Origin of the sequence: Gracilimonas mengyeensis (assembly GCF_900182705.1) — a bacterium.
Lineage (GTDB): Bacteria > Bacteroidota > Rhodothermia > Balneolales > Balneolaceae > Gracilimonas > Gracilimonas mengyeensis.
In genome coordinates this window covers 57,672-115,342 of the sequence record NZ_FXTP01000012.1, presented here as the reverse complement: position 1 = coordinate 115,342, position 57,671 = coordinate 57,672, and the positions used below count along the sequence as shown (strand labels likewise).

Annotated in this window: 48 protein-coding genes and 1 tRNA gene (2 of these 49 cut by a window edge); 33 read left to right on the top strand and 16 right to left on the bottom strand. The window is 43.0% G+C overall.

Translation table 11 applies throughout. From position 1 onward, the window contains the following. The 8 genes from FN815_RS13835 to FN815_RS13805 all read left to right on the top strand — a co-directional run. Window positions 1-78, top strand: partial view of a helix-turn-helix domain-containing protein gene (locus FN815_RS13835; RefSeq protein WP_142455242.1) — the 3' end only. 213 nt of this gene lie to the left of the window's left edge; only the last 78 of its 291 coding nucleotides appear in the window; its start codon lies off the left edge, out of view; it ends in the stop codon at window positions 76-78. Between the two features lie 26 nt (window positions 79-104). Then, window positions 105-1,616 (top strand): phage/plasmid primase, P4 family, encoded by a 1,512-nt coding sequence (locus FN815_RS13830; RefSeq protein ID WP_142455241.1) that lies wholly within the window; start codon window positions 105-107, stop codon window positions 1,614-1,616. Then, window positions 1,603-2,598, top strand: coding sequence for a DUF6371 domain-containing protein (locus FN815_RS13825; RefSeq protein ID WP_142455240.1), 996 nt, complete (start codon window positions 1,603-1,605; stop codon window positions 2,596-2,598). The genes FN815_RS13830 and FN815_RS13825 overlap by 14 nt, the downstream gene beginning before the upstream one ends. Then, window positions 2,595-2,786 (top strand): hypothetical protein, encoded by a 192-nt coding sequence (locus FN815_RS13820; RefSeq protein ID WP_142455239.1) that lies wholly within the window; start codon window positions 2,595-2,597, stop codon window positions 2,784-2,786. Before FN815_RS13825 ends, FN815_RS13820 begins: the two co-directional genes overlap by 4 nt. A gap of 190 nt (window positions 2,787-2,976) precedes the next feature. After that, window positions 2,977-3,228, top strand: a complete 252-nt coding sequence (locus FN815_RS13815) for a hypothetical protein (protein ID WP_142455238.1) — start codon at window positions 2,977-2,979, stop codon at window positions 3,226-3,228. After that, entirely contained in the window at window positions 3,225-3,389 is a 165-nt protein-coding gene (locus FN815_RS18945; RefSeq protein WP_185957308.1) for a hypothetical protein, read from the top strand. Before FN815_RS13815 ends, FN815_RS18945 begins: the two co-directional genes overlap by 4 nt. Then, window positions 3,376-3,738: a hypothetical protein gene (locus tag FN815_RS13810; protein ID WP_142455237.1), complete on the top strand. Its 363-nt coding sequence runs from the start codon at window positions 3,376-3,378 to the stop codon at window positions 3,736-3,738. Before FN815_RS18945 ends, FN815_RS13810 begins: the two co-directional genes overlap by 14 nt. Beyond that, entirely contained in the window at window positions 3,725-3,934 is a 210-nt protein-coding gene (locus tag FN815_RS13805) for a hypothetical protein (protein WP_142455236.1), read from the top strand. The genes FN815_RS13810 and FN815_RS13805 overlap by 14 nt, the downstream gene beginning before the upstream one ends. A gap of 449 nt (window positions 3,935-4,383) precedes the next feature. Here the strand turns inward: FN815_RS13805 and FN815_RS13800 are convergent. Further along, window positions 4,384-4,467 (bottom strand) — tRNA-Leu (locus FN815_RS13800). A 247-nt stretch (window positions 4,468-4,714) separates the two neighbouring features. Beyond that, window positions 4,715-5,791, bottom strand: coding sequence for a CNNM domain-containing protein (locus FN815_RS13795; RefSeq protein WP_142455235.1), 1,077 nt, complete (start codon window positions 5,789-5,791; stop codon window positions 4,715-4,717). Window positions 5,792-6,641: 850 nt separating this feature from the next. On the opposite strand from FN815_RS13795, the gene FN815_RS13790 reads away from it, so the two are divergent. The 10 genes from FN815_RS13790 to FN815_RS13745 all read left to right on the top strand — a co-directional run bounded on the left by FN815_RS13790 (window position 6,642) and on the right by FN815_RS13745 (window position 26,569). Continuing rightward, window positions 6,642-8,624 (top strand): ABC-F family ATP-binding cassette domain-containing protein, encoded by a 1,983-nt coding sequence (locus FN815_RS13790; RefSeq protein ID WP_142455234.1) that lies wholly within the window; start codon window positions 6,642-6,644, stop codon window positions 8,622-8,624. A gap of 341 nt (window positions 8,625-8,965) precedes the next feature. Continuing rightward, a complete protein-coding gene (locus tag FN815_RS13785; protein ID WP_142455233.1) occupies window positions 8,966-9,661 on the top strand; it encodes a TIGR04283 family arsenosugar biosynthesis glycosyltransferase in 696 nt (231 codons plus the stop codon). A gap of 88 nt (window positions 9,662-9,749) precedes the next feature. Then, complete coding sequence (locus FN815_RS13780) at window positions 9,750-11,876, top strand: hypothetical protein (protein ID WP_142455232.1); 2,127 nt, start codon at window positions 9,750-9,752, stop codon at window positions 11,874-11,876. A 41-nt stretch (window positions 11,877-11,917) separates the two neighbouring features. Then, complete coding sequence (locus FN815_RS13775) at window positions 11,918-14,608, top strand: T9SS type A sorting domain-containing protein (protein WP_142455231.1); 2,691 nt, start codon at window positions 11,918-11,920, stop codon at window positions 14,606-14,608. 79 nt (window positions 14,609-14,687) lie between these two features. Beyond that, the gene (locus tag FN815_RS13770) at window positions 14,688-16,187 is read left to right on the top strand and encodes a phage tail protein (protein WP_142455230.1); all 1,500 of its coding nucleotides are present in this window, start codon (window positions 14,688-14,690) and stop codon (window positions 16,185-16,187) included. Window positions 16,188-16,203: 16 nt separating this feature from the next. After that, window positions 16,204-19,164 (top strand): TonB-dependent receptor, encoded by a 2,961-nt coding sequence (locus FN815_RS13765; protein ID WP_246075290.1) that lies wholly within the window; start codon window positions 16,204-16,206, stop codon window positions 19,162-19,164. Window positions 19,165-19,174: 10 nt separating this feature from the next. Then, complete coding sequence (locus FN815_RS13760) at window positions 19,175-20,191, top strand: PorV/PorQ family protein (RefSeq protein ID WP_142455229.1); 1,017 nt, start codon at window positions 19,175-19,177, stop codon at window positions 20,189-20,191. Window positions 20,192-20,199: 8 nt separating this feature from the next. After that, window positions 20,200-21,495, top strand: coding sequence for an NHL repeat-containing protein (locus FN815_RS13755; RefSeq protein WP_142455228.1), 1,296 nt, complete (start codon window positions 20,200-20,202; stop codon window positions 21,493-21,495). A gap of 246 nt (window positions 21,496-21,741) precedes the next feature. Then, window positions 21,742-24,465 carry a TonB-dependent receptor gene (locus FN815_RS13750; protein ID WP_142455227.1) on the top strand — a complete coding sequence of 908 codons (2,724 nt, stop codon included), beginning with the start codon at window positions 21,742-21,744 and terminating at the stop codon, window positions 24,463-24,465. A 586-nt stretch (window positions 24,466-25,051) separates the two neighbouring features. After that, window positions 25,052-26,569 carry a peptide MFS transporter gene (locus FN815_RS13745; protein ID WP_142455226.1) on the top strand — a complete coding sequence of 506 codons (1,518 nt, stop codon included), beginning with the start codon at window positions 25,052-25,054 and terminating at the stop codon, window positions 26,567-26,569. Between the two features lie 363 nt (window positions 26,570-26,932). Here the strand turns inward: FN815_RS13745 and FN815_RS13740 are convergent, their stop codons facing one another. From FN815_RS13740 to FN815_RS13725, 4 genes are all read right to left on the bottom strand, one after another. Continuing rightward, on the bottom strand, window positions 26,933-27,670 hold the full coding sequence (locus FN815_RS13740) for a hypothetical protein (protein WP_142455225.1): 738 nt from the start codon (window positions 27,668-27,670) through the stop codon (window positions 26,933-26,935). Window positions 27,671-27,708: 38 nt separating this feature from the next. After that, window positions 27,709-28,473 carry an MIP/aquaporin family protein gene (locus FN815_RS13735; protein ID WP_142455224.1) on the bottom strand — a complete coding sequence of 255 codons (765 nt, stop codon included), beginning with the start codon at window positions 28,471-28,473 and terminating at the stop codon, window positions 27,709-27,711. Window positions 28,474-28,603: 130 nt separating this feature from the next. Next, a complete protein-coding gene (gene glpK, locus FN815_RS13730; protein WP_142455223.1) occupies window positions 28,604-30,103 on the bottom strand; it encodes a glycerol kinase GlpK in 1,500 nt (499 codons plus the stop codon). 13 nt (window positions 30,104-30,116) lie between these two features. Then, a complete protein-coding gene (locus FN815_RS13725) occupies window positions 30,117-31,721 on the bottom strand; it encodes a glycerol-3-phosphate dehydrogenase/oxidase (RefSeq protein WP_142455222.1) in 1,605 nt (534 codons plus the stop codon). 262 nt (window positions 31,722-31,983) lie between these two features. On the opposite strand from FN815_RS13725, the gene FN815_RS13720 reads away from it, so the two are divergent. Continuing rightward, window positions 31,984-32,748 carry a DeoR/GlpR family DNA-binding transcription regulator gene (locus FN815_RS13720; protein ID WP_142455221.1) on the top strand — a complete coding sequence of 255 codons (765 nt, stop codon included), beginning with the start codon at window positions 31,984-31,986 and terminating at the stop codon, window positions 32,746-32,748. A gap of 70 nt (window positions 32,749-32,818) precedes the next feature. On the opposite strand, the gene FN815_RS13715 is transcribed toward FN815_RS13720, so the two are convergent. Next, window positions 32,819-33,571, bottom strand: coding sequence for a transporter (locus tag FN815_RS13715; RefSeq protein ID WP_142455220.1), 753 nt, complete (start codon window positions 33,569-33,571; stop codon window positions 32,819-32,821). A 162-nt stretch (window positions 33,572-33,733) separates the two neighbouring features. On the opposite strand from FN815_RS13715, the gene mnmE reads away from it, so the two are divergent. From mnmE to FN815_RS13675, 8 genes are all read left to right on the top strand, one after another. After that, window positions 33,734-35,107 (top strand): tRNA uridine-5-carboxymethylaminomethyl(34) synthesis GTPase MnmE, encoded by a 1,374-nt coding sequence (gene mnmE, locus FN815_RS13710; protein WP_142455219.1) that lies wholly within the window; start codon window positions 33,734-33,736, stop codon window positions 35,105-35,107. A 150-nt stretch (window positions 35,108-35,257) separates the two neighbouring features. Further along, window positions 35,258-36,388, top strand: a complete 1,131-nt coding sequence (locus FN815_RS13705; RefSeq protein ID WP_142455218.1) for a site-specific integrase — start codon at window positions 35,258-35,260, stop codon at window positions 36,386-36,388. After that, entirely contained in the window at window positions 36,385-37,752 is a 1,368-nt protein-coding gene (locus FN815_RS13700; RefSeq protein WP_142455217.1) for a hypothetical protein, read from the top strand. Before FN815_RS13705 ends, FN815_RS13700 begins: the two co-directional genes overlap by 4 nt. Window positions 37,753-37,869: 117 nt before the next feature. After that, window positions 37,870-38,157: a helix-turn-helix domain-containing protein gene (locus tag FN815_RS13695; RefSeq protein ID WP_142455216.1), complete on the top strand. Its 288-nt coding sequence runs from the start codon at window positions 37,870-37,872 to the stop codon at window positions 38,155-38,157. After that, the gene (locus tag FN815_RS13690) at window positions 38,154-38,690 is read left to right on the top strand and encodes a hypothetical protein (RefSeq protein WP_142455215.1); all 537 of its coding nucleotides are present in this window, start codon (window positions 38,154-38,156) and stop codon (window positions 38,688-38,690) included. Before FN815_RS13695 ends, FN815_RS13690 begins: the two co-directional genes overlap by 4 nt. A 21-nt stretch (window positions 38,691-38,711) precedes the next feature. Further along, window positions 38,712-39,641 carry a phage/plasmid replication domain-containing protein gene (locus tag FN815_RS13685; protein WP_142455214.1) on the top strand — a complete coding sequence of 310 codons (930 nt, stop codon included), beginning with the start codon at window positions 38,712-38,714 and terminating at the stop codon, window positions 39,639-39,641. A 56-nt stretch (window positions 39,642-39,697) separates the two neighbouring features. After that, a complete protein-coding gene (locus FN815_RS13680; protein WP_142455213.1) occupies window positions 39,698-40,291 on the top strand; it encodes a hypothetical protein in 594 nt (197 codons plus the stop codon). A gap of 58 nt (window positions 40,292-40,349) precedes the next feature. Then, a complete protein-coding gene (locus tag FN815_RS13675) occupies window positions 40,350-40,805 on the top strand; it encodes a hypothetical protein (RefSeq protein WP_142455212.1) in 456 nt (151 codons plus the stop codon). Window positions 40,806-41,010: 205 nt separating this feature from the next. Here FN815_RS13675 and FN815_RS13670 read toward each other — a convergent pair whose 3' ends face one another. The 4 genes from FN815_RS13670 to FN815_RS13655 form a co-directional block, all read right to left on the bottom strand. Next, complete coding sequence (locus tag FN815_RS13670) at window positions 41,011-41,655, bottom strand: nitroreductase family protein (RefSeq protein ID WP_142455211.1); 645 nt, start codon at window positions 41,653-41,655, stop codon at window positions 41,011-41,013. Window positions 41,656-42,021: 366 nt separating this feature from the next. Then, complete coding sequence (locus tag FN815_RS13665; RefSeq protein ID WP_142455210.1) at window positions 42,022-43,266, bottom strand: ABC transporter permease; 1,245 nt, start codon at window positions 43,264-43,266, stop codon at window positions 42,022-42,024. A gap of 36 nt (window positions 43,267-43,302) precedes the next feature. Further along, window positions 43,303-44,532, bottom strand: coding sequence for an ABC transporter permease (locus tag FN815_RS13660; protein ID WP_142455209.1), 1,230 nt, complete (start codon window positions 44,530-44,532; stop codon window positions 43,303-43,305). A 27-nt stretch (window positions 44,533-44,559) separates the two neighbouring features. Then, the gene (locus FN815_RS13655) at window positions 44,560-45,678 is read right to left on the bottom strand and encodes an efflux RND transporter periplasmic adaptor subunit (protein WP_142455208.1); all 1,119 of its coding nucleotides are present in this window, start codon (window positions 45,676-45,678) and stop codon (window positions 44,560-44,562) included. Between the two features lie 186 nt (window positions 45,679-45,864). Between FN815_RS13655 and FN815_RS13650 the strand changes: the two genes are divergently transcribed. From FN815_RS13650 to cysM, 3 genes are all read left to right on the top strand, one after another. Further along, entirely contained in the window at window positions 45,865-46,632 is a 768-nt protein-coding gene (locus FN815_RS13650; RefSeq protein ID WP_142455207.1) for a hypothetical protein, read from the top strand. Window positions 46,633-46,714: 82 nt separating this feature from the next. Beyond that, a complete protein-coding gene (locus FN815_RS13645; RefSeq protein ID WP_142455206.1) occupies window positions 46,715-47,548 on the top strand; it encodes a serine O-acetyltransferase in 834 nt (277 codons plus the stop codon). 79 nt (window positions 47,549-47,627) lie between these two features. After that, window positions 47,628-48,509: a cysteine synthase CysM gene (cysM, locus tag FN815_RS13640; protein ID WP_142455205.1), complete on the top strand. Its 882-nt coding sequence runs from the start codon at window positions 47,628-47,630 to the stop codon at window positions 48,507-48,509. A gap of 321 nt (window positions 48,510-48,830) precedes the next feature. Here the strand turns inward: cysM and FN815_RS13635 are convergent, their stop codons facing one another. Continuing rightward, window positions 48,831-50,297 (bottom strand): tetratricopeptide repeat protein, encoded by a 1,467-nt coding sequence (locus FN815_RS13635; protein ID WP_185957307.1) that lies wholly within the window; start codon window positions 50,295-50,297, stop codon window positions 48,831-48,833. A 340-nt stretch (window positions 50,298-50,637) separates the two neighbouring features. Next, window positions 50,638-51,609: an Ig-like domain-containing protein gene (locus FN815_RS13630; protein WP_142455203.1), complete on the bottom strand. Its 972-nt coding sequence runs from the start codon at window positions 51,607-51,609 to the stop codon at window positions 50,638-50,640. 115 nt (window positions 51,610-51,724) lie between these two features. On the opposite strand from FN815_RS13630, the gene FN815_RS13625 reads away from it, so the two are divergent. From FN815_RS13625 to FN815_RS13615, 3 genes are all read left to right on the top strand, one after another. Further along, window positions 51,725-52,306, top strand: a complete 582-nt coding sequence (locus tag FN815_RS13625) for a Crp/Fnr family transcriptional regulator (protein ID WP_142455202.1) — start codon at window positions 51,725-51,727, stop codon at window positions 52,304-52,306. 24 nt (window positions 52,307-52,330) lie between these two features. Further along, window positions 52,331-52,663, top strand: a complete 333-nt coding sequence (locus FN815_RS13620) for a TraR/DksA family transcriptional regulator (RefSeq protein WP_142455201.1) — start codon at window positions 52,331-52,333, stop codon at window positions 52,661-52,663. 212 nt (window positions 52,664-52,875) lie between these two features. Further along, window positions 52,876-54,222, top strand: coding sequence for a M24 family metallopeptidase (locus FN815_RS13615; RefSeq protein WP_142455200.1), 1,347 nt, complete (start codon window positions 52,876-52,878; stop codon window positions 54,220-54,222). Between the two features lie 367 nt (window positions 54,223-54,589). On the opposite strand, the gene hisS is transcribed toward FN815_RS13615, so the two are convergent. The 3 genes from hisS to FN815_RS13600 all read right to left on the bottom strand — a co-directional run. Beyond that, window positions 54,590-55,852 (bottom strand): histidine--tRNA ligase, encoded by a 1,263-nt coding sequence (hisS, locus tag FN815_RS13610; RefSeq protein WP_142455199.1) that lies wholly within the window; start codon window positions 55,850-55,852, stop codon window positions 54,590-54,592. 70 nt (window positions 55,853-55,922) lie between these two features. Further along, entirely contained in the window at window positions 55,923-57,395 is a 1,473-nt protein-coding gene (locus tag FN815_RS13605) for a lipopolysaccharide biosynthesis protein (RefSeq protein WP_142455198.1), read from the bottom strand. A 16-nt stretch (window positions 57,396-57,411) separates the two neighbouring features. Continuing rightward, window positions 57,412-57,671: the final stretch of a sulfotransferase family protein gene (locus FN815_RS13600; protein WP_185957306.1), read on the bottom strand. It continues 748 nt past the right edge of the window; 260 of the gene's 1,008 nt are visible here — the last part of the coding sequence; its start codon lies beyond the right edge, outside the window; the stop codon is at window positions 57,412-57,414.

The following is a 57,671-nucleotide window of genomic DNA, read 5'->3' as shown; positions in this document are numbered from 1 at the left end:
CATGGCAGAAAGATCCTTTATCCACGAAAAGGGATACTGGAATTTTTGCAGGCGCACCACATTCAGCCTGAAAAATAAAACCGATAACAAAAACTACATTAATAATGATATCACCAGACGAAATAATTAATGAAGCTGAAAAGCTGGCCAGCTCTAAGCCAGTTCTAAGAGATGCAACCTTTGTGCTAAAACACCTACTGGCTCAAATTGAGGAAGTGGATTTTTATGCTGAAGCCTTTCCTGGAATTGAGAAGCTTAGAGCCAAACAAAAGGAAATTGATGATCCTGATCAGCTTTCCGATATACAAAAGAAGATTGATTCATATAAGCTCTTCCAGAAGCATTATTTAATCATTTCCATTGAAAAACTTCTCGAAGTTGCCAGAGCGAACCAGTGGGATTTATGCCAGCGCCTGGCTTATTATTACGTTTTTAATGGAGAATTTTGGCATGTCCTGGCTGAAAAAGAACTGGCTTCCTTTCTGGGGAAAGTGGCTGAAAAGCAGGGGGTTCCTAAATTCGACTCACGCCACTATGAGTTTAAGGACAAACTATTCAAGCAATTTGAAGCAAGCGCACACCTTCCAGAGCCAGAGATTGATGAAGATACCGTATTGATCAACCTGAGAAACGGAACCTTTGAGATAACGCCTGAAGGGCAAAAATTGAGAGCCTTCAATACAGATGACTTCCTCACTTATCAATTGCCCTTTGAATACACTCCAGAGGCTTCAGCACCAATTTTTAAGAGGTATCTAAATGAAGTGTTGCCAGACCTGGAGAGCCAGCAAGTTCTCTCTGAGTTCATGGGGTACATATTTTTGCGAAACTTGAAGCTCGAAAAGGTTTTATTTTTATACGGATCTGGAAGAAATGGCAAAAGCGTGATGTTTGATATCATTAAGGCCATGCTGGGAGAAAATAATATGAGTTATTACGGCCTTCAAAGCCTCACCGATGATTCAGGTTATTATCGGGCAAAGTTGGTGAATAAGTTGATTAATTGGGCTTCAGATGTTGGGGATCGACTCCAGAGCAATACCTTTAAACAGCTTGCTTCAGGTGAACCTATTGAAGCCAGGCTTCCTTATAAAGAGCCTTTTCAGCTTACTAACGTCTGTAAATTCGCTTTCAATACCAATACACTGCCAGCCGATGTTGAGCATACAGATGCCTTTTTTGAGCGGTTCCTGATCATTCCCTTTGAAGAGTATATCGAGCCAGAGAGAAGAGATCCAAAACTGGCTGAGAAGATCATTTCCAATGAATTGCCTGGAGTATTCAATTGGGTACTGGAAGGACTCGAAAGACTTATTGAACAGCAGGGATTTTCACATTGTGAGGCCTCAGATAAGGCTCTCAGAGAGTTCCGAAAAGAAGCTGATTCAGTGGCTTCCTTTGTGGATGAAATGAACTATCAGCCTGATCCAGAACATTGGGTAAAGGCTAAACCGATATACCTTAATTATCGGGAATGGGCAATCAGTGAAGGCCTCAGGCCAGTATCGAGAAAGAACTTTCAGAAGAGATTGGAAGCTCTCGGATATTTCAGTTCCACCAAAAACGTGGGAAAAGTTATTCACCTGAAAAAACATCATGTGAATGGCACTCACTGAGTATAAATATCAATTAGATCCAGGATCAAAGAAGTTTCTTTGTCCTTCATGTGAGCGTAAAAGATTTGTGAGATACGTTGCCCAGGATAATGGAAACTATCTACCTGAAGATGTTGGAAGATGCGACAGAGAGCAAAGTTGTGGCTATCACAAACCACCACGCCAAGCCGATGGTATTGAGCTTGCTAACATACTTTATAAGAGTTCTGAGCCTCGAAAAGAGCCTAAAGCCAGTACATTGCCAAAAGGATATTTAAAGCGTTCTCTGGGCAATTATGAAAGGAATACACTGATCACCTGGATGGCCACATTAAAGGGCTGGAGCTGGGAACGTGCCACTGAAACCGCACAGCTTTACAAAGTAGGAACTTCCAAAGATGGTTGGGCAATTTTTTGGCAGATAGACCAGCAAGGAAAGATACGATCAGGCAAAATGATGGCGTATGATACCGATGGCCACAGGATCAAAGAGGGATACAGCCAGGACTGGATACACTCGAAATTGCAGAGGACAGGACACCTGGAAGCCTTTGAGCTTGTTCAATGTTTTTACGGCCTTCACATAGTTGATGACAGCAAGCCAGTGGCTATTGTAGAAAGTGAAAAAACCGCACTCATTGCCAGCCAATACCTTAAACAGTTTCATTGGATTGCCTCTGGCCAGCTTCATGGAATTAATGAATATAAGATGAAGCCACTTGCTGGAAGATCAATCACATTATTCCCTGATATCGGGGTTTATGATCAATGGAAGGCAAAGGCTGAAGAGCTCAAAGATATTGCTGAGATCAAAGTTTCCACGCTATTGGAAGAGAATGCACCTGAGAAGCATTCAGGATTTGATATCGCTGATTATTTAATCAATTACGATCTGAGAGATTTTTCACCACATGGCTGGAATCCATTCACTGGAGAGATATTTGATGAAAGAGGCTACCCAAAAGAATGGGATAACATAAACACCAAACAATGCACCACATGAAAACAGAAGATAAGCTGGCAGATATTGCCAAATTTATACAAATGAGAAAAGAAGCAATTGAACGTGAAACCGACTTCAATAAAGGACTGAGGCACGCTTACCAGGATATACTCTTCTTAGTGGAAGATATGATGGCAGATCCTGAGTTCCCTTTAGATGAAATTTTAACTGATAAGGTAACTGACTAATGAAATACACTGATAAAAGAGAAGCTGGATTTTATATCTGAGCATGGAAGAGAAGAGTTCCAGAAGCTCTTTAAAAAGTGAAAATAAGGTTAGATGATCCCTTCATCCCTTAACCACTGAGGGGAGGGGGGGTATCTTCACTAAAAGCCTATTTACTTTAATGTTAACCTATTTTTTAAGCCTGAAATAAATGTCAAAATCTTACAAACAAAAGCGATCCAGGAAGAGGCTCACAGTTGATGATCTTATGCTGAAGATGACCGATGCAGTGAAAACAATGGAAAAAATCATCTTAAGTGATAGCTATACAGAGAATCAAAAGATCCAGGCAGTGAATGCACTCTCTGGCTTAGTTGGAAAGTATAAAGGATTGATTGAAACACATGAGATCATTGAACGGATTGAGGCTCTGGAAAATAACAGAATGAGGAAAGTAGGATGATAAAATCAGTAGATAAACGATTGAACAAGCTGGAAGCCTTAACACCTGAGAAAGAATATCCTTCCTATGGTGAATTATTGAAGAGAGAAAGCACTCCAGGCACTGAAGAGAATGAAGAATTTATGAACCTATACAATGAAAATAAATATGAAGATCAATAACAGGCTCGCAAAGTTGGAAGCTGAAGCGCCTTCAGATTATTTTTTTAATTGTCTTACAAATAAGGAACTGGAGCGACTTGTTTATTTGATCAGTAAAGAAAACTCAAAAGAAGAGTTTAAAGACTTGATTGAGCTGGATAATAAAGCCAAAAGAGATGCACGGGTTGAGTTTTTAAAGCAATACGATATTGCAGAACCGTTAAATGTGAGATCGGTATTTAATGCTTTTAAAGAATATCAGCACAAAAAAGGAAGGGTTGATCAATTAGGCCATTCAATAACAGGATCTTTCCCGGCCTTCAATAAATTTTTAATCAATAAAGGATACCATATCAATGAATCTGAATAAGAGATTAAAAGAGATTGAGCGCCAAGAGTTGCCACAGCCAAAACTAAAAGTATTCACTCAGGCAGTTGATGGAACTATCACAGGTGAAGGCCTGGAGTTCAAAAATAAAGCTGAATATGAAAAGTATGCTGAAAAGCAGGGATTCAATGAAAGCAGATCCGTTCTATTTGTAGAAATTGTGAACGCACCGATATAAAATCCTGAATTAGTTATTTCGTCTGGCCTCTCAGTTAGTAGCTGAGGGGTTTTTTTATGAATGCTATACCATTAGCGTGGAAGAGATAAGGCCTGACAATCGAAATATGAAAGCCGTTTCTGAGGCCTGAAGGCTATTTTTGAGAAAAGAGGAATATCAGCCAAAAAAGTGAGCCAGCACCTTCACCACAAAGGAAACTGGCTCAATGATAACAAAAACTACCTATCAGTAGCACCACGCTAAAAGATAGGTAATATTGACAGGTGATATAAACCACCATATCAATTTCATATCAAAAAGTGGTAAAAGTGGTGAAAGTGGCACTTCAAAAAAAAAGATATTTTTTCACCTTCACCCTTCAAAAAGCTAAAAAGTACCTGATTTGTGGTAACACAGTTGGTAACAGGTTTTTTCAGCCTTTGTTTTTACTACACTTACAATAAATTTAGTGCTCACGAGAGGAATCGAACCTCCACGGCCGTTAGGCCATACGCCCCTCAAGCGCACGCGTCTACCAGTTCCGCCACGTGAGCATTGGTAGTAGTAAATCGAAGGGCGACAAAGATAGCGTTTTTAAGGCTCAAATTTCAATCCCTTTATGAAAAAAGTCTGGATTTTGCTTTTAAAGGTTCCTGTGGCTTTAAACTCTGGGTGGTTTTGGAGAATTGAATAGCGCAAGGCTCAGCCTTGCCGGGCTTTTACTTTTGAAGTTTAACTTCAAAAGATCTCTAGGGGATGCCTGAACATTAGGTTTGGTTGCTATCCGCGAATAACAATTAATTAATCCCCTTCATGCTTCTCTTTTAACTTTTCGGGAATTACGATACCCAACCGTTTCGCCCGTTCGCGCCATTTTTGGCGGGCCAGTTTTTGCATGTCTTCGATGGCATCAATTTCATCAACAATCTCCATGCCCAGCAGGGTTTCTACCACGTCTTCCATGGTTACCACTCCGGAAAAGCCGCCGTATTCATCAACCACTACGGCAATGTGTTCCTGTTCTTCCAGCAGTCGCTCGAAGAGGGTTTTTAGGGAAATAGTTTCTGGTAAAATCAGAACCTCCCGCTTAATCTCTTTGAGCTTTTTGTCGCCGTTATCTTCCGAAAGATTATAATATAAATCGTTCTTGAGGATGTAGCCGGTTACATCTTCTTCATTCTCGCCGAACACCGGCATGCGCGAAACCCGAAGTTCTTCCTTCTGTTGCAGCGTTTCTATGATGGTTAAATCTTCCTGGAACTTCACCACTACAATGCGGGGCGTCATAATGTCCTTCACGCGCAGCGAGCGAAACCGGATCAGGTTTTTGAAAATATTGGACTCACCTTCTTCAAAAATACCTTCCTCAAAGCCAAGCTCGGCCATAGCGCTAAATTCCTCGCGACTAACGGTTGGTTCTTTATCATCACTGGAAAGCCATTTAGTGATGCCTTTAGACAGCAACACAAAGGGATATGTCAGGTAAATGAGCGACCGTGTAGTCATTGCCGCAAAGCCAGAAAACTTCTTCCAGTAGGTAGCTCCCAGAGTTTTGGGGATAATTTCAGAAAGCACCAGGATGGCAAGGGTAAGCAGGGCTGAAGTCAGGCCGACGTACGCATTGCCGAATACAGCTTGTGCCTGAGCACCAACTCCGGCGGCTCCAACGGTGTGTGCAATAGTGTTTAATGTAAGAATGGCGGACAGAGGGCGGTCAATATCTTCCTTTAATTCCCGCAGGATAGCTCCACTTTTAGCGCCACTTTTTTCCAGCACCGCAATGTAAGAGGAATTCATGGAAAGCAGCACGGCTTCCAGGACGGAACAAAGGAATGAAACCCCAATTGCCAGTATCAAATAAAATATAAGTAATCCCATAGCACGTAAAGATAGCAGAAAATTTGGTACTTCTTGAGATAAACTGTTTTGGCGGGGATAAGTTTCATGTTAGTAGGATTTGTAGGTCAAAAAGCACTGGCTACTTTTTGACGTCATCTATTTTCTACTTAACAAGGAGAAGAACTCATACACTAGATTTTAACAGCTTCAAATTTCGAAGTTTACCAGTACCCCGGAAACCTCCTCTCCTTGCGAAGGAGAGGATTGAGGTGAGGTCGAAAGACAAGGCTTGAAACGATGGATTATTGTGCTGAGCTAATAAACACTTAGTGAAATCGTAAACAGAAACTAATAACAACTAAACCATATGCACCAAATATGTTCATTGGTTTGGAGTGATTTGACAAGCTGTGCGTGCAATAATGCCTTGGCTACTTTTTGACCTCATCTGTCTTCTCCTAAATAAGGAGAAGGACTCTCCAAATTGATTTGAGCTTTGCATAACCTAGAAATTGATAGTGGTAAAGAATACCTCCTCTTCTTGCGAAGGAGAGGATTGAGGTGTGGTCAATGTATCAGAGCTGTAATTTTGCTCCATGCAAATCATCGTTCAAAGATATCCCTGACCTGTTATACCAATCTTAAATATCTGCCGTGGAAATCATTTTGCAGTTGAAGGCACAGCCTTCATGCACTTTTTCTTTCCAGGTACAACCTGAAAAGAACTGATATGGTATCGAAGTATAGGTCTGGAAGTAACGCACCATCCAAATCTTAAACCTTAAATTTTTAATCTTGAATCTTTAATCCAACAAACCATTTCATTCTGAAGCAGATTAATCCATATTTTCAGCCCTCAATTTTCCTCTAATAATCATTCCCATATACTTTGCTTGCTTTAGATAACATCACATTACACCTGGGCGACCGCGAATTGCTGGACGGCGTCAGTACCTATATCAACCCGGGAGAACGGATTGGTTTGGTAGGTCCAAACGGAGCCGGTAAATCAACCCTGCTTAAAATTATGGTGGGTGTGCAGGAGTGTGATGAGGGCACCGTTTCCTTATCCAGTGAGGAAACCCTTGGCTACTTACCGCAGGATGGGGTTGATCCGGATTTTAGCCTGACGGTGATTGAGGAAGTAGAGTCGGCTTTTGCAGAGCTGTTTGAGTTGGAAATGAAAGTGAAGGCCATACAGGATGAACTGGCTGGAATTGAAGATCATACCAGCAAAAAATACGAGCAGCTGATGGACCGCTATGGAAAGCTTCAGACCGAGCTGGAGTCGTCGGGATTGTACGGTCTGCGCTCGGAAGTGGAAAAAGTGTTGGATGGGCTGGGCTTTAGTAAAGAAGATTTTCACCGAAATACTTCGGAATTCAGTGGAGGCTGGCTGATGCGTATCGCCCTGGCCAAGTTGTTGTTGAAACGTCCCACTTACCTGTTATTGGATGAGCCCACAAACCACTTGGATATAGAATCGTTGCAGTGGATGGAAAATTTCTTGAATAGCTACGAGGGAGCTGTGGTGGTGGTATCGCACGATAAAGCATTTTTGGATACTATCACAAACCGTACTCTGGCTCTCAGAAGCGGGGATATTTCAGATTATGCGGGCAATTACTCTTTCTATGAAAAGAAATGGGAAGAAGAGAAGGAACTGTTGCTGAACGCCAAGAAAAACCAAGAAAAGCAGATCAAGGAAACGCAGGAGTTTATTGATCGATTCCGGTACAAGGCATCAAAAGCGAGTCAGGTACAGAGCCGTGTTAAGCAGCTGGAGAAGATGGAGAAGATTGAGCTTGAAGAAGAACAGAGCGAAGTTTCCTTCAGGTTCCCCGAGCCACAACGCAGTGGTCAGGTCGTGATGCGACTGGAAGACCTGGATAAAAGCTACGACGACCACCAGGTGTTTTCCGGTTTGGATTATGAAATTGAACGGGGTGATAAGGTGGCTGTTGTAGGTCCTAATGGAGCCGGTAAATCCACCCTGATTCGGATACTGGCAGGGAACGAACCCTTTCAGGATGGTAAGAGGGACGTGGGGCATAACGTGACGGTAAATTATTTTGCCCAGCATCAGGCCGATGAACTCAATCCAAAAAGAGATGCCCTGGAAACAATGATGGACGCTGGTTCTGGCCAAAAGGAAAGTAGGCTTCGGACGATCCTTGGTTGCTTTTTATTTCAGGGAGATGATGTATTTAAGAAAGTGAAGGTGCTCTCTGGTGGGGAGAAGAGCCGTTTGGCGCTGGCCAAGATGCTGCTTTCACCGGCTAATTTTCTCATTTTTGATGAGCCCACGAACCACCTGGATATGAGCAGTAAGAATATTCTGCAGCAGGCTATCCAGCAATATGAAGGCACCTGCGTGATTGTATCGCACGACCGGGCATTTCTCGATCCTATTGTAAATAAAGTGCTGGAAGTTCAGCCTGGATACATCAAAACGTACCTGGGGAATGTGTCCTATTATCTGACCCGGAAAAAAGAAGAGGAAGAAGCCAAAGTCGCGAAAGAAGCAGCGAAGCAGGAAAAGGAATCGGAGAAAAATCAACAGCTGTCGCGAAAAGAGCAGCGCCGTATTGAAGCGGAGCGCAGAAATGCCAAGAACCGGCGCACAAAACCCATTCGTCAGAAAATTGAAGCCGTCGAAGCGGAGATTGAAGAAAAAGAAACCCGCAAGATGGAAATCGAAGACCTGATGGCTCAGCCGGATTTTTATGATGACAGCGAGCAGGTGAAGGGAATCTCCATAGAATACGAACAGTTGAAAACGGACCTTACCGATCGCTACTCCAAATGGGAAGAATACCAGCAGCGCCTGGAAGCGGTAGAGCAAGAAGTCATAGAAGAACTGGATTCTTGAGGGATTGAAGATTCAAGATTTAAAATTAAAGAAGTAAGATTACGGAATGATGTATATATGACCTAAAATGACTTATCAGATTTCTTATCGTTTCCAACCATATACTCCGACCTCACCTCAACCCTCTCCTTCACAAGGGGAGGAAGTATCATTCCCTTTCACTGATATGATCTTTAAAACTGTAAATACTTTCATTCAGGAGTCCTTCTCCTTGACAAGGAGAAGACAGATGAGGTCGAATATCTGCTATAATAAATATCGTAGAATCTGACTCATTTGCCACTTGCCACTTGCCACTTGCCCTAAAACCTAAAACCTAACACCTAAAACCTAATCACTCAGTGTTAAGCATCATCATTCCTGCATACAACGAAGCGGATTCCATCGGAAAACTGGTGCGGTGTTTACAGCAAAACAGGGGCGATTATAAAACCGAAATTCTGGTGATTGACGGGGGCAGCACGGATGAAACCCGCCAGGTGGCTGAAAAAGCCGGGGCTTTCGTCTATACATCCCCCCAAAAAGGCCGGGCCCCGCAAATGAATTATGGAGCCAAAATGGCCAGCGGAGAGGTGCTCTATTTTTTGCATGCGGATACGTATCCTCCAGAGAATTTTGGGGCGGTTATTAAGCGAATGCTGAACGAGGGGGCTGCGGCAGGCTGTTTTCGGTTAAAGTTTGACTGGGATCATCCTGCCCTGAAATTTTATAGCTGGTTTACGCGCTTTGACCTGGATGTTTTCCGGTTTGGGGACCAAAGTCTATTTGCGGAAAAAGAGCTGTTTGAGAGAGCAGGGGGATTTCGGGAGGATTTACTGGTGATGGAAGATCAGGAAATAGTGACAAGGCTCAAGAAATATGCTCAATTTTCGATTGCCGAAGAAGCAGTGGTTACCTCCACGCGCAAGTATCGTCAATTTGGGGTTTTCCAATTACAGTGCATTTTCAGTATTATTGTATTCCTTTATTATCTAAGGATCAGCCAGGAAGTGATCAAGCACTTCTACGAAAATTTTTTGAGTGGAGCCCCATATTAAGTTAGTGTTAAAAGCTGTATTCGCTATACGCTTGGCCAGCTTTATTGCTATCTTTTGAGGCCCAAAAAACCCTGTTAGCGATTTTAGTATGAAAATTACCCGATACGGTTTAACCGTAATATCCATTCTGTTTTTTGTATCGATTTCAAGTACGGATGTTTTAGCTCAATTCCCTTATGAGAGATTAGAAACAGAAGGGGGAGATTTGAGACTCTCAATTTCAAATTATGGTATAATCGGTAAAGCCGATGTCCGGAATAATCCTCAAAGTGGAGCCAGTATGAGGTATCCGGCAAACACAGGTACCGAACATTTGTTTGAAGCGGGAATTTGGGTTGGGGCTTACTTAAATGGTCAAATGAATTTGTCTTCTGCAGCTATAACAGATGGAGGGGGGTATCAAACCGGGGCTTCTGGTTTTGAGTTTACTGCTTCTGCTCCATTATTAGAACGAGGTAATGAAACCGGAACCGGGATTAGTGACCACGATATTATTGCAGAGTACACCGATAGGAATATCATAGTGCCTGGAACTACCATCCCTATTCAAAATCATACACAACCTATTGGTGCTGATGTACGGATGGAAAGTTATAACTGGGGTTTCCCTTTTACTGAGAACTTTTCTGTCATCAAATATACTATTACTAATAACAGTCATTTATATGACAATGTACAAGGTGGTACCTGGGACAGCGTATATGTAGGCATGTATGCTGATTTAATTGTACGTGATGTTAACAACACACAAGACCAGGGGACGGCCTTTTTCAATAAAGGGGGGATTGGTTATCTCGATTCACTCTACACTACTTATGCATTTGATGCGGGATCCAATGACAATCCAAGTTTGAATTCCTATGGAGCTATTTCATTATTAGGTTCCATTTATCGAGATGAGTTTTTTCATCCACTGAATGAAGAACTTGAAGAGCGAGGATATACCCCGCCATTGGTAGGTCCAAGCTATTGGAAGTTTAGTCAGGGCACGGGAATTTTCAGAGGTCCAGAAAACGACTTGGATCGCTACGAAAGAATGGCTTCACAATTTGATTTTGATGCTAACCAAGGTGGAAGCACGGCCCGTGAGGCGTTACGAACTGATGGGCAGGACGCAAATGGCAATTATATTTCCATGATTTCTATTGGCCCATATCCTGAAGTGGCACCCGGTGAGTCGTTTGATGTTTATTTTGTGTTTACAGCAGCCTTAAAACCAGATCAGTTTCAGGGGCTTGCCGGTAAAGAAGTAGATACCCCTGAGTCGAGAACGAACTTGGTGTCTTCCATTAATTCTGCATTAAGAGTGATACAAGGGAACGACCGCAACAATAACAACCAACTTGATCCTGGGGAAGATACCAATGAAACAGGTACGTTGGACCGTTTCATATTTCCAACTCCTCCCGATAATCCAACGGTACGACTTGAGCTTAACGCTGGCGAAGTAACGCTATATTGGGATCGTAAAGCTGAAAATTCAATTGACCCGGTAACCAGTGAGCAAGACTTTGAGGGATATAAGATATACCGGAGCGACCTGGGAGATGATTTAAATCCCAATCCAAGAGTAATTCGAGAATTTGATACTCCAGGTAATGATATTGGGTTTAATACCGGTTTTGATGAAGTGCGGCTGGAAGAGCCTGTTACCTTTGAGGGTGATTCTACAGAATACTGGTATAAATATGAGGTTACTGGACTTTTAAGTGGATGGCAATACCAGTTTTCAGTTACCTCTTTTGATTATGGCAGTGAGGTATTTGAATTGGAACCACTTGAGACAAGCCCTAATGTAAATGCTGTGCGTGTGTTTCCAGGAACATCACCCAATCAGGATTTTGACAGTAATGACAAGGAGCATAAAGTTGGAGTGTACCCCAACCCTTATCGTGTAAATGCAGCTTGGGACGGGGCAGGAGAGTTAAACAGAAAGATGATGTTTTACAATCTTCCCTCTAAGGCAGAGATTCGTATTTATACCCTTGCGGGAGATATTGTGGCTGAATTAGAACACAACAGCGACACCTATCGCGGAGATATTGACTGGTTTGAAAATAGAAGTGGTGAGCGTAGAGTCTTTTCCGGTGGAGAGCATGCATGGGATATTTTGTCTGAGAGTAATCAAACCCTACGTTCAGGTTTGTATTTATATACGGTAAAAGATATGAATGGTGGTTCCGTGCAAACCGGCAAGTTTGTCATCATTAAATAAATATTGCGCACTAACATAAACTCCAACAAAGCAGTAACTAAATGAAGAAAAATCTACTATTAAGTATTAGTACCGTCTTATTACTGGCGGGATTAGCAATGCCTGTATTAGCACAGGAACATATATCTATTAAAGAACTCAATACCTATCCTGAGCCATTAGAATCGGCAACGGATGTTACTAATCACCCTTTGGCCGACTCGGTAGTAACTATTACTGCAGTCATCCAAAGCTATCCTCGTAGTTCCGGAAACAGAAGTTACAATTCTTCTGATAATTCCATCGGCTCTATCCAAGTTTTTGTGATAGATACAGCAGCGGCAAGTCAAGGCCGTGCAGGGATGTCTATGATGATTAATGAATCCTTTAGCGATGAGATGGAAGAACTGGAAACCCTAAATCGTGGTGATATAGTAAACCTGACCGGTTCTCTTTCTTTCTTTTTCAATGGGGCTCAATTTGGAATTGCTCCAGATGGTATCAGTTATGTAGGGAACGTAAACTTGGATTACCCGGAATACGCCGGCTTGCTGGAACCATGGGAGGTTGACCTGACAGAAATCAACATTGCCAATGATGACGGCACTTTCCAGATGAACTTGGATAATTATGAAACCTACGCTCATTCATATATTAAAGTAAGTAATGGTGTTATCTCTAATGTGTCGTTGGGAAGCCGAGTAGATTATTCTGTAAATGCTGATGGTACCCGCATATACGGTTATGATACTTCTCTGCGATATCGAAACGACAGACCGACATATCGTACCGTTGAAGGAACCCATGATTACAACTGGCGAAGAGCTGAAGATGGTGATTTTGAGCCACCGGTTGGGGCACTGGCTAATGTAAGTGGTTTTCTTACCCTTAGTGGCGATGATCCGGACGGGGTTCTTGCACCAAGTGCAGAAGAACTTTGGAGCATTAATCCGTTTGAAGATGGAGTTTTGTGGCGCCAAAACTCAGCAGGAGAAGATATCAGGTTAGTAGATGGTGAAAATGGTTTTGAGTGGCCCAATGATTTTGAGATCACCGGTCTTCCTCCGGTAGCTACCAGTTTTACTGCCACGCCAGATACTTCCATTGTAGGAAGTGGAGTTGAAGTTTCATTTTCGCTTACGGCTGAAGGTCCTGTAGGGGATGTTGGAATTGACTCCGTAAAAGTATTTTACCAAGCCGGAACACAAGATAGCAGTTATGTTTTAGACACAAGTAATAATGAAGAATTTACTGGATCGCTTCCTGCCTTCCCAGAATTTACAGCTGTGTCGTACTATTTTGAGATTTATTCAGATGATGGATTAACCGGGCGGTATCCTACTTCTGGTAATGAAGGATTTTTTGTTCTGGATGATGCAGTTAACAGCATTGAATTAGTACAAAGAACAACAGATGGTGGTATTGGAGCTAGTTCTCTGGCAGATAAAGGTGTTGTGCCAACCGATATAACCGCTACTGTTGCCGCTGGTGCTGCTGATGATGGTTTTATAGCCATACAAGACCGTGCGGCCAAATGGTCTGGTATTTTTGTGGAGATTGATGATAATACCGGAATTCTTGAAAGGGGCGACCGAATTCAAATAAATGAATTAACTGTTTTTGAAAACTATGGACTTACCGTAGCTACATTAAACGATTTTTCTGTACTTGACCAAGCGAATACCCAAGTAGATACTCTTGCAGTTTCGGTATTAACACAAGATGTAACAAGTATTCCGGGAATAGAAGAATATGAAGGTGTGTTTTTAAGCTTCTCTGATGTTAAAGTAACTACGAACCAAGCAGATGGCGGTAGCGACTATGGTGAATGGGAAATTGGTTCCCGCCAAGGTGGCGATGCCTCGGTAGATACACTTGAGGCCGGTGAAGGTTTGAGAATAAACGATGACTTTGACTTCGGCTCACCAGACATTAGTTCTACTTTAAACGAGTACGTGAAAGTAGGTGCCCAGATTGATGAGGTGAAAGGTTTCTTACAGTATTCATTTGGTGATCCCAAATTAGTATTGCGCAGCCTGGAAGATATCACAGGAGATAACTGGACATATCCGCGTACTGATTTTAGTCTGGAATCGCCCAGCGATAATGCTGAAGTAACGGTAACTTCAGACGTTGAAGCAACTTGGCAAGCCTCACAAGATTTTGATGGCAATAATGTTACCTATGAATGGGTGCTCTATTCAGCTGCTGATACAACCGAAATTATTGCGGTAACTTCTGATGACGAAGGTGCAGCGGCTCAAGCTACTCTTCCATATGAAACCGTGGACGGTCTGCTGGAAAACCTTGGTCTTAATGAGGGAGAAAGTGAAGACTTCTTGTGGAACGTACGTATCAGTGATGGCGCTGATACTCTTGCTGTTTCTCAAGGTTATGAGATTGAAACCAACTCATTTACTCCACTTTATTACACTCTTACGTTAGAAAAAGGCGGCCCTGTATCTAACGAAATGGAAGGTGGCATACCTCAGACCTATGATCTGAAGCAAAATTATCCTAATCCCTTTAACCCAACTACAAAAATTACCTTCGATTTACCCGAAGCCACACAAGTTGAGTTACATGTTTATGACATGCTGGGTAGACGAGTTGCTACCATTATGAACGATAGAATGACTGCCGGCACACATTCACTTAATTTTGATGCCACTCGATTGGCAAGTGGCATGTACGTGTATCAAATAAAAGCAGGTTCATTTGCCAGCACTCGAAAAATGATGTTGATTAAATAAAAAAGTATTTAAAAAACTGGAATGGGGATGGAATACTCCTCATTCCTATTCTATTTATTTTGTGAATTAAAAAGATCAAATGTACAGCTCCAAGTATATAATATTTTTTATTTTAGCTGGTGTTATTTTTGCCGGTTGCGATTCTGGAATCACTGGTGAGAAAAATGAAAATCAGCCCCCAAAAACCTATTTGACAGTTCAGGAGATAAACCGCCCTGATGATAACAGGCTGTCGAGTCAAATAACCATTAGCTGGTGGGGGGATGATCCGGATGGTTATATCCAAGGGTTCGAATATGCCATTGGTGATACTACAGAAGATAATTGGGGGTATACAGAACGTACCGACAGTACTTTTATACTTCCTATTACGCCGGGGCAGGCTTTTGATGATGTGCTATTTAAAGTACGTGCTGTAGATAACCAAGGGCTTAAGGATCCTAAGGGAGCACGAGTGGTTTTCCCAATTAAAAATACTCCGCCTACTGTACAGATTGTATCTACTGAATCTGTGCCGGATACTACTTATAGTATAGCCAGTTTTGGCTGGGTAGTAAGTGATCCCGATGGCTTTATAAATATAGACCGCACCGAAATTGCCTTTAACGACACTAATGGTACATGGACGGAGATTCCTCTGGAGGAAAATGATGAGGTCTTTATTTCATTAGAGATAGGTGAGCAGAGTAGTCAAGTTTATCAGGGAAGAAGTTACCGCCAAACAGGAATTAGCATTGAAGGCATTAATCAAAATGCTGAAAACATGTTTTATGTACGAACCGTGGATGAAGCGGGCGCAGTTAGTTCAGTTGATACCTTAAGGTGGTTCGTGAAAAAACAACAATCCAATATATTGATAATATATGATTTCGCTGGTGCTATCAACAAGGAAACTATTAGATATCATAAGCAAAAGCTTGCTGAAATAGGGCTTACTAATTTTGATACCTGGGATATTAGCGGTGGAGAATTTGGAACAGATGGTAAAGTACGCCTTTCAGAAAACTTGCCAAATGTTATCGATCCGGTACTGCAAAATACTATGGTGCAATGGGACCATATTTATTGGATCTCAAATAGTCTAAATCGAAATTTGACTTATGCCCAGGAAATGCTTCAACAATTCTTTAATGCGGAGGGGACGCTATTCATCAATGCTCCATCAAGCCGTATTTCTGAAACAGATCCATTGCTCAACTTTTTACCCATCGATTCATTTACCAGTTATACCGGTGATGATGGGCGTGGTGATGGTCCATATATAATCCGAAACAGTGAAATAACGCCAGTGGCAGCTGGTAGCTTTCCAACTTTACAGATTACGCAAAGCGAGATCAATATTTATGGGTTTCAAGTAATTTCAGCCGCTGATGCGCTTTATCAAGCAGATATTAAAATGCGGACTATTAGTGGGTTTGAGGACTATGACGCACCTAATACTATAGCTTTGAAAAATCCGGAGGAAAACATGATTTATTTTGGGATACCATTATCGAACGTAGATGGATATGATAACGTAACCGAACTTTTAAATCAGTTTATCAACCAAGAATTGTGTTTTAATGGTGCGTGCCAATAAATAACTGAACAGATTGATGCAAAATATGATACAGTACATACTTAAAGCACTATTAACAGCTATTTTTGTTGTTGGGTTGGTGCCGTATACCACGGCACAAGATCGCGGTGTCATTGAAGGACAAGTAATAGAAGCAGAAACCGGTGAGCCACTGATAGGGGTTAATGTAATTGTTCGAGGATCTGCACTTGGAGCCTCTACCAACTTGGATGGAAAGTATAAAATAACCAATATCAGGCCTGGCGAATATTCTATTGAAATAAGATATGTAGGTTTTGAAGGTAAACTGTTTACAGGTATACAGGTAAACTCTGGAGAAACTACTGAACTAAATGCAGAATTGAACCCTCAGGTATACTCTTCTGATGAGGAACTTACCATTGTAGGTGAAGCACCAATATTTGACGTAGAGAAATCTTCTTCAGCTACTACAGTAAGCAGGGAGCAAATTGAAGCCGCTCCTGTACGAAAGATTGATGATGTAGTAGGTATGCAAGCCGGTGTAATTCAGGATCCTACAGGTATATATATTAAGGGCGGGCGTGCTTACGAGACGGGCTATGTAGTAGATGGTGTTTCCGCTCAAGACCCTTTAGCTGGCACCGGCTTTGGCCTTGATTTAGGAGCCAATGCTTATTCTAACGTAGAAGTTACAACCGGAGGAGTAGGTGCAGAACATGGAGATGTCACCTCAGGTGTGGTTTCAGTTCAAACCAGAGATGGTTCTGATGAATTGGAAGGTTCATTTACCCACAAAAGAGATAATTTTGGACAAGACAATGATCGCCAAAGTAATTTTTACCAGGATATTTATGAATTAAATTTAGGTGGCCCTGAGCCAATTACATCGGCAATATTACCGGCTTTGGAAATAAATATTCCTGGGGATATGTATTTCTATTTCAGTGGGCAGGCATCACTAAGCAACGAATTTACTAAAACCTCGGCCGACCAAGTTCAGTCATCTATAGTAGGAGATAATTTCTTTTCGCCCCGCCAAGATAATCGATGGAATGGAATGATGAAGTTGACTTACAAAATTAAGTCGGGAATGCGGCTTGAAGCGGCTTATCAACGTTCGCTTACCGTCAATCAAAATACACGAATGCTGCAGATCACAGGAAATGATGTGCAAATTCGTCCTGGTTATCAATTCCCATTTCAACAAGATCTGGATAATGCCAACACCTATACACATGACAGTAACCTAAGCTACCTGAAATGGACACAAACTCTTTCCGATCGTTCTTTTTATGATGTACAAATAAGTCGCTTATTTACTCGATTACGGGCAGATGCTAATGGAAGGGACTGGCGTCCCTCCATTGTTGATGGTGAATTTGATCCACAGAGTATACAAACCTATCCGGCCAGCGAATTTCAAGGAACCCAGCCTTACGGATATGCTTATATACTACCGGGCTCGGGTTTCATCAATAATGGAGGTATAGCCACACTATGGCATGATCATTTTGCGGAAGAAGTGGTAGCCAGAGGATCATTTAATCAGTTTTTCGGAGACCGAAACAACCAGTTGACTGTTGGGTTTGAAATGAAATTTAATGACTATCAATGGATAGATATAACGCGCCCTTGGGTAGGTGCTCCCATAGAGATTGCCCCCGGTGAATTTTCAGAAACACTAAGAGTAGGTGAAAGGTTTGATGCATGGCGGGTAAAACCCAAAAGAGGTGCTTTATACATAACCGATAAAATACGATACCAGGGATTAATTGCAGACGTAGGCTTACGTTTTGAATATTGGGCACCGGGCAAGTATGTAGATGACTTGGTGAATAATCCACAGGCTCCTATTCCTGATTTTGTGAGGGATGAGTACAAAGAGGATACCCAAAAATTGTTTGGTATGCGTTTTAAAACACGCATTTTGCCCAAAATCAGGGTAAGCTTCCCTGTTCGCGAAAATCAGGTGTTGTTTTTTAATTACGGGCATTCAACAAGGGTACCCCATCCAACCTATGTATATTCCAGTTTAGACCCCTTTTATCAGAATCAATCTGCTCTGCCTGATTTAGGAAACCCAAACCTCAACCCAGAGGTAGATATTTCTTATGAAATTGGGCTGCGTAACCAAATAACAGCCAATGATGCACTGAATGTAACGGCTTTTTGGCGAGACAAATATGATTTTGTGACCACCCAAACTATTGTCGTTGATGATCCTACCGGTCGTCCTGTGAACAGGGCATTTCGCATCAATGGAGATTATGCACGTTCTCGGGGAGTGGAACTTACCTATATTAAACGTTATCAAGATTGGGCCCAAGGACAAATTGGGATAACCTACTCAAGAGCAGAAGGATTGAGTTCAACCAACAACGACAATTTGCAAGATATTACCGGGGAACAGCTAATTGGCAGCAATGTTGAAACACCGCTGGCTTGGGATCGCCCTTGGGATATTAAAGGTAATATTACACTAACTTATGATCGTCCGGAACCTCTGTTTGGTTTGGCTCCTTTAAATCAAATGCGACTGTTTCTTTCAGCTGTAGCAAGAAGTGGAATCCGGTATACCCCACAAGAGTTTCAGGGATTTTCGCGGAATCCGGTTTCTGGGGAACAAAATTGGCGCCCAATTTATGAGCGAGTACAAGATCCAGCACTTGAATTTAGCGAAACTGGACCTTGGTGGTTCTATATGGATTTAAATTTCCGAAAATGGTTTACTGTGGCAGATACTGAAATATCGGCATTTCTTGAGATCTCTAACCTCCTAAACAATGAGAATGCAGCCATTGTAAATCCTGTAACCGGTAAAGCCTACAAAGATCAATATCCATCAGACACGGAATCGTTGATCGCATTAAGAGATGACCGCTCATACGACATGCCCAACAGTTCCAGAGACCCAAGATATTTGGGCCCTGGAGGAGGAGGTATTCCCTCGTATTTAAACCCTGCAAACTTTTTACAGCAGCGCCAAATAATGTTTGGCTTGTCAGTGAATTTCTAAATCATTATTGATGACAAATTCTATATACAAATTTTTAGTTATAGCCGTAGGGTTGCAAATGCTATTTGTATTTGCGCCTCAAAAAGCACAATCACAAGGGTTGATTCCAAGTTTTGGAGATGCCCGTTCGGGTACTTCAGGGTTTCAGTTTGTTAAAATTGCAGTAGACCCAAGAAGTACAGGAATGGGAATGTCTAATGTGGCAGATATAAAGGATGCTTCCAGCTTGTATTGGAATCCTGCATTGGCTTCACAAGCTCAAAATTCAGAATTTATGATTAGCCATACCCAATACTTTGCAGATATTTCTATGGAATATCTTGGGTACATACAACGGTATAAATCATTCACTTTTGGCGGGTCAATACAATATCTAAACTCCGGTGAAATGGAAGAAACAACGGAATTTGCTCAAAGAGGAACCGGCCGTATGTTTCGAACTATTCATATATCGGCAGGGGTTACCGCTTCCCATAAAATTACCGATTTATTTAGCTATGGATTAACGGTTAAGTACCTTTCAGAAAGACTGGAAGAAGTTGAAATAAATACGGCAGCTATCGATTTCGGTTTTTTCTATATGGTAGGAGAGACAGGATTACGATTTTCGGTAGGTTTAAACAATTTTGGATTGGATGCTACCCCAAGCGGCGAAACCACAAGGCCAGCATTAGAGGGTGAAACTACCGAAACCGAATTTGAAGATACCCCTTTGCCAACACGGTTTATCATTGCCACAGCGTATGATGTGTACAAAAACGAATCATTGAAAGCAGTTTTAACTGCACAAATAACCAACCCAAGCGATAATGCTGAACAATTTAGTGTCGGCGGAGAGCTAACTTTTTTGGATCAGTTTTTTGTGAGAACAGGATACCAATTTGCCTACAAAGAAGTTCAATTACCCAGTTTGGGTGCAGGTGTAAAAGTACCTATTGGGAATAAAGATCTGCATGCGGATTACTCATTTAGCACATACGATCGTTTAGGAACCCTTCATAGAATAGGTTTAAGATTTAGTTTATAAAAGTATATATGATGAAAGCAGTTAAAGGTATTTTATTACTTGGTATAGTCGCTATATTTTTTAGCGGGTGTGATACTATATTCGGTTCAAAACAAAATGATACAACAGACGAAATATTTGAGGTAGGTCGCATAGATCCCACCTTAGAGCAAACAGATGGCTATGTTGCTTTAACGCCATTTTGGGAAGGCTTTGATAACCCAACAGATGTACATGTAGGATTTGATGAGTTTGTTTATGTGACTGATGCTGAAGGAGTTCATTTGTTAGACCGTGCCGACCTTTCACCTCGTAAGACCATAGAATTTGACGGAGCTGTTTCTGTAACGCAAGATCGGCTTTTGAACGTGTATGTAGTAGCTCGCTACGATACCGTAATTCAAGACCTGGACCCAAATGTAACCTGGAACTTACCGGCAGTGTATAAGTTGAGGAATTTAAATGGCACAGATGGCCCAAATCCAGTATTTCTTGACACTCTAATTCATCCTTTTGATGATGCCAGTAGGGCTTCGGAAACGGCTCGCAGAGCTCGCTTGGTTAAAGATGATGTCGAAAGTGATGAGCATGTAGAGTTTACCGGAGTTACGGTTTTAGAAGACAACAGTATTTATGTGACGCGTCGTGGCCCTTTAAACAGTACCACAGAAATAGCCGCTCCGGATAATATTGTGTTAGAATTTGCTCCTATTATTGAAAATGGACAGTCTACAGCAAAAATGCGAAATGTACGGCAAATACGAACTTTAAGCCCTGTGACCCCGTCATTATTAAGCTCTGTAGGACCCTCTGATATTGCAAGTTTTGTATCTCCTCCGCAGCGCGATGTTTTTCCCGATAATCGAAGTTTCTTGATTACCCAAGCCGACCAGTCAGCTGATATTACGTTTAGAGTGTTGCAAGTAAATGCCGTAGAGACACCGGATGGATTGGTATATCGATCTCAACCTGATTTTTTGGAACGGGATACATCACGCTCTTCAGGTTTTTTATATGAAGAAAATAAATTTATTAAGCCTGTTGGACTGGCTGTTGCTGGTGATCAAACCGGTTACATTTTTGTTGTTGATCAAGAGCAAAATAAATTATACCAATTTCAACCTAATGGTTATGAAGGGGTAACCCCCCCACCCGGAGCAGTAGACAGGAGCAAAAATCTAATTGTCTCTTTTGGAGAGCAAGGCAACGGCCCCCGCCAATTCAACAATCCCAGCGGCGTAGCCTATTTTGATGAAATCGTATATGTAGCTGACACGGGCAACAACCGTATCGCTCGTTACAGGCTCACTACCGACTTTGAGTAAATGGTTGAAGAACTGATTTTTTAGAATTATCTATTCTATTTGAAGCCCGTTTCATTAAACTGAATCGGGCTTTTTTTTATTTTAGTCGGGCAAAAAAGCACAAATGGGGGATTGCCTGCGCGGTTCATTTTCTTTAGTTATTGAAGTGCTGTAATAATGGATAATTAATGTTCCCTTAACGTTATAGTCCTTAGTTTTCTACTCTTCTTAAATCACCAATCACACTCACAAAACACCAAAATATCCATGATAAGATATCTACTAAGTTTAATGTTAATGCTTGGAATGAGTGCAGGCGTTTATGCCCAGTCTACCATTTCAGGTACAGTAAAAGATGCAGATACGGATGAACCGCTTGCCGCAGCAACGGTTGTTGTAAAAGGAACCCAAAGGGGAGTAAGTACCGGTTTTGACGGCTCCTTTAGGATTCGTGTAGAACAAGGAGATTCTCTGCAAGTATCCTTTGTTGGTTATGAACCGCTAACCGTGCCAGCCACTGATGGTATAATTGTTGAGCTGGTACCACAATCCAACGTGCTGGGAGAGGTAGTTGTATCTTCCGGTATTGTTGACATTGCCAAAGTTCGCGAAACACCGGTTGCGTCTACCTTGATTTCTCCCGCAGAGATTTCACTGAAAGTTGGTAACCAGGAATTTCCTGAAATTATGAATACCACCCCCGGTGTGTATGCTACCAAGCAAGGTGGGGGATATGGCGATTCCCGAATTACAATTCGTGGTTTTGATCAGCGCAATACGTCTTTCCTGATTAACGGTCAGCCGGTTAACGATATGGAAAACGGCTGGGTATACTGGTCTAACTGGCAAGGTTTGACTGATGTGGCTTCCGGAATCCAGATCCAGCGCGGACTGGGAGCTTCCCGACTGGCAGTTCCTTCGGTTGGTGGTACGGTTTCGATTTTTACCAAAACCGCTCAGGTTGATCCAGGTGCATCTGTAGCACAAACACTGGGTAACGACGGATACACTAAAACCGCTGTTAGCTGGAATTCTGGTAAAAATGAAAAAGGCTGGGCTACTTCGCTCTTATTAAGCTACTGGGCTGGTAATGGCTATGTGTACAATACAGCCGGTGAAGGATGGACCTATTTTGCAGCGGTTGGCTATGAGCCCGAAGGATCTAATCACCAGTTTAACTTGTCGATAATGGGAGCCGCCCAATGGCACCATCAGCGGGATGTAGAAGTTTCCATCCGTGACTACCAGAATTTTGGCGAAAGCGGTATCGATACCCGCTGGAATACCAACGGTGGTTCACTGAACGGCGAAGAGTTTAACATGCGCCGAAACTTCTATAACAAGCCACTGGCTACTTTTAACTGGGACTGGGATATCAACGAGATCTTCACGCTGAATACTTCCCTGTATGCTTCAGCCGGACGTGGTGGAGGTACCGGCCCCAGAGGTCAAAACTTCTTTGACAGCCAGCTGGATATCCTTCCTTACCAGAGAGACCTGACCGAGCATTATTTAGAAAATGGTAATGGAGTTCGTGGTCCCGGCGGACGCATTGATTTTGACCGCATTGTTGAACTGAACCGCGAATACACTTCTGGTTATACCGGAGAGCTTAGCGATTTTGAAGGCCGCTTGATTGGTTCTAACGGCTACAGTGAGAATGGTGTGAACAATGTGGTATTGATTCGTCGTGCATCTATGAACTCCCACAACTGGTTTGGTGCGATTTCTAACTTGGAAGCAGAATTCGGTGACTTCCGTGCTTCTATTGGCGTGGATTTACGTGATTACACTGGGTATCACTATCGTGTAGTAACTGACCTGATGGGACTAGACGGGTACTTCTCCACCGGAAATGAGAATTCAGCCGGACAAATTATTGAAAGCACCATTGATCCGACACCATTTAATGATACCGGAATCGCCGGACCCAAAATCGATTATTATAATATCGGTTACGTAGGCTGGCAAGGTCTGAATGGTATGCTGGAATACAGCCATGATGACAAGCTTACCGCTGTAATTCAGGGTGGACTTTCAAACAAGAGCTACCAGCGTGAAGACTTCTTCGATCAACCTACCTTCCCGCTTTCTGAGGAAGTGGATGTGTTGGGGGGGTATGTAAAAGGTGGTGCCAACTACAACCTGACTGACAAGCAAAACGTGTTTTTCAACACCGGATTCATTTCACGTCAGCCAAATTTTGATGCGGTATTTCCTGGCTTTGCAAATGCAAAGAATCCGAATCTGCAAAACGAAGAGATTTTCTCTTTTGAACTGGGTTATGGATATATCGGTAACGACTTCCGTTTGAACGTAAATGCATACTCTACCACCTGGAGTAACCGTTTCGAGTCAGTGTCATTTGATATTGGTGACGGAACCGAAGGTACCGCACAGTTTGACGATATTGATTCACGACACAATGGTATTGAGATCGAAACCGAGTATCGCACTCCGGTTGAAGGCTTGAAAGTAACAGGTATGCTTTCAGTAGGTGACTGGCGCTATACCAAGGATTTTACTTCAACTATATTTGATGAAGATCAAAACGAAATTGGGCAGGGAACTTTATATCTAAAAGATGCTAAAGTAGGAGATGCAGGACAGTTTGTACTGAACCTGGGTGCCGATTATCAAATCATCCGTCAGGTAAGCGTAGATGCGAACTACCGTTACGTAGATAATCTTTATGCAGACTATTCTATTACGGATTCCGATTTCACCAATCCTGATAATGACGGTGCTCTAAAGCTGCCTTCTTATGGACTGCTTGACCTGGGTACCACCGTTCGTTTCGATCTGTTTGGCCGGGATGCTTCCTTCCGCGTAAACGTAAACAACGCGCTGAATACTACGTACATCGCGGAATCCAATTCCAACATCCATGCCACCAGTAGCTCACAAACCTGGAACGGTATTGACACCCGCAACTATGTATGGTTTGGTTTCGGAACAACCTGGAATGCTACCCTGAAGTATAACTTCTAAAGCATAGTAGCATATGTTAATGTACTAACAGCGTATTTACTGTTAGCCTTTTCAAAAGCAGCCCGTGTTAAGCGGGCTGCTTTTTTTATTTAAAGAATATGGCATGGCATAAAGTGGCTTCTATAAAAAAGTCATCCCAGCGCAACTGTTCAGACAAAGTTGTCGGTGAGGCAGGGATATGAAAGAAGTCAAGGATCAGGCAATTTAAATCGGAATGATATTTAACGTGAGTTCGACATAAGAATGACACAAAAAAACAGCCCGTCATCGCGAGGAGCCCATTTATGTTTATAAGATATTATGCGTACCGACGAAGCGATCTCCCTATCAACGCTCAGAGGTATTATCCGGGAGATTGCCACGGTATTTGCTCCCATACGGTCCCTGAATACCTCGCAATGACCGGTTTTATATCAAACTCATGTTATTTAGATTCCCAACTTCACAGGAATCACTGGCTGTTATCTAATTGTACCTATTTCCTTGTTAACTAATTTCCTAAACCCAATCCACTCTTGCAACCGAGTACTGCAATACCTATCATCACACAGTTAAAAAACAGACACTTCAATTAACCTGATTTTTTATGGCAAACGATCCACAACACAGCCATGACACTTCCTTCTTTGGACATCCCCGTGGCTTGGCAACTCTTTTCTTCACCGAGATGTGGGAACGCTTTAGTTACTACGGCATGCGGGCCATCCTTGTACTTTTTATGGTAGACGCCATCAACACCGGCGGCTTGGGACTGGATGATACCACGGCAACTGCCATCTATGGTTTATATACCATGTTTGTGTACCTGTTGGCGCTGCCCGGCGGCTGGCTGGCAGACAAATTTATGGGACTTCGAAATGCCATTTGGTACGGCGGTATCATCATTGCAGCCGGACACTTTGCCATGGCGATCCCGACCGATCAAACATTTTATTTAGGCTTGGTACTTATTGTAGTCGGTACCGGCTTCCTGAAGCCAAACATTAGTAGTATTGTAGGCGGCTTGTATGCCGATGATGAACCGGCCCGCCGTGATGCCGGCTTCTCTATTTTTTATATGGGGATTAATATCGGTGCTTTTATTGCCCCTATCGTTACCGGATGGCTGGGTGAGGGCATCAACTGGCACTATGGATTCGGTCTTGCCGGTGTAGGTATGGTGCTTGGACTGGTGCAGTACAAGCTTACCGAAAAATACCTCGGCGATGTAGGTGTAGAGCCCGAAAAACTGGACGATCCTGCCAAGCAAGCTAAACGGGAATCCCGCATTAAAACCGGGTTATGGATTATTGGAAGCGCCCTCACGGTTTTTATTGGCTTGGTGATGGCCGGTGTGATAACGATCAACCCAGTGGCTATCGCTGATGCTTCTGGAATTACCATCTTTGCGTTGGTTATCGCCTATTTTGTGTATGTGTTTGTGGCTGAAGAGCTCACCACCGATCAAAAGAAAAAAATCGGGGTAATTGCAGCTCTCTTTATTTTTTCGGCCATTTTCTGGTCGGGCTTTGAGCAAGCCGGTTCTTCCCTGAACTTGTTTGCGGAGCGTTACACCGATCGTCTAATGTTTGGCTGGGAGATGCCTGCCAGTTGGCTGCAATCGGTGAATGCCTTTTTCATTATTACCCTTGCACCGGTTTTTGGATGGCTTTGGGTATGGCTCGCCAAACGGAATCTGGAGCCCGCAACTCCTGTTAAATTCGCTTTTGGCTTGATCTTTTTAGGAGTAGGCTTTTTAGTGATGATGTTTGCTTCCTACATCGTAGTGGAAGGCAGCCAGGTGTTGCCTACATGGTTGGTAATGACCTACCTGTTCCACACTATTGGTGAGCTGTGTTTAAGCCCCGTAGGACTAAGTGCCGTAACAAAACTGGCTCCAAAGAAGCTGGTAGGACAGATGATGGGAATCTGGTTTATGTCCATAGCTTTTGGAAACCTTATTGCCGGACGTGTAGCTGGTCAATTTGATCAGGAATCTATTCAAGCCGACCCAAGCCTGTTGCCTGATTTATTCTGGTTGATTGTTCTGACCACAGTGGGCGGCGGTATTGTGCTACTATTGTTTAGCAAGCCCATTCGCAAACTGATGGGTAAAGTTCACTAGGAAATGTTGAACTAGCATTTTGTTTATTAAAGAGGCCAGGCAGATTTGTCTGGCCTTTTTTTGTTGGTTTCAGTTTAGTGTTTAAAAACTTTTCATGTCATTTATTCCAATAAAATCTAAACCACACGGTCATTCAGAGGCTACCGCCGAAGAACCTGAGCCAGAACATGCTTACCGGCATGCCACTGGTTATGGAGTTTTATTCAGTCGGTAATGTTTTTCAGGAAGTAAGAGATATAGTGCTCTGCAAAATGCAAGATCCTTCGGGAGTACCCTCAGGATGACTTGTAAAAAAAGTCATCCCTGCTTTCGCAAAGATGACTTCTGTAGTTCGTTAAACTGTATTGTTCGAATGGTTAGTTCTTAGAACAAACCCACACTCAGCTGCATGGCTCCGTATTTTTGCTCTGGATTCCACATGGCCGTGGCACTTACTGGTACGGCTGAGCCAAACAACTCAACGGGCCGAATAGCAGAAATTCCAACGTTCACGATGTTGGGAGAACTGCCATAAAAGTGTTCTTCATTCAGGAAAGAAAATCCTCCTCCCACAAAAGCATTTAAGCTAAATGCTTCTTCCTGAACTACACCTACATTTACTTCGGCATAGTTGGAGAAGGCGTTCTTTACTTCGCCGTCATCAACATAGGTATCACGCCCCAAAATGATGGTGCTCCATTTCAAGCCAAGACGATCGGTAGCCTGGTATGCAAGAGTAGCATCCACAAAATGAGAGGTGGTTTCCTTGTCATAATCGAAGATGTTGGCATTGGGGAAATCCGAGAAGTTGTTGATATCCCAGATGGAAAGGTTCAAGTCGTCCGTAAGATTAAAAGCTACATAGTAGTCGAATTCCGTGAAGCTGGCGTCAAAGCTGCTTCCGTACCAAAGACCGGCGGTAAAGAAGCCGCTTTCAGTGGTATAACTCGTATTCAATGTAGCTACGGCATTTTCGGATACTTTGTATCCCTTCCAGAGGTGCATGTTTTTAAGGCCGGCATCAATACTTACGCCATCAGCAAAACTTTGAGCTTGAGCGGAAGCAGAAAAGCTAAGAAACAGGGCCGTTAACGCAATAAAAGTTTTGGTTAGGTAACGCATGATAATCTCTTTTAATGGTTAGGAATGTTTTGGCAGCTTTATAGCAAGATGAATGTAAGACCGGCCAGCACTGCGCCAAGTAAAGGGCCAAAAATTGGCACCCATGAATACGCCCAGTCACTGCTGCCTTTATTGGAGAGTGGAAGCACGGCATGAGCAATTCTCGGGCCCAGGTCACGGGCAGGGTTGATGGCATAGCCGGTAGGTCCGCCAAGCGCCAGACCAATACCAAATACCAGTAAACCCACAGGTAAGGCAGACAGTGATCCCAGTCCAAAACCAACTTGTTGGCCATCAATAGTAATAGTAGATAAGAAGTCGCCATTGGCACTGATAAAACCAGGGCTGCTCAGATACAATACACCAAAAACAAGGATAAAGGTGCCGATGACCTCCGTGAGAAAATTAGATCCGTAATTGCGAATTTCAGGAATGGTAGAAAATACACCCAATTTTGTTGTGGGGTCTTCGGTAGCGGCAAAATGGTCTTTATACGTAAGCCAGGTTAGGAAGCCCCCGGTAAATCCTCCGGCTACTTGTGCCAGGATGTAAGGCACTACCATGCCCCAGTCGAATAAGCCCGCAGTTGCCAAGCCCAGGGTTACGGCCGGGTTGATGTGTGCTCCGCTAAATTGGCCAGTGATGAACACGGCGATAAATACACCCATGCCCCATCCCCAGGTGATGACAATCCAGCCGCTGCTGTTGCCCTTGGTTTTGTTTAAAATGACGTTTGCTACTACACCGCAACCAAAAAGGAGGAGTACGGCGGTTCCGATAAATTCTGCTAAAATCGGGCTCATAATGGATCTCCGTTTACAATATTATTTTCATGATGTGGTGCATGTCAGATATAGTTTTCCTACATGCACGTTGTTTTTGGGTTTGATCACCTGTGAGTAAAAAGTGCTCACAGGTGAAATTTCTAGTGGGTTAGCGGTCGTCGGCCCAGGTGATGGCTGCATTTACGGCACGCTGCCAACCCTTGGTCAGTTCTTTCACTTTGGCCGGTTCCATCTGCTGCTTAAATTCCTTGTCAGCTTTCCAGAGCTTTCGGATTTCTTCAATGTCATCCCAATAACCAACTGCCAGGCCGGCAAGATAAGCAGCGCCTAAAGCAGTGGTTTCTGTAATGACCGGACGAATAACCGGCACTTCTGCAAGCAAATCACTTTGAAATTGCATGAGGGTATTATTGACGGTGGCACCGCCATCAACCCGCAGCTCTTTAACGTCAATACCGGCATCGGCTTTCATGGCGTTCAGTAAATCCATGACCTGGTAGGCGATGGAATCCTGGGCGGCACGTGCCAGATGTGCCCGGTTGGTGCCCCGGGTTATGCCCACCATGATACCGCGGGCATGCTGATTCCAGTGGGGTGCTCCCAGCCCTGCAAAAGCAGGTACGAGATATACGCCATCGGAATCTTCTACTTTGTTGGCAAAGTATTCAATGTCTTTGGATTCCTGGATGATGCTCATCTCATCGCGCAGCCACTGTACCACAGCACCACCGATAAATACGGAGCCTTCCAACGCATACTCGGTTTTGCCATTTATTTTCCAGGCTACGGTGGTAAGCAGGTTGTTTTCTGATTTAACGGGTTTTTCGCCTACATTCATCAGCATAAAGCAACCGGTGCCGTACGTATTTTTAACCATGCCGGGCTCTGTACACATTTGGCCAAACAAGGCGGCCTGCTGGTCACCGGCGATGCCGGCGATAGGTACTTTGCTGGCAAAAAGCGTGGTTTTAGTGCGGCCGTATTCTTCACTGGATTGTTTTACTTCGGGCAGCATGCTTTTGGGGATATCCATCAGCTCCAGTAATTCTTCATCCCACTCCATGGTATTGATGTTGAACAACATGGTGCGTGAGGCGTTAGTCACGTCGGTGATATGCAACTCACCCTGGGTGAAATTCCAAATCAGCCAGGTGTCAATAGTGCCAAAAGCCAGTTCACCTTTTTCTGCTTTTTCGCGTGCACCTTCTACATTATCCAGAATCCACTTCACTTTGGTGCCAGAGAAGTAGGAGTCGATCATCAGGCCGGTTTTCTTTTGTATGCTTTCAGCATGACCTTCTTCTTTCAGCTGATCACAATAATCAGAAGTACGGCGGTCTTGCCAAACAATGGCGTTGTAAATGGGTTTGCCTGATTTTCGGTCCCAAACCACGGTGGTTTCACGCTGATTGGTGATGCCAATGCCCGAAAGCGCTTTTCCGTTAATGCCAGCGGAAGCTACGGCCTCGGCTGCAACACCAGCCTGTGATGACCATATTTCCTGGGCGTCATGTTCTACCCAGCCGGGCTGGGGATAAATTTGCCTGAATTCCTTCTGGGCTACTGATACAATCTCTCCTTTTTTGTTAAAGAGCATGGCGCGGGAACTGGTGGTTCCCTGGTCTAAAGCTAAAATGAATTGTTCCATAACTGCGGGTTTATTAGTGACTGTTATTTGTTTCTAAAATCTCGGGCTTGTAAGACTTCAGTAAATACCGGTTGGCAAGCGTGGTAAATTCTTCAATTTGGGATGATATCCATTCCTCATCATATTCTAATTCCTTTGCCATCAATTCAGCCACGGCCGGTGCCATGTCGATGGCTGCTTTGGCATCCAGAAACAGCATGCGAATGCGGCGGGCTAAAAAGTCTTCCACCGTACGCGCCATTTCATGCCGGGCCGCCCAGATCACTTCGGCTTTAATATGAGCGTATTTGGGATGAAGGTTTTCACTCCAGGCAACTTTTTCTTCAGCCAGTTGTAGTACGTCATTCTGATCGGATCCATAAAAATAAAAGGGATTGCTGTAATCGGTTTCTTCTTCATATCCATGAATTTTCATGGACTCACTGGTTGATTTTCTTTCGCCAATGCCATTCACTTTTTCGGCCTTGTCGATGGTATCTTCACCCATTTTACGGAAAGTGGTCCATTTTCCTCCGGTGATTGTAATAAGACCAGATTCTGATACAATTAATTTGTGGCTGCGGGAAATTTCCTTGGTTTTGGTGTCTCCTTCCTGCGGGGCTGCCAGCGGACGTAATCCCGCAAATACACTTTTTACATCATCACGGGTTGGTTTTTTTGCAAGATATCTTTGTGCTGTTTGTAGGATGAATTCAATTTCTTCTTCCAGGGCTACCGGCTCTAGGCTGTGTTCGTCCAGTGGAGTATCGGTGGTTCCAACTACTATTTTATCATGCCATGGAACAGCGAAAAGCACACGGCCGTCATCGGTTTTTGGAATCATAATGGCATCTTCGCCCGGCAGGAATGATTTATCCAGCACCAAATGCACTCCCTGGCTGGGGCGGACCATCTCTTTATGCTCGTCTTTATCCATTTTCATGATTTCATCCACAAAAACACCGGTGGCATTAATGACTGATTTTGCCTTCAATTCGAAGGTTTGCCCGGTTTCCCGATCAAGGGCTTTCACTCCGGATATCTTGTTGCCATCCTTTATCAAGCCTTTTACCTCCACATAGTTTAAGGCTACGCCTCCGTGCTCCACAATGGTTTGCACCAGGTTGATGGAAAGTCGGGAGTCATCAAACTGGCCGTCATGGTAAATAACACCGCCACGCAGGCCTTCTTTCTTGATAGTGGGAAGTCGGCGTATTGTTTCTTCTCTTGAAATAGGTTTGGACCGGCCCAGGCTTAATTTCCCAGATAGCAAATCGTACATGGTGAGCCCCAGGGTGTAATAGTATTTGGTCCACCATTTATAGCCGGGAATCACAAACACTTCATTTTGCACCAGGTGAGGGGCATTTTGTTGTAACAAGCCACGCTCTCTCAGGGCTTCCCGCACTAAAGCAATATCTCCTTGTGCTAAATAGCGAACACCACCATGAACCAGTTTGGTACTGCGGCTGGAAGTGCCTTTGGCAAAATCGGATTTTTCCAGTACCAGGGCTTTGTATCCGCGGCTTACAGCATCAAGGGCGGCGCCGAGGCCGGTAGCCCCACCGCCGATAATAATAACATCCCAGGGTTCTCTTTTGTTATTTGTTGCGCTCTTAAGTAATTCTGCTCTTTTCATAATAAACTCCGTTTACAGGAGATGTTTCATTTTGTTCTGTAATGAATCTAAATAAAGCAAAACGAAATTCAAAACAATTTAAAACGAAATATTTCGAACACGCCTAAAACCCTAAAACACTGAAAAATTATAGTTTATACTGATTAGGGGATTTTTGAGTCAAGATTATTTTTAGAAATAATGTTTCGTTTTGTTCCGAATTATAGAAAATTGAAGAAAATGAAGAGGTGTGCTATATTGAAACTCAATAAATGGGAAATACATGACAGTAGCGGAACGACACGAAACTATTCTAAAAAAACTGAAAGAAAGCGGAAAGGTCTATGTGCAGGAGTTAAGCGAAGACCTGGATGTATCGGAAGTGACTATCCGAAAGGACTTAAGAGTGCTTGAAGAAAAAGGCCTGCTCTTTAGAACCCATGGCGGAGCCACGCAATCCAATCCTTATACCAGCGACCGACCGGTTTCGGAAAAAGAGAAGGTGCAGGCTGAAGAGAAAAGCCTCATTGCCCAAGAAGCGCTTAAGCTAATAGGAGATAATGATTCCATCGTATTGGCGTCGGGGACAACCATTTTAGCCCTGGCCCGAAAGATTCATCCGAACAGGAGGCTCAACGTGATTACCTCTGCCTTAAATATTTCGTTGGAGCTGGCGCAGCATAAAAATGTGGAAATTCTTCAACTGGGCGGACAGCTTCGCCAAAGCTCCACGTCGGTGGTGGGCCCGTATGCCGAGCAGTTTTTGGATGGCATCACCTGCGGAATTCTGTTTTTAGGCGTGGATGGCATTGATCTGGATCATGGCTTAACAACCTCAAACCTGATGGAAGCCAGCCTGAACCAGCGCTTTATCGAAGTCGCTCAATACACCGTAGTGCTCGCCGATCACACCAAATTCGGAAAACGAGGCTTTAGCCGTATCTGCAGTCTGGATAAGGTGCAACATATCATAACGGATGAAGGAGTATCTGCCGAGACCGTAGCAAAATTAGAAGAATCCGGCGTACAGGTTACCATTGCCCGGTAAATGAATCCCAAACAAAAAAGGGATGTGTTTTTGAACATCCCTTTATGACTAAACATCTAGAAATTAGTTTTTAATTAAACCCTTGGGCATAGCCCGCACCAATAAAGAACACTTCCGCATCTGATTCATATCCGAAATTAACATCCAGCTGAGTATTGCCTGCAAGAGTATAAGTGACTCCCGTTTCTAACCAATTGGTGCTACCACCTTCGTAATACAAACCGGCATAACCAAAATAGCCTGCTATATCCTCGTTGTTTGGGATGGTGAAGCTTGGAGTAAAGGTGAAGGTCCAGTAGTCCGCATTAGCAACTTCAGGATTAAACCAATATCCAAGGTTGGAAGAAACACTCCACATATCATTTAGGTCATAATCAGAAAGAACAGTTAGGGTTGAAGAAATGTCACCAGAACTAAATCTATCAGAGCCAACTGGAAGGGTTAACTCTGCCATACCGGATACACTGGGGTGATTCTCGGTTTTTGAGATAAAATTGTATTTAGCACCGATATCCATGTCATTAAAACCACTGTAGGAATCAGAAAAAAAAGACGTCTCTACATTCACGCGAGTATATGAATTGAGGGCGGCGCGTAATTCAAGCTTATCTATAATCCCGTAGCGTAACAATACTTGACCAATATCCAATCGATTAGATATTTCACTATCTGTAAATTCGATTCCTGCTTCTACCCCCAGCATTCTTTCCGGTGTGATGGAAGAGCCGTTTCCAATCCCCGGCCGGTCTGGTGAATATGTTTGGGCATGTACTATACCCATCCCGAAAAGTAAAAGAAATGTACCTGTGAGTAATGTTCTCATTGACTTGCTTTTATGTTTAAAGTTGTATGTAAAGCTAATCAAAATAGTGGTTTCATGTTTATAAATATTGCAGAAAAATTAATGGGTAAATTTTTTTAGGGATGATATAGCACAATTTTCAATCCCTTTCGTGTTTTCCGGTAGTCTGCCTATCTTTGAAGCATGACAGACATCACACAAAAAAAACCGATTGCTGCTATTGCTACTCCCGTGGGCGAAGGCGGTATCGCCGTAATTCGGGTATCCGGCCTGGAAGCCATTGCCACGGTAAACGAAGCTTTTAAAGGCAAAGATCTCACCAAGCAAGATTCCCATACCGTCCACTTTGGTAAGATTATGAACAAGCAGAATCTTCCTGTGGATGAAGTGCTGGTGACGCTCTTTCATTCTCCAAAATCATACACCGGAGAAGAAACCGTAGAGATTTCGTGTCACGGAGGGGTGCTGGTGACACAATCGGTGCTGGAGACGATTTTGGCACTGGGCGTACGATCCGCAGAACCAGGAGAGTTTACTCAACGGGCTTTTTTAAATGGAAAGCTGGATTTGGATCAGGCCGAGGCAGTGGCCGATCTTATTCACGCCAAAAGCTCTAAAGCGGTGGATGCGGCCCACCAACAGCTGGAAGGTCGTTTAGGGGAGCACATCAAGAAATTTCGCCAGCAGATTATTGACGCCACGGCCATGGTAGAACTGGAGCTGGATTTTATTGAAGAAGACGTCGAGTTTGCCAACAAAGAGCAGCTGCAGAAATTGCTGGAAGATTTAGATACCGAAATTGCCGAACTCCTGGAAACCTATGAAACCGGTCGGCTGGTGAAAGATGGCGTGAAAACGGTGCTTATTGGTCGTCCGAATGCGGGAAAGTCAACTCTACTGAATACGCTGGTGGGAAGTGACCGTGCCATTGTTACTGAAATTGCCGGAACTACCCGCGACACCATTGATGCCGACTGGAGCTACGATGGCCTCCTGTTTAAATTGATTGACACGGCCGGTCTGCGGGAAACCCAAGACGTGGTGGAAGCGGAAGGGGTGAAGCGATCCCAAAAAGCTTTTGAGCAGGCAGACTTAGTGATTTATTTGAAAGACCTCTCCCAGTCATTTACCGATCAAGAGCGTAAAGAAATTGCTGATTTTCAGTCGCGCGCCAAAGAAACCCCATTTATTTTAATTGGCACCAAAGCCGATATCGAACTGGAAGGAGGGTGGCGAACCGAGTTTGATTTGAAGATCTCGGCCCTGGAGGGAGAGAAAATCAAAGACCTGAAAAAACTGCTGAAAGACCGAGCGCTGGAGAACAAACATTATGATGCATCCAGTCTTTTGGTTACTTCTACTCGTCACCGCGATGCCCTTCAAAAAACCAAAGAGCACGTGGATAGTGCATTGCGTGCGCTTAGCCAGGGTATGACTGGCGACTTCCTTTCCATTGACTTGCGAGCTGCCCTCAAAGAACTGGGCACCATTACCGGCGAAATTACCAATGAAGATGTGCTGGATAGTATCTTTTCGCGATTTTGTATTGGTAAGTGAAGTGAGTTTCTCTTGTTTAGCTAAACTCATCTAATGCTTTCATTTAGCCTGTTTTCAAGGTAGTATATTTTCTCTTCTTTTGTTGTTATTTGTGGTTTTATTGTTGTTAATTTGTTGTATAGATATTGATAGCAACAAATAGCAACAATTATGAAGGTACATTTAAGACAGAGAAAGCAGACTAAATCAGGCAAGATCAGCCTCTATCTGGAGTACTATAAAGGCACTGTCAAAACTGAAGATGGCAAAACTAAGGCAGTCAGAGATTATGAATATCTGGATCTGTATTTAAAAGATAATCCTCAGACTAAGCAAGAGAGACAAACTAATAAGGAGACTCTGGAGCTTGCTAAAAGCATAAAGGCAAAGAGAGAGCTTGAGATCAAAAATGGTCAGTATGGCTTCAAAAGGTCAGGCAGTAGTAATGCTGATTTTATGGCTTTCTTTAGAAAACAGAGAGATAACAGAGAAAGCAATGAGAATACATACAACAATTGGGATTCTACCTATAAGCATTTAGAGTCTTTTGTTGGATCTGACTCACTGCCATTCAAAAGATTAGATCAGAAATTTTGTGAGGAGTTTCTTGAGTATCTGAAAAATGTTAAGAAAACAGATGGCAATCCTTTAGCCTCTGCCTCTGTAGGATCATATTTCAGCAAGTTTAGAGCTGGACTTAAAAAAGCGGTCAAAAAAAGATACCTCTCGCACAATCCAGCCAGTGATGTTGAGGCTCCTTCAATTAAGACACCTAAGAGAGAGCATTTAACTGTAGATGAGCTTAAGGCAGTAGCTAAAGAGGAGTGCCGGTATCCTGTTCTGAAAAATGCTTTTCTGTTTGCCTGTCTTACCGGTCTGAGGTGGTCTGATATACAGAAACTTACATGGTCAGAGATTGAACAGAATGAGGATGGCTGGAGAGTAGTATTTCACCAAAAGAAAACAGATGGTCTGCAATATGTTGAGATACCTGATAATGCCAAACAATATTTAACAGATCCTAAGGCTCCTGAGGTAAGAGTCTTTAAAGGTCTCAAATACTCATCCTATATGAATGTAGCTCTACAGAGATGGATGATGGAAGCAGGGATCACTAAGAACATCACATTCCATTGTGCAAGACATACCTATGCTATCCTACAGTTACAGCATGGAGCAGATATTTATACTGTAAGCAAATTATTAGGGCATAAGAATATCAAGACTACTCAGATCTATGCTGATATAGTGGATCAGAAAAGAAAAGAAGCTGTCAACCGATTAAACAGTATTGACTTATGAAATTAGGTGAATTATTTCAGGGTATTGTTGAGAATAAAGTTCCTTCAATTGACATTATTAATACTATTGAAGAAATAGGGAACAAAAAGAATGGAGTTACCAAGGGATTTTTAAATCAAATCTTGTCTGATTTTTCTTTTTATCTGCAAGAGTATGTTGATCTAATTTTAGAAAAAAGAAAGACAGACTCTGAACTGATTGAAGGGTACAAGATCAGTACTGGTGAGGATAATAAGTGGAGAAACTTCTATGTGATCCAAGAACATTATTCTGATGCTAATCTAAATGAATGGCAAAAAGACTCAGTAATGAGGTTTTGTGGCATAATTTATAGAAGCATCAAGAAAGCAGAGTATTTAACCAGTGATAATGTAACTATGGCTGATTCAATTGGAGATAGTTACAAAGAGGGATTATCAAACAGTTTTTTTGCTGAAGTTCATAAAGGTGGTATGTCAGACTTAGAAATTTATTCAAGAGTTCAAGAATTGACTGGTGATTTTGATCCAGTAAAAATTAAACTGCTCTGCAAAGATTTTGACTTTTATTTCTGGTGGGAAAGGGAACTTTGGGAGGGAAAATTTTCACATGAGGAAATTCAGAATAAAATTAATGAATATGAAAAAGATGGTAAAGAAGTACCCATGTTGAGTGATGTTGATAGAGGGCAAAGAAGCTTTGGGGTTTCAGATTACTTTAAACCACAAAGGAGGATTAAAAGACAAAAGGAACAAACAGAGGAGCAGAAAAAGAATGTGGAACAATTTGCTCAAGAAATGTCTGAAATGCTCAAAAACACAATTGACATAAGTAGATTAATGGATCCACATGGCATTGAGTTTTATTCATTGTATAGGTTAAGAAGTTTACTTGTTCAACTTAAAGCAGAATATACAACTGCTGAATTAAAACCTAAATTTCAGTCAAAACTTGATAGGTCAACTCCAAAGCAAGAGAGTGTAGAAAGTAACATCCAGCCTATCCATTGGCTTAAAGGAGATGAGTCTCTCAGAATGTTTTTACAGTCCATAAAAAAGGTTGGCTTGATTGAAAACAGAGATACTAATGATCTGATACAAGAGCATTTCAGGCAGGCAGATCAAACTCCTCAACCTATTCAATGGAGCAAGACAAACAGACTCCTCATTTACTTGTTTAACAAATTATCTGAGGCTGGTCTGATTGATACTATGGATAGACAATTTAAGCTCATCACAGATCATTTTTTGGATAGACATAGAAAACCTTTTAAGAGAGACAGCATAAAACAGGACTCACAAAACATGAAGTACTCCTCTGATCCAAGAGGTTCTAAAACAATAGATAGTATTATTCAGAGCCTGTCTGATAAACCTTTACAGTAAAGTTTTTAAAAGGTCTGGTCAATTACTTTGTTATCAATCCTTTCTCATCTTTTGCTCAGGTTAACTGATTAACAGTACCGGCGCGCTGGTTCAATATTAATTCAAATTAATTGAACCATGAAAACTACAGAACTGGATGAGAGACTCAGCAGGATTGAGGATCTACTCCTATCACAGAAAACAGTACTCAATTTTGATGAGACAGCAGTCTATACTGGACTGTCAAAATCTCATCTGTATAAACTCACTTCAACCGGTGGCATACCTTGCTACAAGCCAACTGGTAAAAAGCTCTATTTTGACAAAGAGGAGCTGGATGAGTGGATGCTGAGAAACAAAAAAGTCTCTCAGGATGAGATTGATGATAAGGCTGAAAACTTCTTATTGGAAAGAGGTCTATCATGAATCAGCCTATCCATTACTACAGATTTATAGCACTACCTCAGGAGATCAAAAAAGCTAATAATATCAGATCTAAAATGAGGCTGGACTGCATTCAATATGCAGGAGAATACTCAGGACTCTCTCCTCTTGTTAATCACAAAAAGCAGATGTTTGTTTACAAGACTCCAGCCAGAGATTTTGTATCAGCAGACTCTAAAAGAATAGCTGAGTGGAGCCTCACTAAATCCAGCCTCAATGTTACAAGCCTATACAATGAGGACTTAGACTATCCAGAGCTATTTTATGGCTATCCCAATAGCAGGAGAAAGCTAAATGATGGATCTGAAAATCCATTCTATCCATTCAGGAATGATGCTTACCTATTCCTATCAGATAAAGATCTGGATGATATTGAGATGCTCATTCTGCCTGAGCAAAGGAATATTATTTCAAGCTGGTATCAGATGCTTATTGATGGAGAGCTGGATGAGCAGATTAAACAACTAAGAGCAGATGCTAAACCATTTTATCAGTATGGCTATAGTAAGCTGTAAGTCTTGACAAATTCTGTCAATATGTTTGATACACTAAAACTCTATGTAAGACAGGACTCAGTCAGAGATACTGATCTATTGGCTGAGATACCTGTCTATTTAGAGGATATTACAGCACATGAAAAAGCAGATCAGATATACTTCTCAGGTACTAAAGAAAACCTAAGAATTTATGTAACTGATAGAGGAGTCTCTATACAAGGCAGTTTAGCCAAATACTACCTGTCTGATAATATGCAGACTCTCAGGAGAAAGGATACTGAGCAGGCTATACAGAAGCTCTCAGATGATTTACACTTGCCTATAGATGAGGCTCAAGTCTCAAGAATAGACTTTGCTCATAACTTTATAATGCAGTTTGAGCCTAAGGTATATTATCCATACTTAGGAGAGAGCCAGTACTATAAGCGATATATTCAACCTGAGAGCCTTTACTACAAAAATGGTAATCGGACTAAACTTTTTTATGATAAGCCGGCAGAGGCTAAAAATAAAGGTTATGAGATTCCTGAGGTATGGACTTCAAAGCATGTTCTGAGGTATGAGATCAGATATAAGCGCCGGTTACATAAACAATTTAAAGAGCCAGAGGTAAAGGCTTATAAATTGTATGAGGAGCAGTTTTATATTAAATTAATAGATAGATATGTAAGTGATTTTAAATCAATACATAAACTTGCAGAGATCAATTTAGATACAGACAATATGAGTACTCCAAAAGATTTTTGGGATCAGATGGCTCTCCTCTCCATTAAAAGAATTGGTCAGCATGGAGCAGTGGATCTGGTTGAGGAATTAAGAGCTAAAGATGCTCTTGATAGACCTGAATATTATAGCAGGCTCAAAAAAGAGATTAGAGACAAGAGTAAGAAGTTTTCAGCCTCAGACTCGTCTCCATTGATCGAGGAGCTGGAAAGTAAAGTTTCAGCGCTTAAAAGATATTACAGGTAAATATACTGCATGTTCTCTAAATATTTAGGTTTCAGAACCTTATAAAACCTAACATTATGCCAGCTTATAGCACATATCCAACATTACTGGATGAGGTTAAACAGATCTCCATAACCAAGCTCAAAGAGTTTGGATATTTTGAGCCAGACAGCTTTAAATCTGGTCAGCTAACATGGAGCAGAAGAGGTCAAGAGGTCGGCAGTATAAGTATCTCTGTGGATATGAGAGAGACTCCTCAGGCAACCTTTTTCTATACTTACAACAAAGAGGAGCAAGTCAATTATAATGTTAGTTTAACATCAAGTAACTCAAATTTGGGCATAGGTAAGATCTGGTATTTTGTTTGTCCTCATACCGGTAAGCGGTGCAGAAAACTGTATGGAGCCGGTAAATACTTTTTGCATCGAGATGCTTTTCCTAATGCCATGTATGAATGCCAGACTTACTCTAAAAAAGGCAGAATGATAGATAAGGTCTGTAAGATCATGAATGGCTCTGATAAACTGTATGAGGAGCTTTACAGTAAGCACTTTAAGACTCACTATGCAGGCAAACCTACAAAGAGATATAAGGAGATCCTCAGAGAGCTTGAGTATATCAGGCAAAATCAGGATCAGGCATTTAATGCATTTTTAAGTGAGATTGAATAATCTATAATTTTCTAATATGTTTTAAACATAATACTTTAATGAAATTATCGGGGAAACAATGAAAAAGCTCATACTTCTTGCACTATTAACTTTCTTTCTCATCTCATGTGCAACATCACTTCCATCAACTGAGCCATCCAAAGAGATGGTAAAAAATGCAGATACTATCATTTTAAAAGTTAATCAAACTGCAAATGAGGCTTATAGAGGTTTTGCACAACATTTAACAGATCAGGGAATTAGTATAGATAACTCAGATAGTGAATTACTACTTTTAAAAACATCAACTATAACAGATGCAATGATTGATTATAGAATCAATGCATCAATTAGAAGTAATAATGATTCTACAATGATATATGTAAGTGGTGTAATGGTATCTGATGGTGTTGTTGATGGATTAAAAGTAGATAATGCAGGTGGAGTAGCTATTGCAGGTAAAGATGTTTGGAACAACATGAATGAATTGGCTACCTCATATCCTAATGAATCTGTCTACTACAAAAGGAACTAAATCTGTCTTAATAAGAGTCTATATATGATAAGATTTATTGAATATTGTTGCTAATTTTGCATATCTGCAAAATAATACACCTTCTATTATTATGTAATTATAGTACTTATGGAAATTACCTCACTTTTTGTATTGGGAAATAAAAAAGCCCGCAGAACTGCTCAAAGCTGCGGGCTTCATGGGTCGTATATGGTATCAAAATTGATTAAGCCATTTCGGCTACTTTAGCCTCTTGGAAAAACTCGTCTTTCGGCCGGCGGACTTTTTTCATAGGGGCCAGCCAGTCATTTTCTTCATCGCGGTAACCAAGTGGAAGCATGAGTACACTTCGTAATCCTTTGGAAGGTAAATCAAGCAGCTCGTCTAATGCTTCAGGGTTGAAGCCTTCCATCGGCGTTGCATCCACTTCTTCCACAGCGGCAGCGGCCATTCCAAATCCAAAGGCGATGTACGCCTGTCGTGCCGACCATTCAAACATTTTTTCCGGTGATTGGGAGGCGGCCCCATTCAACATATTTCGTAAAGGCTGCAGCTCTTGTAGACTTAGTTTCCGTTCTTCAGCGGTGAGGTTCATGTAATCCTCAATACGTTCTTCGGTGATCTCAGTCCATGCCGCAAATATCAGCAGGTGCGAACCATCCCTGACTTGCGTTTGGCCATTGGCAATAGGCAGGATTTGTTCTTTAATCTCTGGATCTGTGATCGTAAATACCGTAAAGGGTTGGAAGCCCATTGACGTTGGAGCCATCCGAATGGCTTCAAGGATTCGATCCACTTTTTCCTGTGGAACCGTCTCTCCGGTCATTTTTTTGGTGGCATATCGCCATTTGAGAGCATCGTGAAAATTCATAAACGGTAAAAAATAAAATTGGTTGGAAATATTTTGTCTGTTTCGGTAGCCTAACAAAGGATAAAGAGATTTCCTTCCCGATCGCTATTTTCTTATTCATATAAAGCCAATAGCGGTTCTCTATGGAAAGACGTAGGTCGGGCAGATTTGCCCGACCAGTGGTTAACACCAGCCGGGGAATTGGGTTTGATGTGTTTGTGCGATGATAACCGTTATTAGGGCTAATTCGTGGGGTAAAAAAATGAAGCAGGAGCTTCATATTTGCGATCCCAACGGGCCGTAGGGAACTAGTCTTCACACGAAAGGCGGACAAATCTGTCCGCCTTACACTAATTTTCAATCAGTAATTTGTAATCTGCAATTTCATCACTCGTAGCGGAGCGATTCCACGGGATCAACGCGGGAGGCTTTGATAGCCGGGAAGATGCCGGAAATTAATCCTATCAACCCTAAAACGCCTACGGTGACCAGTACGGCTATGGAAGAAATCTCCGGATTACCAAGAAAATCGCCTGCTCCGCCCTGTATGTTCATAGATTGCACACCATATACGATGATGGCTGATATGGCAATGCCCAGTCCGCCGCCCAGGAATGATATAAAGAGGGATTCGAAAATAAACTGTACAATGATGTGGACTTTGCGAGCTCCTACGGCCATTTTTAAACCAATTTCACGGGTACGCTCTTTTACTACCACAAACATGATATTGGCTACGCCTACGCCGGCAATCATCAGGGTGAAAAAGCCAACCGTAAATAGAAATACTTCCAGCCCAAAAAAGATTTTGCCCTGCATCTCTTCCTGTTCAATAAAATCCCAGATGGGCATGGCTTGTTCATCGGCAGGATCGAAACCGTATTTTTTGGACATGATCGAGGTAATCCGAGCTTTAATATCTTCCTGTAGAGAAGGATCTTCCGGGCGAATCAACATCGAACCGACATTGCGGTATCCGTACATATTGCGGAAGGTGGTATAAGGAATGATGGCGCGGTTGGCATCGGGGCCGTTATTCATAGAAGTCTGCATCTTGGGTTTCATCACGCCAATAACTGTGAAAGGCGTATTATCCAGCAGTATTCTCTGACCGATAGGGTTTTGATCCCCAAAAATACGAACGGCAATTTCATCCCCTAAAAATAGTACGCGCCGAATTTCGTCTACATCCTTTTCATTGATGAAACGTCCGCCGGCAGCGGGATACATGGTGCGCATGATTTCAAAATCTGGATTGACGCCTTCCATATACGTATTAGTGGTGATGTCATCGGTGCGAAGTTGGGCGCCCCAACGGCCATATTGCGGGCTGGCGTGGGAAATACCAGGTACCGCTTTTTCAATTAAACGCACGTCTTCTTCTTTAAAACTGATACGCCGACCAATGCCTAAGCCCTCGTAATTCATACTGGTCTGGCCGCCGTAAATAACCATTACCTGGTTGCCGGCACCAAGCATACCTTCCATCATACTGGTTCCCAGTCCTCGCCCGAAAGCCAGCAGAAGTACTACTGAGAGTGTTCCCCAGGCAATGGCGGTAAGCGTTAAGAAGGAGCGAAGCTTTTGCTTGCGCAGATCAGAAAAGAATTCGGTAAATAAGGTTCGCCACATGATAATGGAGTTAAATAAGTGGTTCTTGTATAGGAGTTATTTTCTGAGGCATTCCACCACATCCAGCCGTGAAGCTCGCCAGGCGGGTAGCAGGCCTGCTGCAAAACCAACCAGGCTAAGCACCGCAAAAGCTATAATGCCGACTTGTGGTGAGAAGTAAGGGGTACCCACAAAATCTTTTATGGGCAGGTTTTGCGTGGCCTGAACCAATAGCCATCCAATAGCGTAACCGGCCGAAGCACCAATGGCAATGATTGCAAAGGTCTCAAGAAAAAACTGCGCCATGATGTGATGGCGACGAGCCCCGGCTGCACGACGGATGCCAATTTCTTTCATTCGCTCCTGTACTACTACAAACATGATATTAGCCACCCCGATACCACCAACGGCCAGGGTGAAAAATCCTATCAACCCTAAAAACCCGTTGATGCCTAAAAACATGATGTTAATGAATGACCAGAACTCGTTGGTGTCCCAAATGCCGATGGCATCGCGGTCGGCGGGATCAAAACGGTGTTTACGTCCCATCACTTCATAGACCTGATCTTGAATGCCATCAGCCAGGTTCGGGTCTTTGGGGGTGTACAAAATATTATTGACAATGTCGGTGCCAGTGATGGCTGAAAAAGTGGGAGCTGGTATAAAAGAACGATCCTGATCGCGTTGAGAATAGGAGGAGTTCTGGATTTTATCCTGCATCACTCCAATTACGGTAAATGGCATATTGTTCACCATTACTTGCTTGCCTACGGGATCTTCTTCCCCAAAAATATTTTGAGCCAGTCGGTTTCCTATAAAGATAACACGGCGGCGCTCATCCACATCTGTTTGATTGAGCCATCGTCCGCCGGGTTGCTCAAAGGTGTTTCTAAGCTCTTGGTATACCGGGTAAACCCCGCCTACGGATGAGTTGCGACGCTTTTCACCATACTCTATCACCATGCTGCTCATATACTCGGGGGTAGCCACGTCAATATCAGGGATATTGTTTTTCAACATCTGGGCATCTGATTCACGATAACGGATGGGACGGCCAATGCCATAGCCCTGAAAGGGTTTAGTGGTTTGCCCGGGAAACATGATGGCCAGCTGATCGCCCATGCCACGCATGTTCAGTACGGTTTGATCACGAAATCCCACTCCAAAAGCCAGCAGCAAGATTAGGGTAGCAGTACCCCACATGATCCCGAAGATGGTGAGGAAACTGCGTAACCGCTGCTGGTTCAGGTTTTGAAAAAGTTCTTTTAAGAGATTTGAAAATGACATGGCTTATGTGCCCTGTGGTGAAAATTATCAGCGTACCGTTAAAGTGCGTACCGGTCGTTCCAGTACTTTTTGTCCTTCTTCAAGTCCGCCGGTTACGGCAACTGTAATGGCATCGCTCAAGCCAATGGTGATTTCTTTTTCTTCACGACTGCCAGGCGTTTCACCGGGTACATCTACAAAAGCTTTGCCATCACGCATGTCAATCACCCGTTCGGGGATGGTGACCATGTTTTCCATTTTTTGGATGATGATATCGGCATTAGCTGAATAACCTGCACGCAGAACCGCTCCTTTGGTATCCGTGATGGTGATTTCGATAGGAAATACGGTGGCGTTGTCTTCTTCCTGAGCTTTCAGGGAGATGTGCGAAACTTCGCCAAGAATGGTATCGGCCGGTAAAGCACCGATTTTGATTTCAACCGGCATGCCCAACTGAACTTTGCCAATGTCAATTTCATCCACGGTGCCTTTAAATAACAGGTTTTCCATTTCGGCCATGGTCATAAGCGCGGTACCTGCCTGGTAGGAGGTAAGCGGAACCACGGGTTCGCCTTCGTCTACCAATTCTTCAAGAATGTATCCACTAATTGGAGCCCGAATTACCGATTCGATCATAGTGTCGCCAATTTTAATACGGCCGGATTCCAATAATTCCAGTCGCTCTTTGGCAATTTGTACGCGTACTTGTACGTCGTCAAATTGTTCAAGAGACTGATCGTATTGTTGCTGGGAGACAAGATTCTTCTCGAGCAGTGTTTCCATCCGGTCCAGTTCTTTCCTCAGGTTTTCTGCTTCAATCCGGGTACGTTCCAGGCTACGTTTTGCTTCGGCGAGTTCCAGGGGAGTGGGGTCGGGGCTGACTTCAATCAGCGGCTCGCCTTTCTCAACATAATCTCCGGCTTCGGCAAACATGCGGCTGACCACGCCGGATATCTTTGATTTAACTTCGATTTCATTTTCAGGTTCGATAGTACCAACGGCCAGTGCTTTTTCTACCACGGTGCCAACTTCAGCAGTTACAAAAGGTTCTTCTTGCGGGCCTTGTTCTTCATTGTTGCTGTAGAGGTAATAAAAGCCGCCGCCTCCAAAAATCACTACAATCAGAGTGATGGTCCAAATCAGTTTTTTACTTTTTTTCTTAGCCATGATGTTGAAATAAAATGTGTGTGAATTTGAATCGCTCTACGCATCGCACCGAATCAAAGTTTCTGATAATTCAGAATTATTTTAAATCAAGGGCGGATGAAAGCCATTTTTCTGAGATTTCAGATTTGTGTTTTAACTTGGATTTACAAACCTTAATACCTCTTAAGGTGAACAGATGAGAAAATTATGACTACCAGAAAATACTTCTGTATCGGACTATGGATGCTTCTTCCTTTGTTGGGTTGGGCACAACCAGATTTCGAAGACTTACAGCAGCAATGGCTTGACATCTTAAATAAAGGAGAAGATGTAAGTGAATTTTATTGGACTAACGAATACCAGGTTTTTGCTGAGTTAAAAGTGGGAGAAGCTCAAAGAATAATGGATGTTGTCAACTCGAATGAAAATAAATTGCCGGGCTCTTATCAACAGACTGATATCTTCCGGCATGATGAAGATCGGTATGTGACCGTGGGTGATTTGTACAATGAAGAGGATGAAATCTTGCTGGTTACGGGCTGGCGGAATACCGAAAATGGCTGGAAGAAGGAAGTGGATATGTATTTTTCACCAGAAGAAGAAACGGGTAATAGCTTCGAGATGGTAAAAGCGAAGCTGGATGAAAGAAGACAGGAATGGATAAAATTGGCGAATGCTCATAATCCTCAGAAACACGTTGATGAATTGTATACCCAAGAGACGGTATATCTTGCTAACGGATCTAAATCAGAAGGCCGGCAGGAAGTGGCGGATCGCTATTATTTTATGAAAAACCCCAATTATGAGATTGGGATCAGCAAAACAAAGCTATGGAATATAGCAGAAGGCCATGTGTTAGAAACCGGCCGCTATTATGTGGGGGGAGATTACGATGCAGATGGCGGTGTGTATGTGGTGTTATGGGAGCTTACAGGTGCCGGGAAATGGCAGGTTAAGCTCGATTTTAATTTTTAGTATAACAGCCTGTTTTTCCAACTTCTGAACTCATCTGTGTATATTACTTGTTGTGTCGATATACTCAAAAAAACTGCATTCTATGTTGGAAGATGAAAACAAATTTGTAACAGAGCTGGCTAAAGCCCACCGCGATGTATCAAAATGCCCGCCACCTGAAAAGGTGATTTCTTTTTTTGAACATATGCTGGGCATGCTGTTTCCCGAATTTGCATACGAACGTCATCCGGAAGAAGAAGGGATACGGAAGCGGATGAGGGCTTGCAAAGACGAGTTACGAACAGTGCTCAATCACAATGAAGAGTGTGTGCAAAGCAAAGCTGACGGATTGGAGAAGGATTTTTTTGAGAAACTTCCGTACATAAGAACACTTTTATTACAAGATATTGATGCCATTTTTGAGGGAGATCCTGCAGCAAAAAGCAAAGGAGAAGTGATTCGTACCTACCCCGGCTTTTACGCGATGGCGGCACATCGCATAGCGCACGAATTATTAAAACTCGGCATTAACCTGATTCCGCGGATTATCTCAGAGTATGCTCATCGTCAGACCGGGATTGATATACATCCCGGCGCCGTGATCGGGGATCATTTTTGTATTGATCACGGTACCGGAGTTGTAATAGGAGAGACCTCTAAGATCGGGGCTTACGTGAAAATTTACCAGGGCGTTACTTTAGGCGGATTGAGCGTCAGAAAAGAAGATGCCCGGATAAAGCGTCATCCTACCATAGAAGATAACGTAGTTATCTACTCCGGTGCGACTATTCTTGGCGGAGACACCGTGATAGGAGAAGGCAGCATCATTGGCGGGAATGTATGGCTGACGAAAAGCGTGCCGGCTCATTCCAAAATTTACTATCAAGCCAAAATGACTAATGCCGAGGGTGAGACAGATACGATCACCTATAAATAAATAGAAAATTAAACTCCATATTGAGTGATTTTATGAGAAGGCGGATAGGAATTATCACCGTAAATAGGACAATAAGATTATGAATATTGAAGAACTTATAGGCAATACGCCACTGATTGAATTGCAGAATATCCCAACAAATAAAAACGTAACGATTTATTGTAAGCTGGAGGGGCAAAACCCGGCAGGAAGTGTCAAAGATCGTCCGGCACTTGGAATGATTAATGGTGCCATTGAACGGGGTGATATCGAAGAAGGGGATACCTTAGTAGAGGCAACAAGCGGTAACACCGGCATAGCCTTAGCCATGATTGCGTCAATGAAAGGATTGAATATTAAACTGATTATGCCAGAGAGCGCTACAGAAGAACGCATCAAGTCGATGAAGGCATATGGGGCCGAAGTCATTTTGACGCCAGCCGATAAAACCATTGAGTATTCCCGTGAACTGGCGCAGGAGATGGCTGATGAGCATGGTTACTACCAGTTGAATCAGTTCTCCAATCCCGATAATTACAAAATGCATGAAAAGACCACCGGTCCGGAAATTTGGCGCGATACGGACGGTAAAGTCACACACTTCGTTTCTGCCATGGGGACAACCGGGACCATCATGGGCGTATCCCGTTATTTAAAAAGCCAAAACCCTGATATCCAAATTGTAGGAACGCAGCCTACTGAAGGTTCTTCTATACCAGGCATCCGGCGCTGGTCGCCAGAGTTTTTGCCTGAAATTTTTGAAGATGACCGAGTAGATCAAACTGTGGATGTGAGTGAAACCGAAGCTACGGAATTAGCCCGACGCATGGCTAAGGAAGAAGGAATTCTTGCAGGAATGAGCAGCGGTGGAGCTTTGGTTGCTGCATTAAAAGTAGCCGAAGATCTGGAGGAAGGTGTGATTGTTTGCATCACCTGCGACCGGGGCGATCGTTATCTCAGTTCCCCGCTTTTCGAAAGTTGATGTGCTTGTATAGCAGCTTAACGTTTAGTTATTGATGTTAAAACGTTGATTGTTTCTTATTGGCTACACTTATTTCAATACAATCCTGGTTCAAGCGTCCCGCTTGGACTTATCTATGTCAACCACATACTGAATTAGATGCCATAAGCGAGACGCTTGCGGCAGGTGCCCGTCATGTAATCAATATCAAATTTGTATTTCATCTAAGTCCAAGCATTGGATGTCCATGTGTGCTTCATTTTCTACGTTTAAACATCAATGTATAGACATTTATTAATGTAAAGGCATTAATAGTCGACCCGCTTTAGAAGAGAGTAAAGCTTACAGCATCTTTTCAGCTTCTTCTCTTCCGGCGATAGATAGCTTTCGCTTAGGTGTTCTTTCCAGTTGCTGTTCGTAGACATCCAAAGCTTGCTGATAGTTTTTCTGTTCGAGCAGAACATCTCCCAGTAATTCCAGGGAAGGTTTTACAATGACCGGTGGTCCGAAATCAATGGGCAGTGATAGTTCGGTGGCTACAGCTTCCTGTAATAGTTTCATTCCTTCTTGATGGTTGCCTTCTTCCAGTGCAATCAACCCTTGCAGTTGTTTTACCTGAATGTCTTTTTCAACTTCATCAGCCGTGTTATTCAATTCATCCAAATGTTCTTTAGCTTCGGAAAGGTTTCCATTTTGGACGGATGCATAACCGGAAGCAAAGAAAAAGTTGCGCGCTCCGGGGCTGTTCGCATCGTATTGATACTCGGTATCCATTTGCCAGCTTAGGTCCCAATCTTTGGTGTCAGTAATAAGATGGCCGCGCATTACCGCATAATGCCACTTTTCACCGTTGGATGCTGAAGGGGTGATACGTTCGGAGCAAGTATCGAGTACCTCCCGTGCTTCCCGGGTTTCTCCGGTTTGGAGATACCCGTATTCTAACCACCACGGGTAATGTCCGCAAACAGTAGGTTGCTCATCAAGCTCTTCTTGGCGGGATGTTTGCACGTCTCGCGCCACGATATTGGCTTCAATTACATCATCCCACATCCCCAGCGCCAGGAAAATGTGAGAAGTCATATGTTGTGCGTGAGCTGCTGCCGGGGCAATTTCAGCGTAGGCTTTAGCCATTGGTAGTCCCAATGGAGCGTGCACCGGATCATCAAAAGAATGAATAAGATAATGCGCGGCTCCGGGGTGTTGCTGATTCTCATTCCACACCTGAAAGAGCTCAGCGGCAGCTTTCATATAGATAGCATAATCGCGTCCCTCGTGTGCTGTACCTAAAATGGAGAGACCGTAATAAGTGGTTATCTCATGGTCTTCCGGGTATTTCTCATGTAGTTGCTTCATGGCGTCCCGGTACAATACATCTCGCTCTTCTTTACTTTTGCCCCGAGATTCTGCAGTGTTGCCATATAACACTTCCAGTGACATCAGGTAATCTTTCTCTCGTTGTGTGGGTGCTTTAGCCTGTCGACCAGCCACGGTTGGCGCCAGGCGTTTGAGGACTTCCATGGCTGCATCTTGGTCCTGCTGCATCCAAATGGGATGGTTGTGCGTTTTGGCTTCCCCGTAATAAGCCAGGGCAAAGTCCGGATCTTTTTGTTGAGCCCGGCGGAAAGCCCGTGCGGCATCTTCATACTCGAAATTGTGCAAAAACAGGACGCCTTCCATAAAATCATCTTGTGCAGCGGCCGAGCCTGAGTTCGGAAAATCCACTTTTCCCAGTAACTGATTTTGAGCGTGAAGAGGGGCGGTGCTGGTAAAAATACAAAGTATTATCAGAAGTAGGGGGAGAGGTTTCATAGGATTCATTTTTTTATAATTGATGTCCACATGATATATAAAAAATGGCTCTGAAGGTAATGCCTGTAATAGGCGGGTAATTGCAGCTAATAAATTATTCGGTGTCCATCACTATTTGGTGTGGTATGTGTTTATTGTTCATTGATTAGTGTTTAAACTTTGGTTTTTGTTCAATTCTTGAATGAATGAATATCAAGTGATTAAGTGCTATAAACCACAGTGAAAATCGAAATAAGCTAATTAGGAATATTTTAAGTTTAAACATTAGTGTTTAAACAATATAATTTTAAAAAAACCACAGGCTGATACCTGTGGTTTAAAAGCGAAGGTTGGGCTTTAATTAAAAGCTTTCAAGAAGACTTTCTGCATCGGTGCCATAATCCGTTAGTTCCATTGAGGCGATTTCCCCGTCTTCATCTCCTGAATACTCATACTTTACAATACCTCCGGGTACTTCATTACTATCAACCCGCCACATTTTCATGGACATGCCTGGCGCCATACCAAAGTCGAGAAGGTCGGCTGTGAAGGTATTGGCAGGCACTTTGACACTTATGCCTTCTTCAGCCAAGGCACCCTGGACGGATTCCTCCGTAAGTTGCCTGGGTTCGTTGTACCATCCCTCAGATACCGGCTTTTCCTGTGCTTCTCCATCACCAATTTTCTCACGCATCCGCACAATTTGCGAACGGTCTTCTGCAAAAAGAACCTCGGCCACATATCGATCTTCATCGTTTTTCTCATTTCCTTTCAGGATGATTTGCCACCATTGTTGACCGTTGTCTAATTCCTTTAAAAAAGCCTTTTTCATTATGGTGCCATCATCTCCACCGGTACGCCATTCAGTCCAGCCGCCTTCGGGATAGTCTTCTAGTTCCAGCTGATAGCCATACCCGTTAAACAGGTAAGTGAACATCATTGGATACATGTTCATGCTGCCAAAAGTGATAGTCCCTATTTCAACCTGATTGGCCAATTGAGCGGTTAGCGTTTTGCCACGGTCAGCGGGCATGGTTACAATCATATTATTGGGCATATGATTATCCGCCAGAACGGTGATATTATGAATGCCTATGGAGCCAAATCGAATAGAAGCCATTCCCTTTTCATCCGTAGAAGATTTTCTGCCGTTCGAGGCTTCAACTTGTGCGCCTTGAATGGGGTTGCCATTTGCATCCAGTACTTCCACATCCACAGAATTGATGGGGACCTTATTTAGTAACCGGGCAGTGGGATCGCCGCAGCTGCTAAGAAGAAGTGAAGATATTATCAAAGAAAATAAGAAGGCTTTAGAACGTTGATATGAGTGCATGATTATGAGCTTTTATGGAGTTGGGGATTGCTATAAAGTGTATGCGTATCCTTGAGCTAAAAAAGTTCACATCAAGTGCTGAAACACCTTTGATGGTTATTTCTTATCATTTGTTATGGAGAAACCTGAGATCATAGAAAACTTCAGAAAGTATGTTAAGCTATCCGATGAGCAAGCGGGGCGTTTTTTTGAGATTGCTGAAAAAAAGCATCTGTCCAAAAATGAATTATTGATCGATCAGGGGGAAGAAGAGTGTCCCTTATGTCTGATCGCATCTGGTTGCCTGATGACTTATCACACGTGCACTGATGAAACGCAGCATGTGATTCAATTTGGACGGGATATGTGGTGGACGACAGATCTTTTTGCTTTCCAGAATCATCAACCTTCAGGCTACAGCATCAAAGCAATGACAGAAACGGAGGTGTATGTGTTGAATGCGGAGGCTTTTGAAAAGCTTTTGGCTGAAGCCCCTTGTTATGAACGATATTTCCGAATCATTTTTCAGAATTCATTGATAAGTCATCAGCGTAGGATTATCAGCAATATTTCCTTTACCGCCGAGGAGAAATACACGGCTTTCCGACAAGCTTATCCTGATGTAGAACAATTGGTGCCCCAAAAATACATTGCCTCCTATTTAGGCATTACGCCAGAGTTTTTAAGCAAGATTCGCCGCAGAAGGGCAGGCAAATAAAATAGATTTATATCATTTCCTACCATGACCTCATCCGAAAAAGAAAAGCTGAAGAAAGTTATTGACGATCAGATAGTAGTCCTGAAAGAAGACATCAAGGAACTGCAGGAATTGACCAAGCCCATTCCGTTGGATGCTTCCATAGGGCGGATTTCAAGGATGGATGCTATCAACAACAAAACCATCAATGAGGCATCATTGCGGGAGAAAAAGAAGCTGTTGCAACGGCTGGAAAAAGCGAAGGAAAGAGCAGATACGAAAGATTTTGGCATCTGCACTAAATGCGGTAATGAGATTCCATACGGTCGACTTGAATACATGCCTCACACCACGCGATGTGTTCAATGCGTGGGATGAAAAGATAAACCGCAAAGACGCAAAGAACGCAAAGGTTTTTGAGGGTTACCTTTGTAAAACACATATTCTAAGCACAAAGCACAAAGCACAAAGCACAAAGCACAAAGTACCTTAACACTAACACACTTTAACACCGTAACACCTTAGCCCCCTTGCACCTCACAACAAAGCTCTCCATATTCACGGCGTTCTCAAATCACACAAACCTACCTATGAAAAAGATTCTGCTTTCCCTGGTTGTTCTGTTTCTCACTGTGTCTGCTCAGGCTCAAGATTATCCGCACATTCTGCCCATGAAAGAACGTGCGGCAGTCATTGATGAATTGTTGAAAGACAAAATTCAAACAGTTCTGCCCGATTTGATGCGTAAAACCGACATCGACTTGTGGATTGTGGTATCGCGTGAATACAACGAGGACCCGGTGATTGAAACGATGTTGCCGGCAACCTGGCTGGCTGCCCGAAGGCGTACCATTTTGGTGATGCACGACCTGGGCGAGGGCAAAGGCATAGAAACGCTGGCTGTAGCCCGCTATGATGTAGGAGAGATGTTCAAGAGGGCTTGGGATCCTGAAGAGCAGCCCGATCAGTGGGCAAGGCTTGCGCAGATTATTGAAGAGCGTGATCCGGAACGGATTGGTATCAACACCTCTGCCATATGGGGACATGCAGATGGCTTAGTGGTAACGGATTACGAAGAAATGAAAGAAGCCATTGGGGATGAATACAGTGAGCGGTTGGTATCAGCCGAGAAGCTGGCTGTGGGTTGGCTGGAAACCCGTACGCCCAAAGAGATGCAGATCTACCCACAGATTGTGCGTATTGCTCATGAAATTATAGCAGAGGGTTTTTCAGATCGTGTGATTCAGCCCGGGGTCACTACCACCGAAGATGTGGTTTGGTGGTATCGCGAGAAAATCCGTGAGCTCAAGCTGATTACCTGGTTCCATCCCAGTGTATCGATTCAGCGGGGTGATCCTGAATCCTTTGATCACCTGCGAACCTTTGACAGCCGGCCCGGTGAAAATGTGATTATGCCCGGCGATTTACTCCACGTGGATTTCGGAATCAAATACCTGCGCCTGAATACCGATACCCAGCAGCACGCCTATGTGCTACGTCCCGGCGAAACCGAAGTGCCGGATTACCTGGTGAACGCATTTGAAAACGGCAATCGGGTGCAGGATATCTTTACCAATAATTTTAAAGAAGGCCGAACCGGGAATGAAGTATTGGCGATGTCGCGTAAGCAAGCCATTGATGAGGGACTGAAGCCCAGCATCTATACTCACCCGATAGGATATCATGGCCATGCGGCAGGTACTACGCTGGGTATGTGGGATGCACAAGATGGCGTGCCCGGCGATGGCGATTATCCACTTCAGCTTAACACGGCGTACTCCATTGAATTAAACGCGGCTACTTACATTGAAGAATGGGGCAAAGAAATCCGCATTATGCTGGAAGAGGATGCCTTTTTTGACTCCAGCGGTGTGTGGTACATTGATGGACGTCAGCGAGAAATAATGACCATACCAAGGGTGCCTGCTAAGCAGTAATTTTTTTAACCGCCCCGAATTCTCGGGGCGAAGTGCGCAAAGGGAAGAAAAGTTCTTATAGAAGCCAGTAGTTCAATCGTCTGCTTGGTCCATTGCTTGGGAAGATATGATGCCGAAAACAACAATGCCACAAGCGGACGCTTGCGGCAGAGGATGTTAGCAAGTTATAAGCATTGCCAATTAGGAACTCGTTACGAAGTCCACCTTCGTAACGCAGGCAGGGAAGCTCCAGCTTCCTCTTCATAGCAACCCTTGATACAGAGAAAAGAGGGCGAACCAGGATTGTACAGGATTAATAGGATTACCATGATTTTACTAATCCTCTAACAACCTAAAAAAACTTTGCGCTCTTCGCGTCTTAGCGGTTTTAAACCCCCGCCAGCTTAGACAAAATCTTTTCAAAAGTCAGAGAATCCTCTTCGCTGGCTTTCATATTGCGGAGGCTGTATTTGCCCTCTGCCAACTCGTTATCACCGATAATGATGGCGTATCGGGCATTTTCCCGGTCAGCATCTTTCATTTGGGCTTTCATGGAGCGGCCTTTGTAATCCATGGTGGCGGAGAGCCCGGCCTCACGAACTTTTGGGAGATGGGTAAGGGCGAATTTGCGAGCAGCATCCCCTAAAGTCACAAAATAAACATCAACTGATTTTTCATCCGCCAAGCTGATATCCAGTTCTTCACAGGCAATCATCAGGCGTTCCATACCGGCAGCAAAACCTACGGCAGGGGTAGGTTGTCCGCCAATCTCTTCCACCAAAAGATCATAACGACCACCACCAGCGAGGGCATCTTGTGAGCCAAGGTCGGGGGAAGTCAATTCAAAAGCCGTTCGGGTATAATAGTCCATTCCCCGAACCAAGTGCGGATCTAAGGTGTAGTCAATACCCAAATCGTCTAAATACTCTTTAACCAGCGTAAAATGTTGTTGGGACTCTTCATTTAGATAATCACTAATAACAGGTGCATCTTCAATAAAGGCTTGATCCTGCTCTTCCTTGGAATCAAGGATACGCATTGGATTCTTCTCAAAGCGTTCCTGCGATACGTCACTCATTTTATCCAGATTAGGACGCAGGTAATCTCGCAGCGCTTCTTTATACGCTTCCCGGCTTTCAGGATCGCCCACAGAATTCAGTTTTAATTCAAAATTGGTGATACCAATCCGTTCGTACACACGCATCATCAGGGCAATGATTTCCACATCCGCCACGGGATCATCACTCCCAATAACCTCAGCGCCAAACTGGTGGAATTGTCGCTGCCGACCTTTCTGAGGCTTCTCGGCCCGAAACATGGGACCAATGTAATATAACTTTTGCGAGCCGCCGCGCTGGTCAAGGTGATGTTCTACATATGACCGAACAACGGGAGCCGTAAGTTCCGGGCGCAATACATAATGACTATCGCCTTTCTCAAAGGCAAAAATCTCTTTGGAAACGATATCTGTGAGCTGACCGATACCCCGCACAATCAGTTCCGTTTGCTCCATGATAGGCGTGCGGATTTCCTCAAAATTGAACTTGGCGGCTTCCTCGTGGATGATCTCCTCCAAAGCTCTCCATTTTGGAGATTCATCGGGCAGAATATCTACCATTCCAACGTGCGAAGTGTATTTGGGTTTAGCCATGTGTGTTTTTGGATTGATGTGAAATAAATTTTTGAGCGCTTCAAAGATAAGGGGTGCGGGGGAGAGTTTCTTAGTGGATTTTATTTCTGAAATCTGCCCACAGCTTGTTTACTTCGTCGGAGATGTTAAATGCTAAAATACCCGCGCTGTATACAACAGCTATCACCAAAGACCGCAAGGCAATATCAAAGTAGAGGTTACCAATACGATCTATTTGCAGGCTTCCCCATAGTATGGCGAGGCTTAACAAAATTACGATCAGCATTTTGGAACTTAGTGGTTGCATCCTGAATTTAATCCAGACATAAATACCTTTAATCAAATTGTACAGGAAGAGAGAGGCCGCTGTAGCAATTGCGGCCCCGGTAATACCAAGGAGTGGAATAAGCCAGTAATTCAACCCGACAGAAAATAAAATCAGGAATAGCATCGAAATCAAATCAAACCGGTAATACTTGGAGTTTAGAATGATTGAACCATTGATACCTGCCGACATATCAATGAGCTTAGAGATACCAATGACCACGATAACAGAAGAAGCAGATGCATACTCCGCTGGCAGTATATCGTTCAGGTTATGAATGTTGGCCACCACACCGACAAAGATTAAAAATCCGGGGATCATCTGGTTGATGGATGAGCTTTTGTAGATTTTTTCAACCTCACCCATTTTTTTTTCTTTGATGTATTTTGCTACCAAAGAGGGTGCAATTTTTCCAATAGATCGCTGTGGCACAATAATTACGCTGCCAATATAAAAAGCAATGGCATAAATACCGGTTTCTGTAAGTCCGGATAGCGATCCCAGCATGATGATATCGATATTATTTACGATCAGGGTAGTCATGCCCCCTAAAAGAGCAAATAGCCCATAATTAGCCATTCGTTTTACCAGGGATGTTTTGAGGTAAGCAAAGTTGGGTTTCAAGAATAACTCTCCCTTGAAAAACAAAAAGAGTAATAGCAAAACGGGTTGTATGATATAGGAAATCACAAAGCCAATCATGAATTCCCGGAAAGAAAGCCAATTAAACCAAAAAGCCAAGAGAAGAACAATTGCGAACAGACGTAATATAATTTCGCTAATCACCGAACCGGGAACAGAATGCAGCCGGGCACGTACGTAGCTGTTAAGCACCTCGAAGTAGAGTTGACCAAATACTATGGGAATCAGAAACCAGTAGTAAGATTCAAAAAGTGAAGATCTATCATAATAGGAGAGCAGAAGGTCATCAAATAAAAAGAGCACGCCCAGGAAAAACAAAAAGCCAGCTAAGGGTATAGTGAGGGTCAGGAACAGAAATCCGTTATGCTGCTTCTCATCATTTTCAAAATAGGGGAAAAAGCGGATAGCGGTATTCTTCATGCCCAAGTGGGCAAACTGGGTAAAAATAAAGGAAACAGAAAGCAATAGCCGTGTAAGACCGTATTCATTAGCTTCAAGGAAGTTGGGATAGAGATAGATAGTAGTAATAAATCCCAAACCAATACCTATATAGGTGATGATAGAATTGGTAATGCTTTGTTTTTTAATGATTCCCATGGGATGGGTTGGTGAGTTAAATATGGCGAAGGTATATTCTATACAACCTGTTTACAACATAGCGGGCCGGGTTTTCTTTTGGGGCAGGTTTTAAAAAAGCTCCCTTTTTATAAGCTTTTATATATTTGTAGCCAAAATCTTTGATCATAAAAGGAAATAATTTATTGATATAATAGACCTCCATGGGCAAAATTTCTTTTTTCCACTGATGTAAACGGGAAGAACTTATGCCTTCAAATTTTCTATTACTCATGCTGTTTCCTTTCCAGGGTTTGC

What these genes read in the sequence shown, in the direction of transcription:
- FN815_RS13830 (WP_142455241.1), top strand. Translation starts at nt 105, where the DNA reads ATGATATCACCAGACGAAATAATTAATGAAGCTGAAAAGCTGGCCAGC.
- FN815_RS13825 (WP_142455240.1), top strand. Translation starts at nt 1,603, where the DNA reads ATGGCACTCACTGAGTATAAATATCAATTAGATCCAGGATCAAAGAAG.
- FN815_RS13820 (WP_142455239.1), top strand. Translation starts at nt 2,595, where the DNA reads ATGAAAACAGAAGATAAGCTGGCAGATATTGCCAAATTTATACAAATG.
- FN815_RS13815 (WP_142455238.1), top strand. Translation starts at nt 2,977, where the DNA reads ATGTCAAAATCTTACAAACAAAAGCGATCCAGGAAGAGGCTCACAGTT.
- FN815_RS18945 (WP_185957308.1), top strand. Translation starts at nt 3,225, where the DNA reads ATGATAAAATCAGTAGATAAACGATTGAACAAGCTGGAAGCCTTAACA.
- FN815_RS13810 (WP_142455237.1), top strand. Translation starts at nt 3,376, where the DNA reads ATGAAGATCAATAACAGGCTCGCAAAGTTGGAAGCTGAAGCGCCTTCA.
- FN815_RS13805 (WP_142455236.1), top strand. Translation starts at nt 3,725, where the DNA reads ATGAATCTGAATAAGAGATTAAAAGAGATTGAGCGCCAAGAGTTGCCA.
- FN815_RS13795 (WP_142455235.1), bottom strand. Translation starts at nt 5,791, where the DNA reads ATGGGATTACTTATATTTTATTTGATACTGGCAATTGGGGTTTCATTC.
- FN815_RS13780 (WP_142455232.1), top strand. Translation starts at nt 9,750, where the DNA reads ATGAAAATTACCCGATACGGTTTAACCGTAATATCCATTCTGTTTTTT.
- FN815_RS13775 (WP_142455231.1), top strand. Translation starts at nt 11,918, where the DNA reads ATGAAGAAAAATCTACTATTAAGTATTAGTACCGTCTTATTACTGGCG.
- FN815_RS13770 (WP_142455230.1), top strand. Translation starts at nt 14,688, where the DNA reads ATGTACAGCTCCAAGTATATAATATTTTTTATTTTAGCTGGTGTTATT.
- FN815_RS13765 (WP_246075290.1), top strand. Translation starts at nt 16,204, where the DNA reads ATGCAAAATATGATACAGTACATACTTAAAGCACTATTAACAGCTATT.
- FN815_RS13760 (WP_142455229.1), top strand. Translation starts at nt 19,175, where the DNA reads ATGACAAATTCTATATACAAATTTTTAGTTATAGCCGTAGGGTTGCAA.
- FN815_RS13755 (WP_142455228.1), top strand. Translation starts at nt 20,200, where the DNA reads ATGATGAAAGCAGTTAAAGGTATTTTATTACTTGGTATAGTCGCTATA.
- FN815_RS13750 (WP_142455227.1), top strand. Translation starts at nt 21,742, where the DNA reads ATGATAAGATATCTACTAAGTTTAATGTTAATGCTTGGAATGAGTGCA.
- FN815_RS13745 (WP_142455226.1), top strand. Translation starts at nt 25,052, where the DNA reads ATGGCAAACGATCCACAACACAGCCATGACACTTCCTTCTTTGGACAT.
- FN815_RS13740 (WP_142455225.1), bottom strand. Translation starts at nt 27,670, where the DNA reads ATGCGTTACCTAACCAAAACTTTTATTGCGTTAACGGCCCTGTTTCTT.
- FN815_RS13735 (WP_142455224.1), bottom strand. Translation starts at nt 28,473, where the DNA reads ATGAGCCCGATTTTAGCAGAATTTATCGGAACCGCCGTACTCCTCCTT.
- glpK (WP_142455223.1), bottom strand. Translation starts at nt 30,103, where the DNA reads ATGGAACAATTCATTTTAGCTTTAGACCAGGGAACCACCAGTTCCCGC.
- FN815_RS13725 (WP_142455222.1), bottom strand. Translation starts at nt 31,721, where the DNA reads ATGAAAAGAGCAGAATTACTTAAGAGCGCAACAAATAACAAAAGAGAA.
- FN815_RS13720 (WP_142455221.1), top strand. Translation starts at nt 31,984, where the DNA reads ATGACAGTAGCGGAACGACACGAAACTATTCTAAAAAAACTGAAAGAA.
- FN815_RS13715 (WP_142455220.1), bottom strand. Translation starts at nt 33,571, where the DNA reads ATGAGAACATTACTCACAGGTACATTTCTTTTACTTTTCGGGATGGGT.
- mnmE (WP_142455219.1), top strand. Translation starts at nt 33,734, where the DNA reads ATGACAGACATCACACAAAAAAAACCGATTGCTGCTATTGCTACTCCC.
- FN815_RS13705 (WP_142455218.1), top strand. Translation starts at nt 35,258, where the DNA reads ATGAAGGTACATTTAAGACAGAGAAAGCAGACTAAATCAGGCAAGATC.
- FN815_RS13700 (WP_142455217.1), top strand. Translation starts at nt 36,385, where the DNA reads ATGAAATTAGGTGAATTATTTCAGGGTATTGTTGAGAATAAAGTTCCT.
- FN815_RS13695 (WP_142455216.1), top strand. Translation starts at nt 37,870, where the DNA reads ATGAAAACTACAGAACTGGATGAGAGACTCAGCAGGATTGAGGATCTA.
- FN815_RS13690 (WP_142455215.1), top strand. Translation starts at nt 38,154, where the DNA reads ATGAATCAGCCTATCCATTACTACAGATTTATAGCACTACCTCAGGAG.
- FN815_RS13685 (WP_142455214.1), top strand. Translation starts at nt 38,712, where the DNA reads ATGTTTGATACACTAAAACTCTATGTAAGACAGGACTCAGTCAGAGAT.
- FN815_RS13680 (WP_142455213.1), top strand. Translation starts at nt 39,698, where the DNA reads ATGCCAGCTTATAGCACATATCCAACATTACTGGATGAGGTTAAACAG.
- FN815_RS13675 (WP_142455212.1), top strand. Translation starts at nt 40,350, where the DNA reads ATGAAAAAGCTCATACTTCTTGCACTATTAACTTTCTTTCTCATCTCA.
- FN815_RS13670 (WP_142455211.1), bottom strand. Translation starts at nt 41,655, where the DNA reads ATGAATTTTCACGATGCTCTCAAATGGCGATATGCCACCAAAAAAATG.
- FN815_RS13665 (WP_142455210.1), bottom strand. Translation starts at nt 43,266, where the DNA reads ATGTGGCGAACCTTATTTACCGAATTCTTTTCTGATCTGCGCAAGCAA.
- FN815_RS13660 (WP_142455209.1), bottom strand. Translation starts at nt 44,532, where the DNA reads ATGTCATTTTCAAATCTCTTAAAAGAACTTTTTCAAAACCTGAACCAG.
- FN815_RS13655 (WP_142455208.1), bottom strand. Translation starts at nt 45,678, where the DNA reads ATGGCTAAGAAAAAAAGTAAAAAACTGATTTGGACCATCACTCTGATT.
- FN815_RS13650 (WP_142455207.1), top strand. Translation starts at nt 45,865, where the DNA reads ATGACTACCAGAAAATACTTCTGTATCGGACTATGGATGCTTCTTCCT.
- FN815_RS13645 (WP_142455206.1), top strand. Translation starts at nt 46,715, where the DNA reads ATGTTGGAAGATGAAAACAAATTTGTAACAGAGCTGGCTAAAGCCCAC.
- cysM (WP_142455205.1), top strand. Translation starts at nt 47,628, where the DNA reads ATGAATATTGAAGAACTTATAGGCAATACGCCACTGATTGAATTGCAG.
- FN815_RS13635 (WP_185957307.1), bottom strand. Translation starts at nt 50,297, where the DNA reads ATGAAACCTCTCCCCCTACTTCTGATAATACTTTGTATTTTTACCAGC.
- FN815_RS13630 (WP_142455203.1), bottom strand. Translation starts at nt 51,609, where the DNA reads ATGCACTCATATCAACGTTCTAAAGCCTTCTTATTTTCTTTGATAATA.
- FN815_RS13625 (WP_142455202.1), top strand. Translation starts at nt 51,725, where the DNA reads ATGGAGAAACCTGAGATCATAGAAAACTTCAGAAAGTATGTTAAGCTA.
- FN815_RS13620 (WP_142455201.1), top strand. Translation starts at nt 52,331, where the DNA reads ATGACCTCATCCGAAAAAGAAAAGCTGAAGAAAGTTATTGACGATCAG.
- FN815_RS13615 (WP_142455200.1), top strand. Translation starts at nt 52,876, where the DNA reads ATGAAAAAGATTCTGCTTTCCCTGGTTGTTCTGTTTCTCACTGTGTCT.
- hisS (WP_142455199.1), bottom strand. Translation starts at nt 55,852, where the DNA reads ATGGCTAAACCCAAATACACTTCGCACGTTGGAATGGTAGATATTCTG.
- FN815_RS13605 (WP_142455198.1), bottom strand. Translation starts at nt 57,395, where the DNA reads ATGGGAATCATTAAAAAACAAAGCATTACCAATTCTATCATCACCTAT.